This is a genomic window from Streptomyces sp. NPDC001093 (genome assembly GCF_040298985.1).
GTDB lineage: Bacteria > Actinomycetota > Actinomycetes > Streptomycetales > Streptomycetaceae > Streptomyces.
Genome location: NZ_JBEPBF010000076.1, coordinates 1 through 47,394, shown reverse-complemented (window position 1 = coordinate 47,394; position 47,394 = coordinate 1). Strand labels below are relative to the sequence as shown.

At 72.8% G+C, this 47,394-nt stretch carries 43 protein-coding genes; 19 read left to right on the top strand and 24 right to left on the bottom strand.

Annotated elements, in window-relative coordinates:
• Positions 1-134: 134 nt before the first annotated feature.
• The 8 genes from ABT288_RS30770 to ABT288_RS30735 form a co-directional block, all read right to left on the bottom strand.
• Entirely contained in the window at positions 135-1,997 is a 1,863-nt protein-coding gene (locus ABT288_RS30770; RefSeq protein ID WP_351614549.1) for an SWIM zinc finger family protein, read from the bottom strand.
• A gap of 800 nt (positions 1,998-2,797) precedes the next feature.
• A complete protein-coding gene (locus ABT288_RS30765; protein WP_351614546.1) occupies positions 2,798-5,650 on the bottom strand; it encodes an SCO1167/SCO6262 family helicase in 2,853 nt (950 codons plus the stop codon).
• 96 nt (positions 5,651-5,746) lie between these two features.
• Complete coding sequence (locus ABT288_RS30760) at positions 5,747-6,328, bottom strand: sugar kinase (protein WP_351614544.1); 582 nt, start codon at positions 6,326-6,328, stop codon at positions 5,747-5,749.
• Positions 6,325-7,470 carry an ROK family glucokinase gene (locus tag ABT288_RS30755; protein ID WP_351614541.1) on the bottom strand — a complete coding sequence of 382 codons (1,146 nt, stop codon included), beginning with the start codon at positions 7,468-7,470 and terminating at the stop codon, positions 6,325-6,327. The genes ABT288_RS30760 and ABT288_RS30755 overlap by 4 nt, the downstream gene beginning before the upstream one ends.
• A gap of 141 nt (positions 7,471-7,611) precedes the next feature.
• Complete coding sequence (locus tag ABT288_RS30750; RefSeq protein WP_351614539.1) at positions 7,612-8,382, bottom strand: ATP-binding cassette domain-containing protein; 771 nt, start codon at positions 8,380-8,382, stop codon at positions 7,612-7,614.
• Complete coding sequence (locus ABT288_RS30745; RefSeq protein WP_351614537.1) at positions 8,379-9,407, bottom strand: ABC transporter permease; 1,029 nt, start codon at positions 9,405-9,407, stop codon at positions 8,379-8,381. The genes ABT288_RS30750 and ABT288_RS30745 overlap by 4 nt, the downstream gene beginning before the upstream one ends.
• On the bottom strand, positions 9,404-10,408 hold the full coding sequence (locus ABT288_RS30740; protein WP_351614535.1) for a sugar ABC transporter substrate-binding protein: 1,005 nt from the start codon (positions 10,406-10,408) through the stop codon (positions 9,404-9,406). The genes ABT288_RS30745 and ABT288_RS30740 overlap by 4 nt, the downstream gene beginning before the upstream one ends.
• Before the next feature lie 163 nt (positions 10,409-10,571).
• Positions 10,572-11,309: a GntR family transcriptional regulator gene (locus tag ABT288_RS30735; protein WP_351614557.1), complete on the bottom strand. Its 738-nt coding sequence runs from the start codon at positions 11,307-11,309 to the stop codon at positions 10,572-10,574.
• Between the two features lie 130 nt (positions 11,310-11,439).
• Here ABT288_RS30735 and ABT288_RS30730 point away from each other — a divergent pair, with 130 nt between their 5' ends.
• Positions 11,440-12,462 (top strand): Gfo/Idh/MocA family protein, encoded by a 1,023-nt coding sequence (locus ABT288_RS30730; RefSeq protein WP_351614532.1) that lies wholly within the window; start codon positions 11,440-11,442, stop codon positions 12,460-12,462.
• Between the two features lie 256 nt (positions 12,463-12,718).
• Here ABT288_RS30730 and ABT288_RS30725 read toward each other — a convergent pair whose 3' ends face one another.
• The 9 genes from ABT288_RS30725 to allB all read right to left on the bottom strand — a co-directional run bounded on the left by ABT288_RS30725 (position 12,719) and on the right by allB (position 21,975).
• A complete protein-coding gene (locus ABT288_RS30725) occupies positions 12,719-13,903 on the bottom strand; it encodes a cytochrome P450 family protein (protein WP_351614529.1) in 1,185 nt (394 codons plus the stop codon).
• A gap of 71 nt (positions 13,904-13,974) precedes the next feature.
• Positions 13,975-14,646 carry a response regulator transcription factor gene (locus ABT288_RS30720; protein ID WP_351614526.1) on the bottom strand — a complete coding sequence of 224 codons (672 nt, stop codon included), beginning with the start codon at positions 14,644-14,646 and terminating at the stop codon, positions 13,975-13,977.
• 83 nt (positions 14,647-14,729) lie between these two features.
• The gene (locus ABT288_RS30715) at positions 14,730-16,013 is read right to left on the bottom strand and encodes a sensor histidine kinase (protein ID WP_502972862.1); all 1,284 of its coding nucleotides are present in this window, start codon (positions 16,011-16,013) and stop codon (positions 14,730-14,732) included.
• A gap of 222 nt (positions 16,014-16,235) precedes the next feature.
• On the bottom strand, positions 16,236-16,631 hold the full coding sequence (locus ABT288_RS30710) for a ribonuclease domain-containing protein (protein ID WP_351614524.1): 396 nt from the start codon (positions 16,629-16,631) through the stop codon (positions 16,236-16,238).
• An 85-nt stretch (positions 16,632-16,716) separates the two neighbouring features.
• The gene (locus tag ABT288_RS30705; RefSeq protein WP_351614522.1) at positions 16,717-17,628 is read right to left on the bottom strand and encodes a DMT family transporter; all 912 of its coding nucleotides are present in this window, start codon (positions 17,626-17,628) and stop codon (positions 16,717-16,719) included.
• 157 nt (positions 17,629-17,785) lie between these two features.
• Positions 17,786-18,412 (bottom strand): dihydrofolate reductase family protein, encoded by a 627-nt coding sequence (locus tag ABT288_RS30700; protein ID WP_351614520.1) that lies wholly within the window; start codon positions 18,410-18,412, stop codon positions 17,786-17,788.
• A gap of 96 nt (positions 18,413-18,508) precedes the next feature.
• A complete protein-coding gene (locus ABT288_RS30695) occupies positions 18,509-19,327 on the bottom strand; it encodes an AIM24 family protein (RefSeq protein WP_351614517.1) in 819 nt (272 codons plus the stop codon).
• A 124-nt stretch (positions 19,328-19,451) separates the two neighbouring features.
• Positions 19,452-20,591, bottom strand: coding sequence for an allantoicase (gene alc, locus ABT288_RS30690; protein ID WP_450860879.1), 1,140 nt, complete (start codon positions 20,589-20,591; stop codon positions 19,452-19,454).
• 43 nt (positions 20,592-20,634) lie between these two features.
• Positions 20,635-21,975 (bottom strand): allantoinase AllB, encoded by a 1,341-nt coding sequence (gene allB, locus ABT288_RS30685; RefSeq protein WP_351614511.1) that lies wholly within the window; start codon positions 21,973-21,975, stop codon positions 20,635-20,637.
• 274 nt (positions 21,976-22,249) lie between these two features.
• Between allB and ABT288_RS30680 the strand changes: the two genes are divergently transcribed.
• Positions 22,250-23,044, top strand: a complete 795-nt coding sequence (locus ABT288_RS30680; protein WP_351614509.1) for an IclR family transcriptional regulator — start codon at positions 22,250-22,252, stop codon at positions 23,042-23,044.
• Positions 23,045-23,165: 121 nt separating this feature from the next.
• On the opposite strand, the gene ABT288_RS30675 is transcribed toward ABT288_RS30680, so the two are convergent.
• The gene (locus ABT288_RS30675) at positions 23,166-23,483 is read right to left on the bottom strand and encodes a DUF5955 family protein (RefSeq protein ID WP_351614506.1); all 318 of its coding nucleotides are present in this window, start codon (positions 23,481-23,483) and stop codon (positions 23,166-23,168) included.
• Positions 23,484-23,612: 129 nt separating this feature from the next.
• Between ABT288_RS30675 and ABT288_RS30670 the strand changes: the two genes are divergently transcribed.
• Both ABT288_RS30670 and aceB read left to right on the top strand, forming a co-directional pair.
• The gene (locus ABT288_RS30670) at positions 23,613-24,215 is read left to right on the top strand and encodes a nucleotidyltransferase family protein (RefSeq protein ID WP_351614504.1); all 603 of its coding nucleotides are present in this window, start codon (positions 23,613-23,615) and stop codon (positions 24,213-24,215) included.
• Between the two features lie 184 nt (positions 24,216-24,399).
• Positions 24,400-26,025: a malate synthase A gene (aceB, locus tag ABT288_RS30665; protein ID WP_351614501.1), complete on the top strand. Its 1,626-nt coding sequence runs from the start codon at positions 24,400-24,402 to the stop codon at positions 26,023-26,025.
• 3 nt (positions 26,026-26,028) lie between these two features.
• Here the strand turns inward: aceB and ABT288_RS30660 are convergent, their stop codons facing one another.
• Positions 26,029-26,187, bottom strand: coding sequence for an Rdx family protein (locus ABT288_RS30660; protein WP_351614499.1), 159 nt, complete (start codon positions 26,185-26,187; stop codon positions 26,029-26,031).
• 10 nt (positions 26,188-26,197) lie between these two features.
• Entirely contained in the window at positions 26,198-27,112 is a 915-nt protein-coding gene (locus ABT288_RS30655; protein WP_351614496.1) for a HipA family kinase, read from the bottom strand.
• A 222-nt stretch (positions 27,113-27,334) separates the two neighbouring features.
• Between ABT288_RS30655 and ABT288_RS30650 the strand changes: the two genes are divergently transcribed.
• The 3 genes from ABT288_RS30650 (at position 27,335) to ABT288_RS30640 (ending at position 31,944) form a co-directional block, all read left to right on the top strand.
• On the top strand, positions 27,335-29,059 hold the full coding sequence (locus tag ABT288_RS30650; protein WP_351614493.1) for a glycoside hydrolase family 43 protein: 1,725 nt from the start codon (positions 27,335-27,337) through the stop codon (positions 29,057-29,059).
• A 193-nt stretch (positions 29,060-29,252) separates the two neighbouring features.
• Positions 29,253-30,821, top strand: a complete 1,569-nt coding sequence (locus ABT288_RS30645) for a DUF1906 domain-containing protein (protein ID WP_351614491.1) — start codon at positions 29,253-29,255, stop codon at positions 30,819-30,821.
• A 385-nt stretch (positions 30,822-31,206) separates the two neighbouring features.
• Entirely contained in the window at positions 31,207-31,944 is a 738-nt protein-coding gene (locus ABT288_RS30640; protein WP_351614489.1) for a CAP domain-containing protein, read from the top strand.
• 7 nt (positions 31,945-31,951) lie between these two features.
• Here ABT288_RS30640 and ABT288_RS30635 read toward each other — a convergent pair whose 3' ends face one another.
• Complete coding sequence (locus ABT288_RS30635) at positions 31,952-33,466, bottom strand: IucA/IucC family protein (RefSeq protein WP_351614487.1); 1,515 nt, start codon at positions 33,464-33,466, stop codon at positions 31,952-31,954.
• Between the two features lie 85 nt (positions 33,467-33,551).
• Here ABT288_RS30635 and ABT288_RS30630 point away from each other — a divergent pair, with 85 nt between their 5' ends.
• Genes ABT288_RS30630 through ABT288_RS30620 form a run of 3 tightly spaced genes read left to right on the top strand, consistent with a single transcriptional unit; the run spans position 33,552 to position 37,165 of the window.
• The gene (locus tag ABT288_RS30630; RefSeq protein ID WP_351614484.1) at positions 33,552-35,093 is read left to right on the top strand and encodes an IucA/IucC family protein; all 1,542 of its coding nucleotides are present in this window, start codon (positions 33,552-33,554) and stop codon (positions 35,091-35,093) included.
• 9 nt (positions 35,094-35,102) lie between these two features.
• Complete coding sequence (locus tag ABT288_RS30625; protein WP_351614482.1) at positions 35,103-36,365, top strand: VWA domain-containing protein; 1,263 nt, start codon at positions 35,103-35,105, stop codon at positions 36,363-36,365.
• Positions 36,365-37,165, top strand: coding sequence for a hypothetical protein (locus tag ABT288_RS30620; protein WP_351614480.1), 801 nt, complete (start codon positions 36,365-36,367; stop codon positions 37,163-37,165). The genes ABT288_RS30625 and ABT288_RS30620 overlap by 1 nt, the downstream gene beginning before the upstream one ends.
• A gap of 49 nt (positions 37,166-37,214) precedes the next feature.
• Here ABT288_RS30620 and ABT288_RS30615 read toward each other — a convergent pair whose 3' ends face one another.
• A complete protein-coding gene (locus tag ABT288_RS30615; RefSeq protein WP_351614478.1) occupies positions 37,215-37,838 on the bottom strand; it encodes a winged helix-turn-helix transcriptional regulator in 624 nt (207 codons plus the stop codon).
• Between the two features lie 81 nt (positions 37,839-37,919).
• Between ABT288_RS30615 and ABT288_RS30610 the strand changes: the two genes are divergently transcribed.
• From ABT288_RS30610 to ABT288_RS30580, 7 genes are all read left to right on the top strand, one after another.
• Positions 37,920-39,131 carry a pyridoxal phosphate-dependent aminotransferase gene (locus tag ABT288_RS30610; protein WP_351614476.1) on the top strand — a complete coding sequence of 404 codons (1,212 nt, stop codon included), beginning with the start codon at positions 37,920-37,922 and terminating at the stop codon, positions 39,129-39,131.
• A gap of 199 nt (positions 39,132-39,330) precedes the next feature.
• Complete coding sequence (locus ABT288_RS30605) at positions 39,331-41,106, top strand: trypsin-like serine peptidase (RefSeq protein WP_351614474.1); 1,776 nt, start codon at positions 39,331-39,333, stop codon at positions 41,104-41,106.
• A gap of 28 nt (positions 41,107-41,134) precedes the next feature.
• Positions 41,135-41,674, top strand: a complete 540-nt coding sequence (locus ABT288_RS30600; RefSeq protein WP_351614471.1) for a DUF4232 domain-containing protein — start codon at positions 41,135-41,137, stop codon at positions 41,672-41,674.
• Positions 41,675-42,006: 332 nt separating this feature from the next.
• A complete protein-coding gene (locus ABT288_RS30595; protein ID WP_351614468.1) occupies positions 42,007-42,330 on the top strand; it encodes a hypothetical protein in 324 nt (107 codons plus the stop codon).
• Between the two features lie 35 nt (positions 42,331-42,365).
• Positions 42,366-42,965 carry a histidine phosphatase family protein gene (locus ABT288_RS30590; RefSeq protein WP_351614465.1) on the top strand — a complete coding sequence of 200 codons (600 nt, stop codon included), beginning with the start codon at positions 42,366-42,368 and terminating at the stop codon, positions 42,963-42,965.
• Between the two features lie 121 nt (positions 42,966-43,086).
• Positions 43,087-43,710 (top strand): hypothetical protein, encoded by a 624-nt coding sequence (locus tag ABT288_RS30585; protein ID WP_351614462.1) that lies wholly within the window; start codon positions 43,087-43,089, stop codon positions 43,708-43,710.
• Between the two features lie 52 nt (positions 43,711-43,762).
• On the top strand, positions 43,763-44,185 hold the full coding sequence (locus tag ABT288_RS30580; RefSeq protein WP_351614459.1) for an acyl-CoA thioesterase: 423 nt from the start codon (positions 43,763-43,765) through the stop codon (positions 44,183-44,185).
• Positions 44,186-44,259: 74 nt separating this feature from the next.
• On the opposite strand, the gene ABT288_RS30575 is transcribed toward ABT288_RS30580, so the two are convergent.
• Positions 44,260-45,123: an NAD(P)H-binding protein gene (locus ABT288_RS30575; protein WP_351614456.1), complete on the bottom strand. Its 864-nt coding sequence runs from the start codon at positions 45,121-45,123 to the stop codon at positions 44,260-44,262.
• Positions 45,124-45,246: 123 nt separating this feature from the next.
• Here ABT288_RS30575 and ABT288_RS30570 point away from each other — a divergent pair, with 123 nt between their 5' ends.
• Both ABT288_RS30570 and ABT288_RS30565 read left to right on the top strand, forming a co-directional pair.
• Positions 45,247-46,044 carry a helix-turn-helix domain-containing protein gene (locus ABT288_RS30570; protein WP_450860881.1) on the top strand — a complete coding sequence of 266 codons (798 nt, stop codon included), beginning with the start codon at positions 45,247-45,249 and terminating at the stop codon, positions 46,042-46,044.
• 49 nt (positions 46,045-46,093) lie between these two features.
• Positions 46,094-46,708 carry a 3'-5' exonuclease gene (locus ABT288_RS30565; protein WP_351614453.1) on the top strand — a complete coding sequence of 205 codons (615 nt, stop codon included), beginning with the start codon at positions 46,094-46,096 and terminating at the stop codon, positions 46,706-46,708.
• On the opposite strand, the gene ABT288_RS30560 is transcribed toward ABT288_RS30565, so the two are convergent.
• Complete coding sequence (locus tag ABT288_RS30560; RefSeq protein ID WP_351614450.1) at positions 46,662-47,282, bottom strand: TMEM175 family protein; 621 nt, start codon at positions 47,280-47,282, stop codon at positions 46,662-46,664. The two genes, ABT288_RS30565 and ABT288_RS30560, sit on opposite strands and share 47 nt — an antisense overlap.
• Positions 47,283-47,394: the final 112 nt, after the last annotated feature.

Below are 47,394 nucleotides of genomic sequence, written 5' to 3'. Positions count from 1 at the left end.
AACTACGCCGCCCACCGCTACGGCTCCATCGACAACGTCAACTCCGCCTACTGAGCCGACGCACCCCAGCACCGGAAGGCCGGTGCCGGCAGCGACCACCGCTACCGGCACCGGCCTTCCCGCGCTCCGGACGGTCAGGTGTCGTCCGGCGTGCCGAGGCCGGTCAGGGCGCCCACCGGGTCCAGGTCGGGTGTACCGCGGGGCCACCAGTCGTCCTTACCCGGCTCCGACTCGTACGCGTACCACAGGCCGTCGCGACCGAGCCGGAGCTGGACGTGGCCGCGCGGATGAGTGAGGCGGTTGCGCCAGGGGCGGAACGCCGGGAGGTCGGCGGCGAGCAGCAGCGGGCGGGCCCGGTCGAAGCGGCCGGCCGGCGGGTCCCACGGCTCCTCCAGCACGGCCAGCCCGGCGGCCCCGCCCTGGCGCCAGGCCGCGACGGCCCGCGCGAGGTCCCCCGAGGTGCGGCCGACGGCCGTGGCGAGCGTGGCGTACAGGGTGCGGGTGGTGGCCGTGAGGCCGGAGCCGGGGCGGGCGGCGGCCAAGCGCACCGCGTCCTGCCACAGGGTCAGCTCGCCCACCGGGTCGCGTCCGGTGCCGAGCAGCGCGTGGGCGCGGGCGGCGGCGTCGGTCGCGAGCTGGTCCAGCGCGAAGGGGTCCGGGCCACCGGGCGCCGCCGGATAGACCGGGGGCTGCTCGGGATGCGGGGGTACCGGCAACGGCGGAGGCAGCGGCGGGAGTTCACGCGGGACGAGGGCGTCGGCGGCGCGTACGCCCGGCAGGGACTCCGGCTGCCGCTCCTGGGCGGCGCGGGCCGCGCGGGCGGCGCTGCGCCGGGACAGCGCGTCGAGCAGGCTCCGCTCGCCCCGGCCGCGCAGCAGGAGCAGTACGAACGGGTCGGCGTCGAGCAGCCGCGCCGTCTGGTAGCAGAGCGCCGCCGCGTGCTTGCAGGGGTGCCCGGAGTCGGGGCAGCTGCAGCGCGGCACGAGGTCGCCGGGACCGGGCAGCAGGGGCACACCGCAGTCGGCGAGGGACTGGGGCAGTTCCTTGTCGAGCAGCGCGGCGATGTGCCCCGGCCGGTCGGCGGCCGCGTCCAGGAAGCGCGCCCAGTCCGTGTCCTCCAGCGTGCGGACCCGCACCTGCACCCGGTACGGGCGGGGCCGGCTTCCGCGGACGTACGCCAGGACCAGCCCCGGGGTCACGGTGATCGCGTCGACGTGCCCCTGGTCGGCATAACCGCGGCCCCGTGCCACCCTCTTGGGGTCCAGCGCGCCCTGCTCCAGCGCGGCCACCCAGGCGTTGCCCCACCAGGTCCCGGCGAACGGCGCGCCCTCGTCGGTGGCCTCACGGGGCGCGAACTCGGGGAAGGTACGACGCAGTTCGGAGTCGCGGTGGGGGGTGCCCATGGTGGCGGGCACGTGGGGGGACGCGACTGCGGGGGCGGGTCGGCCCGGGACGGTGTCGTCTCGGGTGGCGGGGGTGGTGGAGGTGATGGGAGCGGATGCGGCGGGGAGTGCGCGGGGGTACGCCGACTCGTCCCGCGCCGGTCCCGGACCGGCGGGAGCGGGGGCCGGTTCGGCGGGGTTGGGGTCCGGTTCGGCGGGAGTGGTGACACCGGGGGGTCCGGTGGTGTCGGCGTCGGTACTGTCGCCGCCACCGTTGGTGTCCGTGCTCGGGGTCTCGTCCTCCGGGGTGTCGGACCACACCGGCATCCGGAAGGCGTCGGCCAGGTAGCGCCGCATGTCCTGAGCGGCCTTGATACGGGGGGCCGGGGAGTCCGGCCCGGGGACGGCAGCGGTACGCGATGCCGGGGAGCCGGAGCCACCGGTCGCGCGCGGCCCGCGTCGGGTACGGCCCTCCTGCGACCGCCGGCCACGCGCGGCAGCCTCCTCCGCCTCGGCCTCGGCACGCAGCGCCTCCCGGCGGGCGGACCGGAGTGCCTCACGGGCCACATCGGCGGGACGCCCCGCGGGCCCTTGCGCACCGGCGGCCTCGGACACATCTCGATCCCCCGCACGGGCAACCCCGGACCCGCCTCGGTCACCCGCACCAACCGCCCCGGACGCATCCTTGGCATCTGCACGGGCAGCCCCGGGCACATCCCGGGCATCCACGCCGGCAGCCCTGGGCACGCCCCGGGCATCCGCACCCGCACCCGCACCCGCACCCGCACCCGCAGCACCGAACACGACCCGGGCATCAGCCCCGGCAGCCCCGGAGTCGTCCCGCTCACCCGCACGGCCGGACCGCCCCGTGGCGCCGCGCCCGCCTTCGTCGGCAGAGCGCGCCATGGCGCCGAGCACTCCTCCTTCAGCAGACCGTGCCGGAGCGCCTGTTGTCCTGCCGTCAGCCGGTGCGGCGGAGTCGCTGGTCCCGTCCGCCGTGTCGTCCGTGCCCGACCGGGCGGGCAGAGTCGACCTGGCCGACCGGAGGGCGGCCCGCGCGACGTCCGCGGGCCTCGGCTCCGCGGCGCCGGCCCGGTCGTCCCCGCGCCCGGACACCGCCTGCCGCGGCAGAGTCTCCTCCCGCCCTGCTGCCGCCCTCCCGGACCTGGCCGGCCCGGCGCCTGCCTGTTCGCATCCCATCCGCTCGGCGCCGTTTTGTTCGCACCCGGCTGGTTCGCTCACGGCCTGTTCGCGCCCAGCGCACTCGGCCCCAGCCCACTCGGCCCCAGCCCGCTCAGCTCCCGCAGCTTCGGGTTCGGCCCGTCCGGTCTCCGCCCGCTGCCGGGCCTCCCGTAGGGCTCGGCGGGCGGCGTCGGCGGGGCGCTGCTCACCGCGTTCTCGGCGTTCCCCATCCGTCATGACTGCCGCCGCAGTGAGACGAGGTCGGACAGCTCGCGGTCCGTCAGTTCGGTGAGCGCCGCCTCGCCGGAGCCGAGGATGGCGTCGGCCAGGGCGCGCTTGGCGGTGAGCATCTCGGCGATGCGGTCCTCGACCGTGCCCTCGGTGACCAGGCGGTGGACCTGGACCGGCTGGGTCTGGCCGATGCGGTACGCGCGGTCGGTGGCCTGTTCCTCGACCGCCGGGTTCCACCAGCGGTCGAAGTGGATGACATGGCCCGCGCGGGTGAGGTTCAGGCCGGTGCCGGCGGCCTTCAGGGAGAGCACCAGGACCGGGGTCTCGCCGCTCTGGAAGCGGTCGACCATGCGCTCGCGTTCCGGGACCGGGGTGCCGCCGTGCAGCAGGTCCACCGGGATCGCGCGGGCGGACAGGTGCGCGGCGATGAGGCGGGCCATGCCGACGTACTGGGTGAAGACCAGCGCCGAGCCGTCCTCGGCGAGAAGGGTGTCCAACAGCTCGTCCAGCAGGGCGAGTTTGCCGGAGCGGGCCACGAGCCGGTCGGCGTGCGCCTCCTCCTTCAGGTACAGCGCCGGGTGGTCGCAGATCTGCTTCAGGGCGCCCAGAAGTTTCAGCACCAGGCCCCGGCGGGCGATGCCCTCGGCGGTCTCGATGGCCAGCATCGACTCGCGCACCACCGCCTCGTACAGCGCGGCCTGCTCGCGGGTGAGCGGCACCGGGTGGTCGGTCTCGGTCTTGGGGGGAAGCTCGGGCACGATGCCGGGGTCGGACTTCTTGCGGCGCAGCAGGAACGGCCGGACCAGGCGGGCGAGGCGGTCCGTGGCCTCCTGGTCCTCGCCGTTCTCCACCGCGCGGGCGTGCCGGGCGCGGAAGGACTTCAGGGGGCCGAGGAGTCCGGGAGTGGTCCAGTCGAGCAGGGCCCACAGTTCGGAGAGGTTGTTCTCCACGGGGGTGCCGGTCAGCGCCACGCGCGCGGGGGCCGGGATGGTGCGCAGCGCCTTGGCGGTCGCCGAGTAGGGGTTCTTCACGTGCTGGGCCTCGTCTGCCACGACCATGCCCCAGGGCTGTTCGGCCAGGCGGGGGGCGGTGGAGCGCATGGTGCCGTACGTGGTGAGGACGAACCCGCCGTCGAGGCCGTCCAGGGTGCGGTCCGGGCCGTGGAAGCGGCGGACCGGGACGCCGGGTGCGAAGCGGGTGATCTCGCGCTGCCAGTTGCCGAGCAGGGAGGCCGGGCAGACGACGAGGGTCGGTTCGGTGCGGGCGCGTTTCAGGTGCAGGGCGATGAGCGTGACCGTCTTGCCGAGGCCCATGTCATCGGCGAGGCAGCCGCCGAGGCCGAGGGTGGTCATGAGGTCCAGCCAGGCCAGACCGCGCAGCTGGTAGTCGCGGAGGGTGGCGGCGAGGCCCGCGGGCGGGTCGGCGGGGCGCAGGCCCGCCGTGAGCCGGTCGCGGAGAGCGGCCAGCGTGCCGACCGGCACGGCCTCGACACTCTCGCCGTCGATGTCAGCGGTGCCGGTGAGCGCCACGGACAGCGCGTCGACCGGGTCGAGCAGGCCCAGTTCGCGCTTGCGGGCCTTGCGGACGAGGGCCGGGTCGACCAGCACCCAGCTGTCCCGCAGCCGTACCACCGGGCGGTGGGCCTCGGCCAGAGCGTCCATCTCGGCCTCGCTGAGCGGGTCCCCGCCGAGCGCCAACTGCCAGCGGAACTGGAGCAGTTCCTCGCTCTCGAAGAAGCCGGTGCCGTCGGTCGCCGAGCCGGGCGCCGGGCGGACCACCGCCGCGGCCGTGAGGTCGCGGGCGAGGTCGCGGGGCCAGTGCACGGCGACCCCGGCGGCGGCCAGGCGGGTGGCCGCCACGCCGAGCAGTTCGCCCAGCTCCTCCTCGGACAGGGCCAGCACATCGGGCACGTCCTGTTCGGCGAGCCGGTCCAGGGGCGGCCACACGCGGGCCGCGCGCCGCACGGCGAGGGCGGCGTCCACCCGCGAGCGGGGCCCGAACGCCGTGTCGGCCTCCCCCGCCCACAGAGCCGCCGCGTCGGCCACCAGGGTGGGGTCGGCGAGGCTGTGCACCTGCACGATGGCCGCGCCGGCGTTCCTCGGTCCGGTCGGCTGCGGGGCGCTCGCGCCGGTGTCGAAGACGTCGTACGCGGACAGGTCCAGGCGGAGCGAGATCCGCACGCCCGCGTCCATGCCGGCGGCGACCTCGGCCGCCCATTCGTGGGCCTGGGGCAGCGCCACGGGCTCCCGGGCGGCGAAGGGCCGGCCGGCGGTGTACGGGGCGGCCGGGGTGCGGGGCAGGGTGTCGGCGACCGCGTCCAGGAAGGAGCGGATCAGGGCCTCCGGCTCGGGCAGCCGGAGCGGCCCTGGGTCCGGGAGCGGCACGGCGTGGCCCTCCGGGGGCAGGGCGGCGGCGACCGCGCGCAGGTGGGCGATGTCGGCGGGCTCCAGCGGGCCCGCCCGCCAGGCGTCATGGCCTGCCGGGGTCAGGCCCGGCAGCAGGCGGCCGCGGGCGACCAGTCGCAGCGCGTGCAGCGCGGCGGCGCCCCAGCAGGCCGTGGCCGGATGGGCGGCCGGGTCGCGGCGGGCCCGGACCAGCAGCGGCAGGGCATCGGCGAGCGGCAGGGTCAGCGCGGGCACCTGCCTGCGGCGCACGCCCGCACCGTGGCGTCGTACGACCGTGATCTCGGCGGTGTCGCCCTCGACGGATCCGCCCTCGGGGTCCCAGAAGGCGATGCGGCCCTCGCGTGGGAGGGGCGCCGGAAGGTACACGGACGCGAGGCGCACCGGGACCTGGTCCCCGGCCCGCCCGGAGCCTGCCGTGCGCTCGGCCACCGCGGCCGTGCCTGCGCTCATACGTCCTGCCACCTCCCGCCCATGCGTCGGATCAGATGTCTTCGACTCTACGGGCGGGGTCTGACAATCGGCCCCGGGACCGGCCGGGGCCTGCGGCTACGGGACCGTGCGGGAGACGACGTAGACCACCGGGTTCTTCGGGTCGGTCATGTTCACGACCACGTCCTGGGTCGGCGCCGGGTTCTTCTGCTCGTGGGTCAGTCCCCACCAGGGGCCGGGGCCGGTGAAGCGCCAGCCGCTGACCCTCTGGTCGCGGGCGCCGATGGCGATGTCGCCCTTCTTCAGCTCGTCCGGGCGTGCGCCCATGGTCTGCAGGAAGCTGTCCAGGCCGGCGGGGTTGGTGCGGAACTGCACGTAGAGCCGGCTGGTCCTCCAGTTGTTCGTCTCGTAGGAGGCGATGGAGTCGGCCGGGTGCGGGGCCGTCACCTGGTAGAGGCGGCTCTGCACCTTCGACGGCCCGCCCGGGGTCAGGCCGGTCGCCGAGTACTTCGCCTCCTTGTCCTTGCCGCTGTTGCGGCTCTGGTTCGCGGAGATCACCAGGTAGCCGGCCGGTACGCCGATCAGCAGGCCGATGATGAGCAGGGTGAGCGCGCGGCGCCTGGCCTTGTGCCGGGGGGCCTCGGCGGGGCGGCGCGGCTCGTCCGGCGGGGCGGCCTGGCGGGGCAGGGAGGCGGTCATGCGGTGTCCCGGTCGCGTCGGGCCTGGGTGTACCGCTCGTAGCGCTCGTACCGTTCCACCCGGCGGCGCTTGGCCCGGCGGAACCGGCGGGCGACCAGCCGGGCCAGGTCGGCTGCGCCCACCATGCCGGCCTCGGGGCCGAGCTGGGCGCGGGTGATGCGTGCCTCGGGGCGGTAGCCGCGGCCGGTGAGGTGGCGCTTGAAGGCGTCCCGGGCGGGGCCGATGAGCAGGTCGTCGGCGGCCGAGACCCCTCCGCCGATGACGAAGCAGGACGGGTCGAGGGCGGCGGCGAGGTTGGCGATGCCGACGCCGAGCCACTGGCCGATGTCCTGGAGCAGCTCGACGCACATCGCGTCGCCCTCGCGGGCCAGCTCGGTGATCATCGGGCCGGTGATGTCGGCGATCTGGCCCTTGACGTGCTCGATGATCCCGTACGCCACCGGGGAGTCGGCGGCGGCCAGCTCCTTGGCCTCGCGGACGAGCGCGTTGCCTGAGCTGTACTGCTCCCAGCAGCCGCGGTTGCCGCACGGGCAGCGGTGGCCGCCGGGCACGACCTGCATATGGCCGAACTCGCCGGCGACGCCGTACTTGCCGCGCTTGACCTGGCCGTCCTCCAGGATGGCGCCGCCGATGCCGGTGCCGAGCGTGATCATGACGAGGTGGTCCTCGCCACGCCCCGCTCCGAAGCGCCACTCCGCCCAGGCTGCGGTGTTGGCGTCGTTGTCCACGAGGACCGGCACGGACAGGCGACCGCTCAGGCGGTCGCGCAGCGGTTCGTTGCGCCAGGACAGGTGGGGGGCGAACAGGACGCGGTTGCGGTCGGCGTCGACCCAGCCGGCCGCACCGATGCCGACCGCGTGCACGTCGTGCCGGTCGGACAGGTCCAGGACCAGTTCGACGATGGTGTCCTCGACGACCTTGGGGCTCTTGGACTTGTCCGGGGTCTCGGCGCGGAGCTTCTCCAGGATGTTGCCGTCGGCGTCCACGACGCCCGCCATGACCTTGGTGCCGCCGATGTCGATCCCCACCGTGGGCACGCGGGGTGCTGTCAGGTGGGAGCGGCGTTCCCTGGTGCCGACCGTACGGAGCACGGGGGCCCTGCGGGAGCCGATGGGGGCGGTGAGGTCGCGGTAGGTGCTCATCGTCTGTCGATTCTGCCTCACCACGGGTGTGGGTCGCGTACGGGACGGGAGAGGGGGGTGCGCGAGCGTCGCCGACCGCGGGTACGTCGTGGCTTGTCGCGCCCCGCGGCGGAGCCGCTGATCGATGCGGCCCCGCGCCCCTCAGCCACGCTGCAGTTCATGGCGCAGGGCGTCCAGGTCGGATCCTCCCGCCATCTGCCGGGTCAGCTCGTCCAGCGTGATCTCGTCCCGTGTGTGATTCCCCACCATCGTGCCCCTCCGCAACAGCACGAACCTGTCCCCCACCAGGTATGCGTGGTGCGGGTTGTGGGTGATCAGAACAACGCCCAGGCCCTCGTCGCGTGCCGCGGCCACATATTTCAGGACCACACCGGACTGCTTCACACCCAGTGCCGCCGTCGGCTCGTCCAGGACCAGGACCTTCGCCCCGAAGTGGACGGCGCGGGCGATCGCCACGCACTGGCGTTCGCCGCCGGAGAGGGTGCCGATGGGCTGGTCGACGTCCCGGAGGTCGATGCCCATGCGGAGCAACGCCTCGCGGGTGGTGCGGCGCATGAGGTCGGTGTCCAGGCGCTTGAAGGGGCCCTTGCCCTTGCGGGGCTCGGAGCCGAGGAAGAAGTTGCGCCAGACCGGCATGAGGGGGACCACCGCCAGGTCCTGGTGGACCGTGGCGATGCCGCGGTCCAGGGCCTGCCTCGGGGAGGAGAAAGTCGTCTCCTCGCCCTCGATGCTCAGGGTGCCGCCGTCGTGCCGGTGCAGACCCGCGACGATCTTGATCAGGGTGGACTTGCCGGCTCCGTTGTCACCGAGGACGCAGGTGATCTCGCCGGGGTGGACCTCCAGCGAGACACCTTCGAGGGCGCGGACGGTGCCGTAGTGCTTGCTGACGCCGGTCAGCTCGACGAGAGTCACTTGTTGGCCTCCGCGCGCTTCTTGACCCAGGCGTTGAGCAGGGTCGCGAGGAGCAGCATCGCTCCGAGGAAGAACTTGAACCAGTCGGGGTTCCACTCGGCGAAGACGATGCCCTTGCTCGTCATGCCGAAGAGGAGGGCGCCCACGGCGGAGCCGATCGCACTGCCGTAGCCGCCGGTGATCAGGCAGCCGCCGATCACGGCCGCGATGATGTAGATCAGCTCGTTGCCGACGCCCTCGCCGGACTGGACGGCGTCGAAGGAGAAGAGCAGGTGCTGGCCGGAGATCCAGGCGCCGAACGCCACGCCCATGTAGAGGCCGATCTTGGTCCTGGCGACCGGGACGCCGACCGCGCGGGCCGCGTCCTGGTTGCCGCCGACGGCGAAGATCCAGTTGCCGGCGCGGGTGCGCAGCAGGATCCAGGAGGCGAGGGCGACCAGGCCCAGCCACCACAGGATCGTGACCTTGAAGTCGACGCCGCCGACGGTGAGGGTCGAGGCGAAGAGCGCGTGGGCGGAGCGGAAGCCCTCCATGTCCCCGACGGTCTTCGTCGACACCGTGCCGTCGATCAGCTTGGTGAAGCCCAGGTTCATGCCCGTCAGCATCAGGAAGGTACCCAGCGTGACGATGAAGCTGGGCAGCCTGGTGCGGGTGAGCAGGAAGCCGTTGAAGGCGCCGACGGCGAGGGTGACCAGCAGGGACACGCCGACGCCGACCCAGGTGTTCGCCGTCATCTGGTAGCTGAACATCGAGGACACCAGCGCCGAGGACGTCACCAGGACACCGGCCGACAGATCGAACTCGCCGCCGATCATCAGCAGCGCCACCGGTACGGCCATGATGCCGATGGTCGAGGAGGCGTACAGGACCGTGCTGAGGCTGGAGGCGTTGAGGAAGCCGTCGGCGGCGAAGGCGAAGAAGACGAGGACGGCGAGCGCGCCGACCACCGAGCCCAGTTCCGGCCGGGCGAGCAGTTTCTTCAGCGGCGAGCCCTGCAGAATCCTTTCATCAGCGGCCGCGCTCATCGGGTGCCCCGCTGGGTGTACGCGGCCAGCGCGGAGGCCTGGTCCCTGGTGATGATCTGCGGGCCGGTGAGCACCGGCTTGCCGCCGCCGAGGACGTCGCCGTTGTACTTGTAGGCCCACAGCAGGTCGACCGCCTCGTAGCCCTGGAGATACGGCTGCTGGTCCACGGCGAAGCCGAGGGTGCCGTTCTTCAGCTCGGCGGCGACCTGGGCGTTGAGGTCGAAGGTGTCGATCTCGGCCCTGCTGCCCGCGTCGCTCTTCGCCTTCACGGCGGTGTCGGCGTACGGCGCGCCGAGGGTGACGACGGAGTCGATGGACCTGTCGGCCTGGAGCTTGGCCTCGATGCCGGACTGGACGTCGGGCATGTCGGTGCCGTTGACGTAGAGCTTCTGCAGGATGCCGTGGAAGGTCCTGGCGACGCCGTCGCAGCGCTGTTCGTGCCCGACGTTGCCCTGCTCGTGCAGCACGCACAGGGCCCTCTTCTTCCCGCGCCTGTTCAGCTCGTCTCCGACGGCCTCGCCGGCGATGGTCTCGTCCTGGCCGATGTGGGTGAGGGCGCCGAAGGCCTTGGACTCCTCGGAGCCGGAGTTCACCGTGATGACCGGGATGCCGGCCTTCTCGGCGCGGGCCAGGGCAGCCTTCATGGCGTCGGGCTTGGCGAGGGTGACGATGATGCCGTCGACCTTCTTGTCGACCGCCGCGTCCACGAGCTGCGCCTGCTGCTGCGCCTGGTCATCGTGCGAGTACAGGAAGTTGATGTTGTCCTTGACGGCGGCCTGCCTGGCGCCGCTCTGCACGATGTCCCAGAAGGTGTCGCCGTCTCCCGAGTGGGTGATCATCGCGAAGGTCCAGCGCGGCGTGTTCACCGCCGCTCTCCCCTGGGCCGCGGCGGCCCTGCGGGCATCCTCGGCCCGCTTGCCTCCGGTGCTGCTGCACGCCGCGAGGGACAGCGAAAGTGCCCCTGTCAGCGCAATGACCGCCCAGGTCCTGAACCGTGCCACGAGGCAGTGCCCCTTCTTGCTGTGTTCGTACGTACGGAAGGGGCCGGTGATCAGCTCAGCGGCCCCAAACGCTCCAGTATCGAACACGGGTGACACTCATGACACAGCCGGGGAGCACCGGCCCGGCCGATTGTCCGGACATTGCGACGAACGCGGGTCCCGGTCAGGGCCGGACGAGCAGCTGGAACTCGAAGGAGTAGCGGGTCGGGCGGTAGGTGTGGTCGCCGAACTCGACCGCGCGGCCGGTGTCGTCGAAGGTGGTGCGCTGCATGGTGAGCAACGGCGCGCCCTCGGCCTCGGCGAGCCGCTCGGCCTCGGCCTCCGTGGCACCGCGGGCGCCGATGGACTGACGGGCGCTGTGCAGGGTGATCCCGGCCGAGCGCATCAGCCGGTACAGGCCGGTGGCCTCCAGCTGGCCGGTTTCCAGGTCGAGCAGGCCGGGCGGGAGATGGTTGATCAGGTACGCCATCGGCTCGCCGTGCGCGAGGCGCAGCCGCTCGATGCGGTGCACATCGCTGCCCTCGGGGACGCCGAGCGCGGCGGCGACCTCGGCGGAGGCCGGTACGACGGTGTTGACCAGCACCTTGGTCGCGGGGCGCTGGCCGGCGGCCTCCAGGTCGTCGTACAGACTGCTCAGCTCCAGCGGGCGCTTGACCTGGCTGTGCACCACCTGCGTGCCGACGCCGCGGCGGCGCACGAGGAGCCCCTTGTCGACGAGGGACTGGATGGCCTGGCGGACGGTCGGCCGGGACAGACCGAGCCGCGCGGCCAGCTCGATCTCGTTGCCCAGCAGGCTGCCCGGGGTGAGGCTGCCGTGCTCGATGGCGGCTTCGAGCTGCTGGGAGAGCTGGAAGTACAACGGCACCGGGGAGCTACGGTCCACGTGGAGGTCGAGCGACACGGTGGGGTCCACATCTGGTTTCGGCACGGGCCCGAGCGTAGCCCTGTGGTCGGTTGACGGGAAGTTGTGTAGTCCGATTGTCCGGACATACGCATTGACAGCGTACGGGCTCCGCCCTCACTTTGTTTCCATGCGCATCGGGGTCATCGGTACGGGCCGCATCGGCACCCTTCACGCCAGAACGCTGAGCCGTCACCGCGACGTCGGGTCGCTGATCCTGACGGACACGGATCCGGCCCGGGCACAGGGACTGGCACACCGGCTGGGCGAGACGGCGGCGCCGGGTGTGGACGAGATCTTCAAGTGGGGCGTGGACGCGGTGGTGATCACCACGGCGACGTCGGCGCACGCCGAACTGATCGGTCGGGCAGCCCGCTCGGGCCTGCCGGTCTTCTGCGAGAAGCCGATCGCGCTCGACCTGCCGGGCACGGTGCAGGCGCTCGCCGAGGTGGAGACGGCGGGCACGATCCTGCAGATGGGGTTCCAGCGGCGCTTCGACGCGGGATACGCCGGCGCCCGAGAGGCCGTGCGCTCGGGACGCCTCGGCCGGCTGCACACCGTGCGCGCGATGACCTGCGACCAGTCCCCTCCCCCGGCCGACTGGCTCCCGCTGTCCGGCGGGCTGTTCCGGGACACGCTGATCCACGACTTCGACGTGCTGCGATGGGTGACGGGCCGTGAGGTGGCCGACGTCTACGCCACCGGGTCCGACGCCGGGCCCGCGATGTTCCGCGAGGCCGACGACGTCGGCACGGGCGCGGCGCTGCTCACGCTGGACGACGGCACGCTCGCCACGGCCACGGCGACCCGGCTGAACGGCGCCGGGTACGACGTGCGCATGGAGCTGGCCGGGGAGGCGGACACGGTCGTGGTCGGCCTGGACGACCGTACGCCGCTCGCGTCCACCGAGCCGACCGGGCCGCCGCCCGCGGACAAGCCGTGGCCGGGCTTCCTGGAGCGGTTCGGGCCCGCGTACGAGGCCGAGCTGAACGCCTTCGTGGAGGTGGTGCGCGGCGAGCGCCCCAACCCGTGCGACGGCCACGAGGCCCTGCAGGCCCTGCGGGTGGCCGAGGCCTGCGAGGTCTCCCGCCGCGAGCGACGCCCGGTGTCCCTCACGGAAATCCCGGACCGGGCACAGCTGTCGCGAGGGTGACGCCGGGGCCGCGTACGACCGAGACCCCGGGCCTCGCACGAGCGATACGGCGGGCCACGCACGGGCGTTGCAGCCCACGCCGCGCACGACCGTAGCCGCCGGCTCCGCCTAGGACCGTTACTGCGGGCGCCACGCGCAACCGAAGTCACCCGCGCCGCGCACGACCATTGCCGCCGACTCCGCCAACACCTGCCGCGCCGCGGGCTACGCCTGCGAACGTGGCCGCGGCTCGCGCAGGGCTGGTCTCAGAGGCCGTTCACCAGCGCACCGGAAGGGTGCGCATCCCTCTCATCAGCAGGCCGGGCAGCCACTCGCCCGACGTGCCGTCGAGCGCGAGGCCGGGGGCGCGCTCCAGGAGGGCGCCGATGGCCGTGCGGCCCTCCAGGCGCGCCAGGGGTGCGCCGAGGCAGTAGTGGATGCCGTGGCCGAAGGCGAGGTGGCCGCGGGTGTCGCGGCGGATGTCGAACCGGTGCGGTTCGTCGTAGCGCTCGCCGTCGCGCTGGGCGGCGGTGAGGCTGATCACCACATGGGTGCCCTTCTCGATGGCGGCGCCGGCGATCTCCAGGGGCTCGGCGGCGAACCGGTAGGTGGCGCTCTGCACCGGGCCCTCGTAGCGCAGCATCTCCTCGACGGCGCCGTCCAGGAGGCTCATGTCGGCGCGGAGGGCCGCGAGTTGGCCGGGGTGGGTCAGGAGGGCGTGGACGCCGTTGCCGATGAGGTTGACGGTGGTCTCGTGGCCGGCGACCAGCAGCAGGAAGGCCATGCCGCGCAGTTCCTGCGCGGAGAGCCGGTCGCCGTCCTCTGCGGTGGTGCGGATCAGATCGCTCAGCAGGTCGTCCGTCGGACCCGAGGAGCGCTTGTCCTCGATCAGCTCGGTGAGGTACTGGCCGAGGCGGACGATCGCGTCGTACCCCGTCTGTTCGCTGGTCGGCGCGACCACCTCCGTGGACATCGCGCGGAACTCCTCGCGGTCCATGCCCGGCACGCCGAGGAGTTCGCAGATGACGGTGATCGGCAGCGGGTAGGCGAGGGAGGCGATGAGGTCGGCGCGGCCGGCCGGGAGCATCTCGTCCAGCAGTTCGTCGGTGATCTGCTGGATCCGCGGGCGCAGCTGCTCCACCCGGCGCATCGTGAACGCGCGGGTGACGAGGCCGCGCAGGCGGGTGTGCTGGGGCGGATCGGTGGCCAGCAGATGCTTGCCGATCATCTCCTGGTCCATGACGGTCACGCCGATCTTGGCCGTGTCCTTGGCCAGCCGGTTGTCGGCGAGGGCCGCCCGCGCCTCCTCGTACCCGACGACCAGCCAGGCCTCGTCCTCCCAGCCCGGCAGCCGGACGCGGTGCACGGGGCCCTGCTCGCGCAGCCGGGCGTACACCGGATGCGGATCCGTGCGCAGCGCGTCCCCGAACTCCCCCAGATCAACCACGTCTTGCCTGCCCATCGCTCCCCTTCCGGACTCCCCCGAGGCACACCGGGCATCCCCGGCACCAGGACAACGCGCGGCGCAGGCGCTTAGTGCCCGTCCTCCTCGAGGAGTCCGGCGTCGTACGCCAGCAACGCGATCTGGACCCGGTTGCCGAGGCCGAGCTTGGCGAGGACGCGGGAGACGTGCGTCTTGACGGTGGCCACGCTCATGAACAGCTCGGTGGCGATCGCCGCGTTGGCGAGGCCGCGGCCGACGGCGACGGCGACCTCGCGCTCGCGGTCGTTGAGGACGGCGAGCCGTTCACGCGCGCGTGCCTGGCGCGCGTCGGCGGCGCCGCCGGCCGCGTGCCGCATCAACTGCCGGGTGACGGCGGGCGACAGCACGGGGTCGCCGGCCGCGACCCGGCGCACGGCGTCGACGATCTCGGCGGGCGGGGTGTCCTTCAGCACGAATCCGGCGGCGCCCGCGCGCAGGGCGTGCAGCACCTGCTCGTCGGCGTGGAAGGTGGTGAGCACCACGACCTGCGGGGCGTCGGTCCGCGCGCGCAGCCGCTCGGTCGCGGTGAGCCCGTCCACCGACGGCATCCGGATGTCCATGAGGACGACGTCCGGCCGGGTGCGCGAGACGAGTTCCTCGGCCTGGGCGCCGTCCGCGGCCTCCCCGACGATCTCGATGTCCTCGGCCCCGCCGATCATCAGGGCCAGTCCGGCCCGTACGAGCGGGTCGTCGTCGACGAGGAGGAGTCTGATCGGCGTCATGGGGCTTACGTAATCACGGTTGCGCTGCCCGTGTTGCCCCCCTCGGCCCGCCGGGATCCACGGCCGGCCGGCCCAGGGGGGCCTCAGGCTGTGGGCCCGGTGCGGCCCCAGGGCAGCCAGGCCCGTACCTCGAACCCGCCGTCGGCCGTGCTGCCGTGCTCCAGCCGGCCGCCGGCCAGGGTCGCGCGCTCGGTGAGGCCGATCAGGCCCTGCCCGGAGCCGGGGACGGGCGTGGGCTCGGTGGTGGGCGGCGGGTTGGTGACCGTGACGGTCAGGCCCTCGCCCGGGGTGCCGGTGAGGCTCAGGGTGACCTCGGCGCCGGGGGCGTGTTTGCGGGCGTTGGTCAGGGCCTCCTGGGCGATGCGGTAGGCGGTGCGGCCGACGGAGGCGGGTACGGCGGCCGGGTCGGCGACGTGGTGCTCCAACGTGACCTTCATGCCGGCCTCGCGGCACTCGGCGACGAGGGCGTCCAGCGCGGCCAGCGTCGGCTGGCGCCGTTCCCCGGCCGCGTCGTCGGACTCGCCGGCCCGCAGCACGCCGATGATCTCCCGCAGGTCCTGGAGCGCCTCGTGCGCGCTCTCCCGGATCACTCCGGCGGCCCGGGCGACCTCCTCGCGGGGCGCGTCCGGCCGGAACTCCAGCGCGCCCGCGTGCACGCTGAGCAGGGTGAGCCGGTGGGCGAGGACGTCGTGCATCTCGCGGGCGATGGCCTCGCGGGCGAGCCGCTGCGCCTGCTCGGCGCGCAGCCGCGCCTCGGTCTCCGCGCGCCGGGCCCGCTCGCGCAGGCTGAGCAGCAGCAGCCGCTTGGAGCGCACGAACATGCCCCAGCCGATGACGGAGACGGCGAGCAGCACAACGAACACGACGGAAGCCGCGAAGGGCACATCGGGGTCGGGGCGCAGCCAGTAGTAGACGGGTACGAGGGCGAGGTCGGCGCCGCCGATCCAGGCGACGTAACGGAAGGGCCGGTGCACGGCCAGCGTGAACAGGGCGACCGCGCCGGCCCCGCCCGCCGTGGAGGACACGAAACCGACGACGACCATCGCGACGGCGAGGCCGACCGGCCAGCGGCGGCGCAGCCAGACGGCAACGCAGGACAGGGCGCCCAGCACCACGTCGGCGACGGCCAGGCCACCGGGCACGTCCTCCTGGCGAAGGGTGGCGGCGGACGCCAGGAAGAGGAACACGGCCAGCAGGAAGCAGCAGGTGTCGACGGCCCAGTCCCGTGCGGTGCGCCGGGGCCGCCGGCCTGCCGGGGCGGAGTCCGGGTCGAGCCCGTGCAGCAGGGCGGAGGGCAGCATCCACCGGCGGGGCCACGCTCCGCGCGCCACGGTGTGGTCGAGCTCGTTCTCTGTCACGGTCGACAAATCTATGCAGGGCGCGGGGGTGCCGGCCGCCCGGCAGGGGTTGATCGGCTACCAAAGTCGCGGACTCGTCGACTTTCGGCGGCCCCACCGGGTGAGCCGTGCCGAGCGTCACCGCCTGACCGGACACCGGACGGCAGCGGGCCGCCGGGGCATCCCCGGCGGCCCGCTCGTGCGTGCGTGGGACCTGTGGCGCTGTTCCCTGGAGTCCTGTCGTCGTCCGGCTCAGCAGCCGAAGTCGATCAGGTTGAACGTGGCGTAGTGGTCGGAGGTGTAGTAGTCCTCCTGGGACTGCTCGCCGGTGACGATGCGCCGGGCACCGCGCGTGGGGGAGCCGGGTGTGATCACCGTGTACTCGTGGTAGTAGCCGGAGGACTCGCTGGGCAGGACGCCCTCACGGTTGGTGAAGACGGTGCCGTCCTGCGAGTACGGGTACGGGCCGCCCTGGGCGATCAGGTCCAGGGTGTCGTGGGCCTGCGACGGCAGGGCGCCGTAACAGATGCTGCCGACCGACGAGGCTGCGGCGTCCGCCGTGGTGGCCGAGACGGTGCCGCCCACGAGAAGGGCGGACAGGAGCGCGGCTGCGGCGCCGATGCGAGTGGGGTGTGGGGGGAATCTCATGTCTTCATGATGACGCGCGTAGACGTTGGCATGTCAACGACAAGGTTGAAGATTTTCCCATGAAGTCCGAGGAGTTTTCGGGAAGTTAACCTGCCGCCCTGCGCCCCCACGCGGTCCCCACAAGCACCAGCGCACCGCCCGCGAGAGCGAGCGCGCCGAGCCGTTCCCCACCGAGGGCGATACCCGCCGCGGCGGCCCACAACGGCTCGGTGCCGAGCAGCAGCCCCACCCGGGACGGGGAGGTACGGCGGACCGCCCACATCTGCACGAAGAAGGCGAACACCGTGCACAGCGCGGTCAGGAACAGCAGCCCCGCCCAGTCCCGGGCCCCGAACCCGGCCGCGACCGACCAGGGCGCCGGACCACCCGAGGCGGCCGACAGCAGGGCGAAGACGGCGACGGACGCGCCGAGTTGGACCGTGGTGAGCGGCAGCGCGCCGGCGCCCTGGACGGCCCTGAGCCGGGACATGGCGAGGACGTGCAGGGTGCGGGCGAGCGCGGCGAGCAGCATCAGCAGGTCGCCGGTGCTCGGCCGGGTGAAGCCGCCGCCCTGGGTGAGCAGGACGACGCCGAGCACCGACAGCAGCGCCGCGCCGAGGAAGGCCGGGGTGGGCCGGGTGCGGGTGACGGCGGCCTCGGCGAGCGGGGTGAAGACCATGGTGAGGCTGATGATCAGACCGGCGTTGGTCGCCGAGGTCTGCACCACGCCGTACGTCTCCAGCAGGAAGATCCCGCTGAGGATCAGCCCGAGCAGGGCCGCGCCGCGCCACTGGGCGCCGGTGAGCGCCCGCAGGGCCCGGCGTCCGGAGACGGCCAGTACCGGCACGGCCGGCGCGAACCGCAGCACGAGCACGGCGAGGACCGTGCGGGCGGTGGTGATGTCCTTGGCCGCGAGATAACTGCCGCCCCAGCAGACGGCGACGAGCAGGACGGGCAGGTCGGTGTGCCAGGCACGGCGGGGCGCGACGGTGGCACCCGGTACGGCGATCGACGACATGGGGCGGCTCTCCCGGTCTCCGAAAGGGAGGTGCGGAGACGTCGGCGGCTCGCACGGGCGCGATCACCGTACCGGCGGAGACGATCTTCGGCCAGGGGTTTGTGCGCGCGTCCCGGGCGCCTTCAGCAGCGCCTCGGGCGTCCCTTCTCGCCGCGCCTCACGCGCCTTCCGGGAGTTCGTACGACCCGTACTGCGGGTCGCCCGCCAGGTCGTACGACTGGATGGACACGCCCGCGCCGGTGACGCGGCCGTCGGTGTGGCGGAAGCCGGTGGGGACCGCGCCCTCGGCGAACAGGCGGCGGCCGGCGCCGAGGACCACCGGGAAGGTCAGCAGGTGGAGGGTGTCGAGGAGCCGGAGGTCGATCAGGGAGCGGACCAGGGCGCCGCTGCCGTGGATCTGCAGTTCGCCGTCCGTGCGCTCCTTCAGGGCCTGCGCCTCCTTGGCGAGGTCGCCGCCGAGCACGGTGGTGCCGGACCACTGGGGAGCCTGGAGGGTGGAGGAGACGACGTACTTCGGGAGCCTGTTGAGGCGGGACGCGATCGGGTCGGCAGGGTCGGTCACCTTCGGCCAGTAGGAGGCGAAGATGTCGTAGGTACGGCGGCCGAGCAGGAAGGCGCCGGCGCGGTCGAAGACCTCGGCGATGAACCGGCCGAAGTCGTCGTCGCCGTACGGAAAGCTCCAGCCGCCCTGGGCGAAGCCGCCGCTGGTGTCCTCCTGGGGGCCGCCGGGCGCCTGGTACACGCCGTCGAGGGTGACGAAGACGGTGGAGACGAGCTTGCCCATGGCGGTGCCTTCTTCCGGGTGCGGGGTCTTTCGGTCATCAGGTCAGACCCCGCACGCACCCGCAACTCATCGGCCCCCGTGCGCCACCTCGGTGGCTCAGCCGGCGTGGGTGGAGAACAGTCCGCCGGTCGGGCCCTGCTTGTCGCCGCCCTGGGCCTTCTTCAGGGCGTTGGCGAGGCTCTCGATGGTGAGGGACTGCAGGATCACCCGGCCGTTGCCCTCCAGGGTGGCCAGGGACAGGCCCTCGCCGCCGAACACGGCGTTCATGATCCCCTGGCGGTTGAGGCCGCCGACGCGCTGGACGCCGTACTGGATGCCCTCCTCGAAGGCGACCACACAGCCGGTGTCGACCTCGATGCGGCCGCCGAAGTCCGCCGGGTTGAGGTCGATGAAGTTGCCCGCGCCGGCGATGATCACCGTGCCGTACCCGGTGAACTTCTCCAGGATGAAGCCCTCGCCGCCGCTCATGCCGGTGCGGGCGCCCGCGAAGGCGATGCCGAAGTCGACGGTGGACTCGGCGGCCACGAAGGCGTCCTTCTCGGCGAACCAGGCGCGCGTGCCGTCGAGTTCCAGGGCCCGCATTTCGCCCGGGAGCACGCCCGCGAAGCCGACCGTGCCCTCACCGCCCTGGGAGGTGAAGTACTGGAACGCCAGCGACTCGCCCGCGAGCATGCGCTGGCCGACCTGCATGGCGGTGCCCATGGCCTGGCGCAGCAGGCCGCCCATGCCGCCGCTGCCGCCGCCCTGTCCCTGCTGCCCGCCGTTTCCGGACGGGCTGGACAGCCGCGTCTCCATGGTTACGTTCGTCGTCTTGAACAGGAACTTTCCGGCCTCGCAGTACACGGTCTGGCCGGGCTGCAGGTTGACGACCGCCATCTGCATGGCGTTGCCGACGATCTCTTGCTGAAGGGTCACGCGGGAAGAACGCGGGAGACGGACCCGTAAGTTCCAGGGGGCCGGGAAACGGATCCGTGTGGGTGACGCGCGGGGCGCCCCGGTGCTGTCCGGGCCGGGGCGCCCCCCGCGGGCAGGAGGTGGGTCAGCCGCCCAGTTCCTGGTGCCGGGCGGCGAGGCCGGCCGCGCCCTGCTCGGTCAGGGAGCCGTACAGGCGCAGGCGGGAGATGCCGCCGTCGGGGAAGATGTCGATCCGCGCGTGCGTGCCGACCGCGGGCTTGGGGAGCACGAACCGGTGGTTGGTGTCGGGCTGGAGGCGGGTGCGCGGGAGGATCTCCGTCCAGTCGCCGTGCTCGCCGTCCTTCACGGACACCGACGCCCAGCCGGCGCTGTTGCCCTTCAGATAGGCCGTGTCGATCTCGATCGCGCGGATCTGCGACTGGGCGGCCAGCTGGTAGCGGATCCAGTCGTTGCCCTGGTCGCGGCGGCGGCGGGTCTCCCAGCCGTCGTCCATCTTGCGGGAGCGGCCCGGCTGGATGGTGTTGGTGGCCGGGGAGTAGAAGAGGTTGGAGGCGTCCTCGACCCGGCCGCCGTTCTCCAGGGCGACGACGTCGAAGGTGCCGAGGACGGCCAGCCACTCGGGGTCCGGGACGACCTCGCCGTACACGCGCAGGCGCGCGATGCCGCCGTCGGGGTGCTGGTTGACGCGCAGGTGGGTGAAGCGCTGCTCGACGGAGACGGCGAAACCGTTCGCCGCGTGGCCGCCGACGGCGGTGCGGGGGACGACGGTCGTCCACTTCACGTCCTCGCCCAGCAGCTCCTCCGGGGACGGCGAGCCGGGTACGGACGTGCCCTCGACGGAGACCGCCTGCGGGTAGTTGCCGCGGAAGTGGGCGGTGTCGACGACGATCCCGCGGATCACGCCGGGCGCGCCGAGGCGGACCAGCGCCCAGTCGTGGTCCTCGGCCGTCGGCCAGGGGTGTTCGGCACGGGCGCCGCGCCGGCGGCGGGTCTCCCAGCCGTCCATGACCTTGCCCTTGTGCCCGAAGTGCTCGGGGTCGAACTCGGCCGGCTCGGGCACCAGCAGGTTCTCCCGCTGGGCGAAGAACTCGTCGTTGGCGGCGATGACACCGGCGCCGAGCTGCCGGTCGGCGAGGTTGGCGTACTGGGTGAAGGGGAAGTCGGCGGTGCGGTAGTCCGCGTACGGGTCGCCGCCTCCGTAGGGGTTCGCGTCGCCGGTGAAGCGAGCCAGAGAAGATTGATGCAGCGCCGTCACGGTGATCAGGGGTTCCTTTCGGGAGTCGGCCGGTGCGGATGCGGAGGGTGGCTTACCGGGGGCGGGCGAGCAGCGCGCCCTTCGGCTCGGTGAACTCGCCGTCCGCGACGATGCGTTCGCCGCGCAGCCAGGTGGACTTCACGACGCCGTACAGGGTCTTGCCCGCGTACGCGGTGACCCGGTTGCGGTGCTGGAGGCCGGCCGGGTCGACGGTGAAGGTCTCTTCGGGGGCGAGGACGGCGAAGTCGGCGTCGCGGCCGGGGGCGATGGCGCCCTTGCAGGCGTCGAGGCCGACCAGGGCGGCGGTCTTCGCGGACATCCAGCGCACGACGTCCTCCAGGCCGTGACCACGCGCGCGTGCCTCCGTCCACACGGCGGAGAGGCTGAGCTGGAGGCCGGAGATGCCGCCCCAGGCGGTGGCGAAGTCGTCGGTCTTCAGGTCGGCGGTGGAGGGCGAGTGGTCGGTGACCACGCAGTCGATGGTGCCGTCGGCCAGCGCCTCCCACAGCAGGTCCTGGTTGGCGGCCTCCCGGATGGGCGGGCAGCACTTGAACTCGCTGGCGCCGTCCGGGACTTCCTCGGCGGTCAGGGTGAGGTAGTGCGGGCAGGTCTCCACGGTGATCCGGACACCCTCGGCGCGGGCGGCGCGGATCAGCGGCAGCGCGTCGCTGGAGGACAGGTGCAGCACGTGCACGCGCGCGTGGAGGCGGCGGGCCTGCGCGACGAGGCCCGCGATGGCCGTGTCCTCGGCGTCGCGCGGGCGGGAGGCGAGGAAGTCGGCGTACCTGGGGCCGCCGTGCTGCGGGGCGGCGGCGAGGTGGTGCGGGTCCTCGGCGTGCACGATCAGCAGGCCGTCGAAGCCGGCGATCTCCGCCATGGCCTGTGCGAGCTGGTCCTGGTCGAGATGCGGGAACTCGTCCACACCGGACGGGGACAGGAACGCCTTGAAGCCGAAGACACCGGCGTCGTGCAGCGGGCGCAGGTCCTTGACGTTGCCGGGCAGGGCGCCGCCCCAGAAGCCGACGTCGATGTGCGCCTTGTCCGCGGCCACCGCCTGCTTCACGCGCAGGTGGTCGACGGTCGTGGTCGGCGGGAGGGAGTTGAGCGGCATGTCGACCAGCGTGGTGATGCCGCCGGCCGCCGCCGCGCGGGTGGCGGTCCAGAAGCCCTCCCACTCGGTGCGGCCCGGGTCGTTGACGTGCACGTGGGTGTCGACCAGGCCGGGCAGCAGGACGTGGTCGCCGAAGTCCTCCAGCCGCGCGCCGGCCGGGACCTGGGCGTCGTAGGGCAGGACGGCCGTGATCCTCCCGGCGGACACGGTGACCGTGGCGGCCCGCGTCCCTTCCGGAGTGATGACGCGCGTCGAGCGCAGGACCAGTTCAGCGTCGGACACCCGAACCCCTCTCTGTACCGCCGTTTTACGCCCCCGGAAAGGGGATTTACACGCACGTAACGGAATTCAACGTTCTGTTGAAGGAGTCTTCACTCCCGCCTCCCCGCCGTCAAGGGGCACACTTCCGGGCGACGCCCGACGGGCACCCACTCTGGACGTTTCCACAAAGCGGAATTAGAATTCCAGCAAGCAGAACGTAGCTACGCACAAGCCGGGAGTCAACCGGCTGCCGGGTAGGCTTCTCACCTCTTGCCAGTCCCGAAAGGAACGCGCCGTGCCGACGTCCAGCGCCAGCACCAACGACTCCGCCAAGCCCTCCGCCGCGGGCGGGGTCCAGTCCCTCGAGCGCGCCTTCGACCTCCTCGAGCGGATGGCGGACGCGGGTGGCGAGGTCGGCCTGAGCGAGTTGTCCGCGACCAGCGGGCTGCCGCTGCCGACCATCCACCGGCTGATGCGCACGCTGGTCGCCTGCGGGTACGTCCGTCAGCAGCCCAACCGGCGCTATGCGCTCGGCCCCCGGCTCATCCGGCTCGGCGAGTCCGCGTCCCGGCTGCTCGGCACATGGGCGCGGCCGTATCTCGCGCGGCTGGTCGAGGAGACCGGCGAGACCGCGAACATGGCGCTGCTCGACGGCGACGAGATCGTGTACGTGGCCCAGGTGCCGTCGAAGCACTCGATGCGGATGTTCACCGAAGTGGGCCGACGGGTGCTCCCGCACTCCACCGGCGTGGGCAAGGCGCTGCTGGCCGGCGTGCCGGACGACGAGGTGCGCGCCCTGCTGTCCCGTACGGGGATGCCGGCCGCGACGGAGAAGACGATCACCACACCCGAGGGTTTCCTCGCCGCGCTGGAGGACGTACGGCGGCTGGGGTACGCCGTGGACGACAACGAGCAGGAGATAGGGGTGCGGTGCCTCGCGGTGTCCGTGCCGGAGTCTCCGACGGCGGCGGCGATCTCCATCTCGGGGCCGGCGGGGCGGGTCACCGAAGAGGCCACCGAGAAGATCGTGCCGGTGTTGCAGCAGATCGCCCTCGAGCTGTCTCAGGCTTTGGCGAGTTCGGGCGCCTGAGAGCCCGGGGGGCCTGCGCCGCGGGCGGGTGCGGGTGGGAGTGCGGGTGTGTTGCGGCTTGACGCGCCCACGCGCTGGAGCCGCACAGGACATGCGGCCCCGCGCCTCCAGGCAGGCACAGCTAGCCCCTCTGCGTCGGTTCGCCGAAGAGATCCACCGCCTCCCGGACGCCCCTCAGACCCCTGGCCAGGGCACTCACGGAGCCGATGGCACCGGCGATCAGTAAAAGGGAGTTGCGCAGACGCGGGATCTCCGGTGAACCGCCGGAGGCCATCGCCGCCAGCGTCGCCAGTTCGTCCTCGGCTATGCCCCGGTCGGGGAAGTCGGACGGGAGCGCGGCGAGTTCGCGTCGCAGCCGGGACACCGCGGTCCGCAGTTCCGACACTCTCGGGTCCTCGTCGCTGCCGGTCACTGACCTCTGCCCCAAGCTCCGCAACACAGCCCTCCCCCTCACACTCCGTCGTGCGCGGGCCAGTAAACGCCACGGCGTCCGGGAGCGCCACAGGGCGGACCGAAATTCAGCCCAAGGAAAGCGGCCGCCGCGTCCCCCGTCAGGTATGCAGGACGCATGACCGACAACCATCGCGAGGAGGTCGCCGGGCTGCTGCTCGCCGCAGGCGGGGGCAGACGGCTCGGCGGGCGGCCCAAGGCGTTGCTGGAGCACCGGGGGCGCCCCCTGGTCGAGCACGCGGTCGGGGTGCTGCGCGCGGCCGGATGCGCGCGGGTGCACGTCGTACTGGGCGCGCGCGCCGGGGACGTGCGGGCGCGGGCCGATCTGAGCGGCTGCGTGCTCGTGGACAACCCCGACTGGGCCGAGGGCATGGGCTCCTCGCTGCGCACCGGCCTCGCCTCGCTGGGAGGCACGGGGGTGCGCGCCGCCCTGGTGAGCCTCGTCGACCAGCCGGGCATCGGGCCGGCGGCCGTGGCACGGGTGCTCGGCGCCTACGAGAACGAGAAATCGCTGGTCTCGGCCGCCTACGACGGCACCCGGGGTCATCCGGTGCTGTTCGGCGCGGCCCACTGGCCGGGCATCGCGGAGACCGCGACCGGGGATCGTGGCGCTCGCGCCTATCTGAAGGACCACGCGGCTCAGATCCGGCTCGTGGAGTGCGCGGACGTGGCCGAGCCGTACGACATCGACACCGAGGCCGACCTGCGCCACCTTGAGTGAAGGCGGTGGCACTGAGCGCCACCTTGCCTCGACTCAGAGAATCTCGACATCAACAAACCATTGAAGTTCCACAATGAGGAAACTACTATCCACTGTTCAGAAGCGCCTGACCGCACAGCGGGCGCTGTTCGCCCTATTCGTGCCACTAGGCACCCGGTGCCACCGCTGAAGGAAGTGACAGCTCATGTCCGCACCAGCGCCGTCCCCGCTGGCCATCGTCGACGCCGAGCCCCTGCCCCGGCAGGAAGAGGTCCTCACGGACGCGGCGCTCGCCTTCGTGGCGGAGCTGCACCGGCGGTTCACCCCGCGCCGTGACGAACTCCTCGCCCGCCGGGCCGAGCGCCGCGCCGAGATCGCCCGCACCTCCACGCTCGACTTCCTCCCCGAGACGGCCGCGATCCGCGCGGACGACTCCTGGAAGGTCGCCCCGGCCCCGGCCGCGCTGAACGACCGGCGCGTCGAGATCACCGGCCCCACCGACCGCAAGATGACCATCAACGCGCTCAACTCGGGCGCGAAGGTCTGGCTCGCCGACTTCGAGGACGCCTCCGCGCCCACCTGGGAGAACGTGGTCCTCGGCCAGCTCAACCTGATCGACGCCTACACCCGGAACATCGACTTCACCGACCCGAAGTCCGGCAAGTCGTACGCCCTGCGGCCGGACGAGGAACTGGCGACGGTCGTCATGCGCCCGCGCGGCTGGCACCTGAACGAGCGGCACCTGGCCGACGCCGACGGTACGCCGGTCCCGGGCGCGTTCGTCGACTTCGGCCTGTACTTCTTCCACAACGCGCAGCGGCTGCTGGACCTCGGCAAGGGCCCGTACTTCTACCTGCCGAAGACCGAGTCGCACCTGGAGGCGCGCCTTTGGAACGACGTGTTCGTCTTCGCGCAGGACTACGTCGGCATCCCGCAGGGCACCATCCGCGCCACCGTCCTGATCGAGACGATCACGGCGGCGTACGAGATGGAGGAGATCCTCTACGAACTCCGCGACCACGCCTCGGGGTTGAACGCGGGCCGCTGGGACTACCTGTTCTCCATCGTGAAGAACTTCCGTGACGGCGGCGCCCGGTTCGTCCTGCCGGACCGCAACGCGGTCACAATGACGGCCCCGTTCATGCGGGCGTACACCGAACTCCTCGTCCGCACCTGCCACAAGCGCGGCGCGCACGCGATCGGCGGCATGGCGGCGTTCATCCCGTCCCGCCGGGACGCCGAGGTCAACAAGGTCGCCTTCGAGAAGGTCCGCGCCGACAAGGACCGCGAGGCGAACGACGGTTTCGACGGCTCCTGGGTCGCCCACCCCGACCTCGTCCCGATCGCCATGGAGTCCTTCGACAGGGTCCTCGGCGACAAGCCGAACCAGAAGGACCGGCTGCGCGAGGACGTCCACGTCGAGGCGGCCGACCTGATCGCGATCGACTCGCTGCACGCGAGGCCGACGTACAACGGTCTCGTCAACGCCGTCCAGGTCGGCATCCGGTACATCGAGGCCTGGCTGCGCGGGCTCGGCGCGGTCGCCATCTTCAACCTGATGGAGGACGCGGCCACCGCCGAGATCTCCCGCTCCCAGATCTGGCAGTGGATCAACGCGGGCGTCGAGTTCGAGAACGGCGACAGGGCCACGCCCGAGCTGGCCCGCAAGGTCGCCGCCGAGGAACTGTCTGACATCCGCCAGGAGATCGGCGAGCAGGCCTTCGCCGCCGGCCACTGGCAGGAGGCCCACGACCTGCTGCTGAAGGTCGCCCTGGACGAGAACTACGCCGACTTCCTCACCCTGCCGGCGTACGAGCAGCTCGAGGGCTGACGCCTACGCGGTCCTGTCCGAGTGGCCCAGGGGCTTTCCCGGGGCCACTCGGTCGCGTACGAGGCGCTTGACCAAGGTGGTGCGCGGTTCCCGCGCCGGCCAGGCGGCACGGGGCAGCCGGCGGCACCGTGTGCAGTACTCGATCCGTGCGCGATGGCTCATCGGATGTGCCTCAGCCCAGGTGCACCGACCAGTCCTGTTCCGCCGCCGGCTTGCCGTGCAGGTCGGGCACGCGCCTGAGCCAGTCCGGGCGGCCCGCCTGTGTCCTCCGCGCGCGGGCGGCCTCCTCGGCCGCGAGTTCCTCCCGGCTCGGGAAGTCGCCGGGCAGCCACTCGGGCGAGAGCCGTAGGCGTGCGAGAAGGTAGTCGACGTAGGCGTCCCGGACGTCGTCCGGCGTCGCGAACCCGGCGTCCTCGGCGAGCCAGGCGTCCGGCACCTGCGCGACGATTCCGCGCAGCAGCTCCTCGGTCACCCGGGGAGCCAGTTCCGCGTCGGCGGCGCGGACGTCGGGGCCGTAGTGGCCGAGGGCGTGATGGCGGAAGTCGTACTTCTTGCCCGGTGCCGTGGTGTCCCAGCGGTGGTGGAAGACCAGGGCGGCGCCGTGGTCGATGAGCCACAGGCGGGGCGGAACGGTGCCGAGCGTGGGCCAGACCATGAGGTTGGAGCTGTGCACCGTACGGTCGACGTTGACGGTCAGCGCGTCCAGCCAGACGATCCGGCCCGCCTCCAGCGGCTCCACGAGGAAGCTCCTCGCGATCTCCGGGGTGAAGTCCCGGGCGCCCGGCAGAAAGTCCATGCCGAGGTTCACGCCCGCGCTCGCGCCGTGCAGCTCACGCACCTCCTGGTGCGGCTCGCCGGCGGCGATCGCGGGGTCGAAGTGGACGAGGACCAGCTCGGGGAAGCGCAGGCCGAGCGCGCGGGCGAGCTCGCCGACGATCACCTCGGCGACCAGCGCCTTGTGGCCCTGCGCCGAAGCGGTGAACTTCACGACGTAGGTGCCGTCGTCGTCTGCCTCTACGACCCCGGGGACGGAGCCGCCGGAGCGCAGGGGCGTGACGTAGCGGGTTGCGGTGACCTCTCTGAGCATTTTCCAAGGCCCCCACGGTTGTTCGGCTTACATTCCACGGCCGGCTCGGACGCGGTGCGATCCTCCGGCATGAACCGAGCATAGTGACCAGGCGTGACGGCCGAGGAGTCCTTTCCCGCGCGGGTTCCAGCCCATTGACGACCACTCAACCCGTTCCTACACTGCGGAAATCGATTTCATGGCTGTCGATCGACGGCTTCCTCTCCCCCTACGGAGCCCACCATGGTGGACCTGCTCGGACAGCGGCGGAGGCCGCTTCTGCGCACTCTCGCGGCACTGGTCACCCTCGTCCCCGCGCTCCTGCCGACCGCCGCCCGCGCGGACCGGGCCGACCGGGAGACGACGCGCACGGCGGCAGTCGGTGCCGCGACCTTCACCAACCCGATCCGGCAGCACGTCAGCGACCCGTACGTCATCCGGTACGGCGGTTCCTACTACATGACCAGTACGGACGGCTGCGACGCCCGCTACCTGTGCGTGTGGAAGTCGGCCACCATCACCGGGCTCGCCACGGCCGAGAAGCACGACGTGTTCCACATTCCCGCCGGACAGTCGAACTCGGCCGAGGTGTGGGCGCCTGAAATCCATTACGTGCAGGGCCGTTTCTACATCTACTACACCGCGACCTCGGCGGGCGACGGGTCCGGCCACCGGCTCTTCGTCCTGCAGGCGGCCGGTGGCGACCCGGCAGGCCCGTACACCGAGGCCGACACCGGCTATGCCCACGGACAGCTCCACGAGTCGACCGACCTGTGGGCGATCGATCCGACCGTGTTCGCCGGCAGCGACGGCACGCTGTACATCGCCTGGTCCGGGTGGCCCACCGCCAACGCCCATCAGCAGAACATCTACCTGGCGACGATGAGCGACCCGCTCCACATCAGCGGCAGCCGGGTGCAGATCTCGGCGCCCACCCGGCCGTGGGAGACCGTGGATCTCCCGGACGGCCCCAGCAGCGGCACGGTCGGGTACTTCCCGGTCAACGAGGGACCCGAGGCCTTCCAGCACGCGGGCAGGACCTACCTCACCTTCTCCGCCAGCTTCTGCGGCACCCGCAGTTACGCGGTCGGGCTGCTGACCAACACCGACGGCAATCTGCTCAGCCCCTCGTCCTGGGCCAAGACCGGCCCGATCCTCAAGTACCACGGCAATGTCGCCGGATCCGCCTCGTTCGAGGCCGTCACCTCGCCGGACGGCAACGAGGACTGGTTCCTGGCGCACTCCAACACCCAGGGCTGCGACGCCGGTCGCGAGCTTCGCGCCCAGCGGCTGTACTGGGACGCCCGCGACGGCTCGCCCCTGCCGGGATACCCCGTCGACGACGGAGTGCCGCTCGACGTGCCCTCCGGGGAGCCCGGTTCGGCGCCCTCCGCCGACCCGTACGCCTCGGGCTGGGGCGACGCGTTCGGCGACGCGGCCGAGGGCGACGGCACCAGCGGCCGGAAGGCCGGCACCTGGACCGTCACGGACCCCCGCACCGCGAGCGTGACCTCGCTGGACGGAGTCCGGTGGTCACAGCTCTTCTACGCCTCCAACCCGAACTACGAGAACTACACGGTCTCGGCCGACGCGCGCTGGAGCGCCACCGGCACCACCTCGTCGTACCCCAAGTACGGCATCTACGCCTCGTACGCCGACAAGGACAACCACGTCGAGGTCTTCATCGACCGCACGTACGGGGTGCTCGCCACCCACGCCGTGGTGCAGGGCGTCGAGCAGCCCTGGCAGAACTCGGCCCTGCCGACCGGGTTCGATCCGGCCCAGTACCACACGCTCAAGGTGGTGAAGGCGGGCGCCGGTTACACGTTCTTCCTCGACGGCGCCCAGGCTCAGCAGCGCACCTTCGGCGGCGCGTCCTTCCCGGTACTGCTCAACGGGCAGCCCGGTCTGGTCACCGAGGACACCGCGGCCGACTACCGCGATGTCACGGTCGGCGACACCTTCTGAGCACGCACTCGGCCGCCCGTGCCACATCTCGCGTGTTCCCGCCGCATAGCTCTTGAAATCGATATCACAGACGCTAGGGTGTGGGCCGGTACCGCGAACACGGCCTTCGGGCAAGGCATCTGACACAGACACAGCGCTCACGGACCCGCACGCTCCCTTGTCATGATCACGTAAGCCGAGAGGGGTCATGTACATGACTAGCTCCAGCCGTGCCAGACGCACGGCCCGCACTGCCCTGGCCCTGCTGCTCACCACGGCATCCGCGGCGCTGACCGCGCACAGCGCGCAGGCCGCGACCACTGCCACCCAGGAGGTGGCCTACCACGGCTACCACCTCCGTGTCCCCGCCGACTGGCCGGTCATCGATCTGGCCACCGAGCCGGACACCTGCGTGCGCTTCGACCGGCACGCCGTCTACCTCGGCCACCCCGCAGGTCAGGAGCACTGCCCCACCCACCTCGTGGGACGCACCGAGGCCCTGCTCGTCGAGCCCCTGGACGGCACCGGCACCGCGACGGTCGACCGCGGCACGCTCGTAGCGGCGAAGGGAACCGCGACCTACGCACCCGGGCCTGCCACCGCGGCCGAGACCGGCGAGATCCGGCTGGCCGTGCCCTCCGCCGGGGTCATCGCCACCGCCACGTACGGCACCGGCAGGGCGCCGGCCGAGCGGATCCTGCGCACCGGGCGGCTCGACGGCCAGGCCCGGCCCGGCGCGAGCCGTACCCGGAAGGCGGCCGCCTCCGCCGCCCTGGACGTCGCCGCACAGCCCGGCGCCTACACCGGCAAGGGCTTCGACGCGTGTGCCGCCCCGAGCACCGCCACGATGAACGCCTGGGGTGCGTCGCCCTACCGGGCCGTGGGTGTCTACATCGGCGGCAACAGCCGCGCCTGTGCCCAGCCCGATCTCACCTCGTCCTGGGTGAGCACCGTGACCGGCAACGGCTGGCACCTGATCCCGACGTACGTCGGCTCCCAGGCGCCCTGCACCTCCTTCGGCCACACGGTCTCCACCGATCCGGCCACCGCCCGCAGCCAGGGCACCGCGGAGGCCGACGACGCCGTCTCCCAGGCACAGGCGCTCGGACTCCCGGCCGGCAGCGTCCTCTACGACGACATGGAGGGCTACGACAACACCAACTCCTCCTGCGGCACCGGCGTCCTGAACTACCTCTCCGCCTGGACCGGCGAACTGCACGCGCGCGGCTACCGCTCCGGTGTCTACTCCAGCGCCGGCTCCGGCATGCGTGACCTCGCGGCGCAGTACACCACCGGCGCCTACACCCTCCCGGACCACATCTGGTACGCCTGGTGGAACGGCGTCGCCGACACCGACGCCGGCACGTATGTGCCCGCCGCGGACTGGGCCGACCACCAGCGCATCCACCAGTACTCCGGTGGCTCCGACGAGACCTGGGGCGGTGTCACCGTCGACATCGACGGCGACTACCTCGACGTCGACGGCGGAGGCAGTGCTCCCCCGCCGTCCACCAAGTACTGGGTGGACACCTTCGCCAACCCCCCCGTGTACGCCTCGCCCACCAGCACCACCCGGACCGGCACCCTGAACGCGGGCACCAACTACGTGTACTGCAAGGTGTGGGGCCGTCAGATCGGTGACACCACGACCTACAACCACTGGTGGCTCAAGACCGACCCCGACACCGGACCGGCGGGCCAGTACGTCTCCGCCTACTACCTCACCCGCTGGGGCAACGACGAGGCCAAGGACAACAACGGCACCGTCATCCCCGACTGCTGACCACCGCGCCTCCGGCGGGCCACCGCCCGCCGGAGCAGGCCGGCAGAGTGATATCCATCACAGCAGACTCGGCGACTAGGCGTCCTGCATAGTAGACACGGCTCCGATGACATAGGGGATTTGTCCGGCTTGCCATCGGCATGAACCGCTCCTCGGGCCACGGCACGACGCCCGCTCGGCGCCTTCCCGTATTCGCCGGGCACATCCCTTCGCTGACGGGCCGCCAGGCGTCAGCAAACGTCGCGGCAGCGAATGCGACAGCTCTTCGCTCGGCTGACAAGAGCCCTCCGGGCCTACTAGGCGCGGTAGTGGAAGCCGCCCTTTGCGCTCCTTGTGAAGCCCTCCCGAAAATGAGCGCCCGGCGATCACCGAACGAGGTTGACGAATGGCCAAGCACCGCAAGTCGCAGCAGTACCGGCGCATAGTCGTCGCCGCCGTCGCCATCGGAACCGTGGGCGTGCCGTCCGTCGCGCTGGCCTGTTCCGACTGGCCGTACGGCGGCAAGGACCGGGCCGACGTCGCCGCGACGGGCACACCCCGGCAGCCGGAGCACCACGGTCACCGGCACCAGCACCATCACCACCGCAACGACCACCGCCATGCGAGCACGCCGCAGGCCACCGCGTCCCCCACGCACCGGCCCACCGCACACCCGAGCACCAGCACGAAGGCCGCGGCCCCCACGCCCCGGCCGACCGCCGCTCCCAGCACGGCCACGCCCACGCCCACACCCTCGGCCACCGCGTCCGGTGTCACCGCGCGCGTCGTACAGCTCGTGAACGCCGAGCGCGCCAAGGTGGGTTGCCGTCCCCTGACCGTGAACGCGGAGCTGACCAAGGCGGCGCAGGCGCACAGCGCGGACATGGCGGCCCACCAGAACATGTCGCACACCGGGTCCGACGGGTCGTCCCCGGGCGACCGCATCACGCGGGCCGGCTACAGCTGGAGCGCCTACGGCGAGAACGTCGCCTACGGGTACGCCACCGCGGACCAGGTCATGACGGGCTGGATGAACAGCCCCGGACACCGGGCCAACATCCTCGACTGCTCGTTCCAGGAGATCGGTGTCGGTCTCGCGCAGCCGGGCAGCTACTGGACCCAGGACTTCGGCGCCGCCCGCTGAGGGCGGGTCAGCCGCCCGCCAGGGGGTTCGGCAGCGGCAGGTAGCGGGCGTCCGCGCCGTCGGCGCCGGTCCAGCGCAGCAGCAGGTTGGTCTTGCCGGGCAGCGTGGGCGAGGTGAGCAGGGCGGGGATCTCGGGCAGGTCGTGCCGGGCGAGTTCGCGGCAGGCGGCGGGCCAGGGGTCGAGTCCGGGACGGTGTTCGGCGAGGGCGGCGGCGATCTCGGTGAGGTGGTTGACGACCAGGCAGTACACCAGCCGCTCCCAGCCCGCCGCCCGGGTCACGTCCGGCATCAGCTTGGCGCCCTCGGCGTCCCGGTACAGCACCTGGACGGGCGTGCCGGCCGCGTCCACGGCGACGAGGGTGTTCTGCAGATGGGCCTCCAGGACGACGCCGTGGCCGTCGAACGCCGTCAGGGCGGGCGGCACGACCTGGCGCAGATAGGCCTCCCACCAGGCCTCCGGGTCGGCCGTAGCGGCCAGCGGACTGCCGTCGAAGCCCTCGGCGAGGCCGGCGGCGAGCAGCGGGGTGGCACCCGGCAGCAGGTGGCCGCGCAGGCCGTCGCGGACCAGGACGGCGAGCTCCTCGAAGGCGAAGGCGGCCGTGCGGTAGCCGCGGTCGCTCAGCCAGGCCGCGGGCGGCCCCATCGCCGCGAAGGCGTGCCGGACGGCCGTGTCGGTACGGCGCAGCCTGCGCAGATCGTGGCGCCACAGGCGGCGGATGTCGTTGGTGATGCGGACGTCCAGGCTGAACTTCAGGAACAGGTCGCGCCGGGGCTCGTACACCGTACGGATCGCCGCCGTCGGCCAGGTGTCGAAGGCGGTGGTGCCGAGGCGCAGCAGGCGGCCGTCGGCGAAGGCCTCCGCCAGTTCGCCGCCCACCAGTTCCAGCTGCCAGGGGTGGGCGGGCAGCAGCCGGTAGCCGGGCGGGGCAGCGCCGAGCGCGTCCAGTGCGCGGGTGTCGCCCTCCTCGGCCACCTGGTCCTCGCGGACGCCGAGCAGCACCAGCGGGAAGCGGGCGTGTGCCTCGGGCGCGTACGGCAGCCAGGAGGCGACCGGGCCGCCGCCGCGCGCCTTGGGCGCGGGGTGGTGCGGGTGGCCGCCGATCAGGGACTGCTCGGACCGCAGATACGGGTCCGCGGGCGCTGTCACCCCGGCGCGGGCGGTGAGCAGGGCCGCGACCGCGTCCCGGCTGTCGAGCATCTCGGCGGGCAGGTCGCCGCCGGCCAGCCCGGTGTGCCGGCGCAGCTCCTCGGCGACCAGTTTGACCAGTTCGGAGTGGCCGACGCGGCGCCAGGTCCCGGCCGCGCACACCTCGGGATCGGCGGGGCGCCGGCCGGCCCGCACGCGCAGCAGCCGCCCGCTCGGCAGCCGGTGGACCCGAAGGTCGCCGGGGTGCCCGAGCGGCTCGGCCACCTCGCGCAGCAGGCAGTTCAGCAGGGGCGCGGCCGCGTAGGCGTCGGCGCGGCCGTCGACGGCTCCGGTGGAAGGCGCTCCGGAGGAGGGTGAGGAGTCCACGCGATCCATTCGTTTCGTCCGGGGTGGTCGCGATCAGTATGTCTGTCGTCACCGACAATCGTCCTTCGTGCGCCGTGTACCCGAGGAGCCGACCGTGCACCGTCCCCCCGCCGCCGAAGCCCAGGTCGCCGAGGAGCTGGCCGCCGTCCGGCCCGGGCTGCTGCCCCGGTACGCGGCCGAGCTGCCGGGTGCGCGCGCCGCGGTGCTGACCCGTCTGTGGCGGGCGCTGGCCCATGAGCCGCTGCCGTGGGTCACCGGCCGCCGGCAGGGCGCGCACAGCCTGGCGCTGCGGCTCGCCGACGGCCGGACGCTGTACGGGCCGCACGCGGACCCGTACGCCACGAGCGCGTACGTCACCGGGGTCCGTCTGGACCGGGAGCGCCAGGTGGATCCGGCCGGGCTGATGACCGCGCTCGGGGTGCCGCACGGCGCCGCGTTCGCGGCCGAACTGGCCGACAGCGTGGCCTCGTTGGCGTTGTCGCGGGCCGACGCGGATCACCCGAAGGAGTGGCCGGTGGGGGTCACCCCGGCCGAAGGCGGGGGGCGGGACTGGGAGTGGGAGCAGCGGGTGACCGACGGGCATCCGTACCACCCGGGCTGCCGTTCCCGGCCCGGTTTCTCGGTGGCGGACCAGCTGGCGTACGGCCCGGAGCACCGGCCGGTGGTGGAGCTGGGGACCGTGCCGGTGCCGGCGGACGAATGCCTGGTCACCGGCGAGTGGCCGCGGGAACTCCGGGACGGCGAACGGCTGCTGCTGCCGGTGCACCCGTGGCAGGCGGACCACGTCCTGAAGCGGCCGTACACACCCTGGCGCCCGGCCCACCCGCTGCTCTCCCTGCGCACCCTCGCGCTGCCCGACGGCCCGCATGTGAAGACCGCGCTCAGCGCCCGGCTGACGTCGTCGGTGCGCGACATCTCCCCGTACTCGGTCGCGGCCGCCGCGCCCCTGTCCGCCCTCGGCGAGGAGCTGGCGGCGCGCACCGAGGGCCTGCTGCACGTCACCCGCACGCTGGGCGCGGTCTCGGCCCACTCCCCCGACCTGGCCGCGCTGCTGCGGGAGTCGCCCGAGGGGTACGCCGGTCCGGGCGAGCGGGTCGTCCCCGTGGCCGCGCTCGCCACGACCGGCCTGCCCGGCTCCCCCGCCTGGCTGGCCGCGTTCACCCGGCTGGCGCTGACCGTGGGACTGCGCCTTCTCGACCTCGGCGTGGCCCTGGAGGCGCACGGCCAGAACCTGCTGGTGATCCTGTCGTCCGACGGCACCCCGCTGCGGCTGGTCTACCGCGACCTGGCCGACATCAGGATCAGCCCGGCCCGCCTGACCCGGCACGGCATCGCCCCGCCGCCGCTGACCGGCCGTCTGATCACCGATGACGAAACCGCCCTGCGCCGCAAGCTGTTCGGCTCCCTGGTGGCGGGCGCCCTGGCCGGTACGGCGGGTTCGGGCCCCGCACTGGGAACGGCGCTGGCGTCCGCCGTAGCGGACCTGCCGGACACCCCCGACCTGCGCGCCCTGCGCGAAGGCCCCCTGCCCGCCAAGGCGTTGACCCTGATGCGGCTGTCCCCGCAGGCCCCGGGTGACCGGTGGACGTCGCTGCCGAACCCACTCGTTTTGGAGCACGACCCGTCTGCTCCATAAGATCCGGCGATGATCACAAGACAACGGCTGGCGGCGGGCGTCTGTGCTCTGCTCGCCGCCCTGGCGGCCGGGATCGCGTTCCCCGGCGGGGCCGTCGCCGACGAGACGCAGGCGACCGCCCCGAAGGTCGAACTCGTGCTGGACGTCAGCGGTTCGATGCGGACGCGGGACATCGACGGGGACTCCCGGATGGCAGCGGCGAAGCAGGCGTTCAACGAGGTACTGGACGCGACCCCGCAGGAGGTCCAGCTCGGCATCCGCACGCTGGGCGCCAACTACCGCGGCAACGACCGCAAGGAGGGCTGCAAGGACACCGCGCAGCTCTACCCGGTCGGCCCGCTGAACCGGACCGACGCGAAGACGGCGGTGGCCACGCTGCAGCCGACCGGCTGGACGCCGATCGGGCCCGCGCTGCTGAAGGCGGCGGACGACCTGAGCGGCGGTACCGGTACCCACCGAATCGTGCTGATCAGCGACGGCGAGGACACCTGCCAGCCGCTCGACCCGTGCGAGGTGGCCCGCGAGATAGCGGCCAAGGGCATCGGCCTGACCATCGACACCCTCGGCCTGGTGCCGGACGCCAGGACCCGCGACCAGCTCAGCTGCATCGCGGACGCGACCGGCGGCACCTACACCGACGTACGGCACAGGCAGGAACTGTCCAGCCGTGTCGGGCAGTTGGTGGACCGGGCGGCCGATCCGGTGGTGACGCCGGTGGCCACCCAGGGCGCCGCCCGGTGCGAGGCGGCGCCGACCCTGAAGTCCGGGCTGTACACGGACCGTGAGGAGTTCGGGCAGCAGCGCTGGTACAAGGTCGACGTCGAACCGGGCAAGGAGCTGCGCGCCTCGGTGAGCGTGGCCGACGACCGTGCCGTGAACCCGGACTACGGCGTGCTGCTGCGGGCGGTGACCCTGCACGGACGGGAGATCGTGCGCGGCGAGGCCGCGGGGACCGGCCGTACGGACGTCATCTCGACGGGTCTGCGCTACCCGAAGCCGGAGAGCGACGACGACAACGCGCCCGCGGAGACGGTGTGTCTGCAGGTCACCAGCTCCTTCTCGGCCGCGTCGGGTGTGAAGACCACGCCGGGTCTGCCGCTGGAGCTGACCGTCGACGTCGTGGACGGGCCGTCCGGGCATCACGACGTGGCCTCCTTCGGCCTCGGGCGCGGCTGGTGGCTGCTGGGCGCGCTGGTGCTGACCGGCTTCCTGGGGGGTCTGCTGTGGGGCTGGCTGTCGCGCTGGCGGGTCGCGGTCTGGAGGACGAACTGATGCGGATCACACGTGTACTGGGCGCCGCGCTGCTGGCGCTCGGGATCGCGGCCGGACCGGCCGCGGCCGACTCCTCCCCCTCGCCGAGCGCCTCATCCGACGGCTCGGCGCCCACGCGGGCGGGCACCTCCTTCCGTACGGCGACGGAGATCCGGCAGGGGGAGCAGGCCACCGCGTCCGGCTCCACCGGTGACTACCTGTACTGGTCGTTCCCCGCGGACACCGGGCAGCGGCCCACCGTCAAGGCGACGGTGAAGCTTCCCGCCACGCACGGGGCACAGACCTGGCAGATCGACGTGTACGACGGTCTGCGGCGCCGCCAGGCCTGCCAGTACGGCGCGGCGACCGGCACGGCCGAGCAGGGGGCGTCCTCCCTCGAACTGGCCTGCGTCCTGCGGACGGTGCGCGGCTGGTCGGAGCCCTGGGGCAACGACCCGCTGCCGGGCACGTACTACATCCGGCTGACGGTCGTGGACCTCGGCTCCGCCGACCTGGGCAAGCCGGTCGGCGTCGAGGTCCGCGCCGACGCCGAGGACATCGGCGGCGCGGCGGCGGTGGACGGCTCGCTGGGCAAGCCGCTGGTTCCCGGCATCGCCGTCAAGTCGGAGCGGAGCGGCGGCGGTTCGAAGCCGGCGGTGCTGTCCAGCTTCGGCTCCGACGACGGCTGGTCCTCCGGGTGGTGGACCGACCGGTGGGTGTGGACGGCGATCGGGGGCGTGCTCGCGGCTGTCGCCGGTATCGGCGGCTATGCGCTGACGCGGGGGTCCGGTCGGCCCACGCGGGTGCCGGCCGACGTGTGACCCGACGTGCTCGAAGGCCCGCCTCCGGCGGGCCTTCGCTGTTCCGTTCTCACTCCCGCAGCGCCTTGGCCGGCGGGCCGTCGCCGGTCACCGTCACCCGCCCGTCCCGTACGGCGTCCCTCAGGCCCAGCTCACCCCGGGCTACCGCCTCGCAGGTCGCGGCGTCCATGGTGAGGCGGGCGTCGGGCTCGCCCGGTGCCGGCCCGTCGCCGTACACCGGGCCCCCCTCCGCACCGACCCGCAGATGGAAGTCCCCTTCCTCCAGCCGGACTTCGACCAGGCCCTCCCCTTCCAGAGCCCGCAGCAGCGGCAGGGCGAACCAGTGGGCGCGGACCGCGTCGGTCGGCCGTCGCTCTTTCAGCTCGGCCTCGCCCCACCGCCCGAGCGCCTGGAGCACCGGCAGCAACGCGCGCCCGCGATCGGTGAGTTCGTACACGTAGGCCGCGCCGGGCGGGGGCAGCCTGCGGCGGGTCGTGAGGCCGTCGCGCTCCATGTCCTTCAGCCGGGAGGCGAGTACGTCCGTGCTCACGCCGGGCAGGTCCGCGTGCAGGTCCGTGTAGCGGCGGGGGCCGGCCAGCAGCTCCCTGACGATCAGCAGGGTCCAGCGGTCGCCGACGAGGTCGAGGGCGCGGGCTGCGGAGCAGTACTGGTCGTAGCTTCGGCGAGGTGGCATGCGACGCAGTCTAGACAAGATGTTGGACTTTCCAAGCGTCCACTTGGTAAAACCAAGTAACACCAGTTTCCGGAGGGGCGCATGGAGTTCCGGCAGTCGAACAAGCTCAGCGAGGTCTGTTACGAGATCCGCGGCCCGGTGATCGAGCACGCCAACGCGCTGGAGGAGGCGGGGCACAGCGTGCTGCGCCTGAATACCGGCAACCCCGCGGCCTTCGGCTTCGAGGCGCCGGAGGAGATCCTCCAGGACATGATCCGGATGCTGCCGCAGGCGCACGGCTACACCGACTCCCGGGGCGTCCTCTCCGCCCGCCGCGCGGTCGCCCAGCGCTATCAGACCCTGGGCCTGGAGGTCGGGGTCGACGACGTCTACCTCGGCAACGGCGTCTCGGAGCTGGTCTCCATGGCCGTACAGGCGCTGGTCGAGGACGGTGACGAAATCCTCATCCCCGCACCGGACTTCCCGCTGTGGACGGCCGCGACCACCCTCGCCGGCGGCAAGGCGGTCCACTACCTGTGCGACGAGCAGGCCGACTGGAACCCGGATCTGGCCGACATGGCGTCGAAGATCACGGACCGCACGAAGGCCGTGGTCATCATCAACCCGAACAACCCCACGGGCGCGGTGTATCCCAAGGAGGTCGTCGAGGGCATCCTGGACCTGGCCCGCCGGCACGGCCTGATGGTGTTCGCCGACGAGATCTACGACCAGATCCTGTACGACGACGCCGTCCACCACTCGGCCGCAGCACTCGCCCCCGACCTCGTCGTCCTCACCTTCTGCGGCCTGTCGAAGACCTACCGGGTGGCGGGCTTCCGCTCCGGCTGGCTGGTGGTGACGGGCCCCCGGCAGCACGCCAAGGACTATCTGGAGGGCCTGACCATGCTGGCCTCCATGCGCCTGTGCGCCAACGCGCCCGCCCAGTACGCCATCCAGGCCGCGCTCGGCGGCCGCCAGTCCATCCGCGAACTGACGCTGCCCGGCGGCCGGTTGTACGAGCAGCGCAACGTGGCCTGGGAGCGGCTCAACGAGATCCCCGGGGTGTCCTGCGTGAAGCCCAAGGGCGCGCTGTACGCGTTCCCGCGCATCGACCCGAAGGTGCACCGGATCCACGACGACGAGAAGTTCGTGCTGGACCTCCTCCTCCGCGAGAAGATCCAGGTCGTCCAGGGCACCGGCTTCAACTGGCCCTCCCCCGACCACTTCCGCATCCTCACCCTGCCGCACGCGGAGGACCTGGAGGCGGCGATCGGCCGCATCGGCCGGTTCCTCGGCGGGTACCGGCAGCATTAGCCCGTCCGGTGGCCTCTGTGCGAAGATCGCCCCGCATGATCAGGGGGGACCGGCACGGGGGGACGGGCACACCGGCCGTCGGTGCGCCCACGACCGGCGTCGCGCCGCTGTTTCTCCCTGGTCGGTTCCAAGTGACCAGACCTGATGAGGATGACCAGGGGGAACTGCGTTGTCGAGGTACCGAATACGTTGGACGGCCGTGGCCGTGGCCATGATGTGCGGGGCGGCGGCCGGGCTCGCGACGCCCGCCGCGCAGGCGGCGTCGCCCTCGCCGCCGGGCCCGGCCGCCGGGCAGGATGCCCGGCAGGCCGCGCGGTTCTGGACCGCGCAACGCATGGCGGACGCCCGCCCGCTGGACGCGGCACGGGTGGCGCCGAGCGGGCCGGGGCAGTCGGTCGCGGCGGCCGGCCGGCCCCAGGCCACGATGTTCGGCGGGAACCCGCTGATCGGAACCTTCTTCGGGTCCGACGGGCCGGGCGGTACCACCTGGCACTGCACCGGCAGTGTGATCGACACCCCGGCGCGGAACATCGTCCTCACCGCGGCCCACTGCGCCCTGAGCATGAAGGGCGACTATGTCTTCGTCCCGAAGTTCGTGCAGGGCGCCGGACCCGACCAGCAGCCGTACGGCATCTTCCCCGTCCAGCGGACCTTCATCGACCACCGGTACATGCCCGACAAGGGGTCGTCGACCACGAAGACGCCCGCGTCCGACCTGGACACCGCGTTCGCCACGGTCTCGGCCAACCAGCGCGGCCAGAGCCTCCAGGACGCGGTCGGCGGCGGACTGACCTTCACCCGCGCGAACGGCTACACGCACAAGAACGTGACCGTCGTCGGCTACCCCGCCTACGGGCACAACAGCGCCGGGCGCGCCATCCAGTGCACCGTGCCGACCGGTCAGCTCCCCGGCTACCGGCAGATGTCGATGACCTGCGGCGGCTACTACGGCGGCGTGTCCGGCAGCCCGTGGATCACCGACTACCAGGACGACGCACACACCGGGCACGTCATAGGCAACCTCGGCGGGTACAACGGCGGCGGCAACGACGCGAACGTCGACTACATCAGCTACGCCCCGGCGTTCGGCGACGACGCCGCGAACCTCCTCGCCGACGCGGTGGCGAACCAGGACCCGCCCGCCGGCCTGCCGCCCTACACGGGGCTGCAGCTGCCCGGTGGTGCGGCCCGCTGGCAGAAGGCCACGCTGATGGCCTCGGCCGACTACACCGGCGACCATCTCGGCGACCTGCTCGTCGTCTGGTCCGACGGCGGGGTCACGCTGTACCCCGGGGACGGACAGGGCGGGTTCGGGCCCGAGAAGCGGCTGCTGACGGCCAACTCCACCTGGACGCACGCCCGGAGCATCGCCGGCGGGACCTTCGGCGGCACCCGGCCCGGCCTGCTGGTGCGCTGGTCCGACGGCGAGGTCAGCCTGTACCCGGACCTCGACGCCTCGGGAGTGGGCCGGGAGGTGCAGATGGCGAAGCCAGAGTCGGACTGGAAGAACGCCGTACAGCTCACCGCCGGGCAGTTCCACGGCGCGAAGGGCGCGACCGATCTTCTGGTGCGCCGGTCCGACGGCAGCCTGGTCCTGTACTCCGGGATCCGCACCGGCTCCTTCGGCACCGGCAGGCGGATCCTCGCGGCGAACGGCACCTGGACCAAGGCCACGCTGCTGAGCGGCGGTGCCCTCAGCGGGACGGCGGGCGCGGACCTCCTCGTGCGCTGGTCCGACGGCTCGCTCGACAGCTACTCCGGTGTCTCGGCCGCCGGGCCCGGCACCCGCTCACGGCTGCTCGGCCCGAACGGCACCTGGCAGCATGCCCAGGTCATGGCCTCGGGCGACCTCACCGCCGACCACACCGGCAACGACCTCGTCGTGCGCTGGTCCGACGGCGAGACCTCGCTGTACGCCGACACCGGCGCCAATGCCCTCGGCACCGAGAACACGCTGGTTCCGCCGGGCACCTGACCGGCGCGACGACACCTCAGGGGGATCGATGCCCGCGACGACCCGGCTGACCACCGGCCTCGCCGTCCTCGCCACCGGCCTGGCCCTGGCGGCCTGCGGCACGACGACCACGACCACCGCCGAGGGCACGGCCGCGCCGCCGTGCCGTACCGCCTCGCTGGCCTGGACGCTGGCGAAGCTCGGCACGGAGCGGGGCACCGGCCGGGCCCAGGCACGGCTGACCGCCGTCAACAAGGGCCCGGGAACCTGTGTGTTCGACGGCTACCCGGGGCTGGAGATCCACAACGGCAAGGCGGAGAGCATCGAGGGCAGCGGGCACGGGCACCCGGCCGCCGTCGCCCTGCCCGCGAAGGCGGCGGTCACCGTGGACCTCCGGTACACGCCCGGCGGCACGAACGGCGCCGGCGACTGGTGCGTGCGGCAGCGCGAGGCGGTGGTCCGGGCACCGCACGACTCCCGCGCGGCCGTCGTACCGGTCACGGACGCGCACCGGAAGGCCACCGCGATCGACGCCTGCGGGGACACCGTGTCGCTGGCGCCCCTGCGGCGCACGCCGCAGGGGCACTGACCCGCCAAGGGGGCCGCGCACCTCGTCGTCGCCCTGCTGGTGCAGGACGGGGTGCTCGACCTGGACCGTGAAGTCGGCGACCGGACTCGTGGGTGACGCGGAAGAGGGCTTCACCGTCGAGGAGTTGGCCCTGGGCCTGCCGGCGGAGGCGGAGTCGCGCTGGGTGGACGTGCAGCCGCTGGTGCCGACCCCGGAGGAGGCCGCCCTGCTGAAGGAGCGGGCGGCGGCCCCGGACAGCGTGCGGGCCATCGCCTTCAACGCGCACACGCCGGAGCCGACCGACATCGTGGTCTTCGGCAACCACCCCCGGGTCAGGGCGCTCGGTCAGCACCGTGGACGGCAGGCCGCCGCTGTTCACGCCCGCGACGGCGGCCCTGTTCGGCGAACTGCGCACCCCGGGCGGGCCGGACCTGGTCACCGGCAGCGCGGACCACTTCGCGCGCGGCTTCGAGCACACTCCCGCGCTCTACCCGTTCCTCGACGCCGGCACCTTCGGGCACAGCGGCGCGGCCGGCTCGCTGGGCTTCGCCGACCCGGCGAACGGCATCGCGTACGGCTACACCCGGCGCCGCTTCGGATTCCCCTCCGGAGTGGGCGCCGCCCCGGAGAACGGCCGTCTGGCCGAGTCCGTCCTGCGGGCTGCCGCCTCCCTGTGACACGGTGCTGACAGGCGAGCGGGAAGGGCGCTGACGTGGGTGACCTCTTTCTCGTCCGGCACGGTGAGACCGAGTGGTCGCGGTCCGGACGGCACACCGGCTGGACCGACCTGCCCCTCACCGAGCACGGGCGGGAGGAGGCGCGCCGGCTGGTGCCGCTGATCCGCTCGCACCGGATCGGGGCCGCGTTCGTCAGCCCCCTGCAGCGGGCCCGGGAGACCGCCGAACTCATCGGGATCCCGGACGCCCGGGTCGACGCCGACCTGCGCGAGTGGGACTACGGCGGGTACGAGGGCGTGACCACCGTCGAGATCCAGCGGAGCCGGCCGGGCTGGTTCCTGTTCACGGACGGGGTCGCGCCGGGGCCGCCGGAGCATCCGGGCGAGAGCCCGGAGCAGGTCGGCGAGCGCGCCGACCGGATGCTGGGCAAGGTCGACGCCGCCCTCGCCGACACCGAGGGCGTGGTCGTCCTGATCGCCCACGGCCACTTCCTCCGCGTCCTCACCGCCCGTCGCCTCGGCCTCCCGCCGCAGCACGGGGCGCTGTTCCAGCTGGCGACGGGAACCCTGTGCCGGCTGGGCACGGAGCACGAGCGGCCGGTGGTCGCGGGGTGGAACATCCGGCCGCGGGAGTAAGCCCCGGGCACGGAGCTGGGTGCGGGCGGCCGGGCGGGTTGTCGGACCCGGGTCGTACTCTGCGAAACGGGCCGTGTGACGGGCGGCCCGGGACAGGGGACGGCACCGGAAGGAGCGCGCTGTGAGCCGAGCGCCGACCGCCGCGCAGCGGCGGGTGATCGAGGCCGCCGATCCGGTCACCGGACGGCTGCGCGGCACGGAGGCGCAACTGGCGGCACTGGTGCAGCGGGGACTCGCCTTCCGGCACCCGCGGCCGCCGCACGAGCACTTCCTGACCCCGGCCGGACATCGCATACGGGAGGCGGTGCCCGCGGCGGAACCGGCCCGGCCCGCGGCGGACGCGGGGGTGTTCGCGGCACGGGCCGGGGATGAGCAGGAGCCGCCCGCGGACGGTCCGGCGCGGCTGCGTGAGGTGCACGGCGCTTGGCAGGGGCTGCTGGAGCTGCGCCGGATGACCAACCCCGACGGCGCGGTGGACCGGCCGTGCGGCTGGGAGCGCGCGCATCTGGTGCGGGCGGCGGCGCTGGCCCTGGAGGCGGCCGGGCACCGTCCGGCGAGCGGGAGCGCGGACGGTTACCGAGTGCGGGCGACCCCGCAGCCGGAGGCGGTCGCCGTGTACGCGCCGGACGCGGAGAGCCTGGCGGCCTGCGCGGCCACGCTGGAGCGCGCGGGCTGGCAGGCCGGCGAGTACACCGAGCCGCGCACGAGGGCGCGCTATCTGCTGGCATCGCCGCGCCGGGTGTGAGCGGCGTGCCAGGATCGATCGACCGGATATCCGCATGCGAGAGGGGCAAGCAGTGGCCGAACCGTTTTCCGTCCGTGTGACCGTCCGCGGCTACGAGACCGACACCCAGGGACACCTGAACCAGTCCGTGTACCTCAACTACGCGGAGCACGCCCGCTGGTCGCTGCTCCAGGCGGCCGGCATCAGCCAGGCCCGGCTGGTGGGCCGGGGCGTGGGCCCGGTGGCGCTGGAGACGACGATCCGCTTCCTGCACGAGCTGCTCGCCGGCGACGAGGTCGATGTGACCTGTGAGTTCGAGTGGGGCGGCGGCAAGACCTTCCGGATCGTGCAGGAGATACGCAAGACCGACGGCACCCTGGCGGCCGGAGTCAGCGGGGTGGGCGGCCTGCTGGATCTGAAGGAGCGCAAGCTGGTCGCCGACCCGCGCGAGGTGTTCAAGGAGCTGACGACGGACCTGGCCCTGTTCGGCCTGTAGGCCCAGCCTCTGCAGGGTGCGGGTGACCGTCCGGCGGCTGATGCCCTCGATGCAGCGCTCCGGTTCCGGGCGGATCAGCCCGCGCCGAAAGCCTCCTTGTGGTCCTCGGCCCACTCCCGGAAGGTCCGGGCCGGCCGGCCCAGCACCTCCGGCACGTCCTCGGTGACCACCGCGTTGCCGCCGTCACGGACGAACGCGATGCCGGTCAGGACGCCGTCCGCCCGGACCCCGTCGAAGCCCCAGACGGTGCGGAGGAAGTCGCGGGTCCGGTCCGGCGACAGGTTCCGGACCGGGACCGGGCGGCCCAGGATCCCGGCGAGCACGGCGGCCTGGCCGGGTACGGTGACGGCCTCGGGCCCGGTCAGCGTGTACGTCCGCCCCCCGTGCCCGGGCCCGACCAGCGCCGCGACCGCGACCGCGGCCACATCACGCGGATCGACGACGCCCGACGCCCCGTCGCCGGTCATGTTGGGCACCGGCTCTCCCGCCCGGAGCGGCTCCGCCCAACTCAGCGTGTTGGAGGCGAACGACGACGGCCGCAGCACCGTCCACTCGGCGCCACTGTCGCGCACGGCACGCTCGCCGTCCAGGTGCCAGACCCCGGAGGGGCCGACCGCGGCATCGCCGGTGCCGATGGCGGAGAGCTTCACCAGCCGTCGTACGCCCGCCGCTCCGGCCGCCGCGACCAGCGCCGCGTCCTGGCCCTCGTCGGGGCCGGGCGGACGGAGCAGGAAGGCGGCCGTCACACCCGCCAGCGCGGCCTCCAGGGACGCCGGCTCGCGGAAGTCCCCGCGCACCACCTCCACCCCGGCGGGCACCCGTGCCTTCGCCGGGTCGCGAGTGAGGGCGCGCACCTTCTCACCGCGCGCGGCCAGCTGTCGTACGACGTCACGTCCGATGGTGCCCGTGGCACCCGTCACCAGAATCATGAGGTCCACCGTGGACCGGCCGGCGCGCTCGGCTCTTGGAAATTCCGGCACGGACGGCCCGCCCGGACGGCGGCGCCGGGCGCTTACGGTGGAGAGGTGCCGAACACAGCCGCCGCACCCGAGACCACCGCCGTGCCGCACACCACCGCCTGGCAGGTCCACAGCACGCCCGGGGTTCTGCGCCCGTGGCTCGCCGGGGTGCGGACCGTGTCCTTCGCCGAGCCGCCCGAGGAGGCGTTCGTCCATCTGCCCGACGCGGTGACCAAGGTGGTGCTGCGGATGACGGCGGACGGGCGGCGGGACGTCCTCGCGGTCGGGCCGCGGGTGCGGGCGACGTACCACGAGGGGAAATCGCACCTCTCGTGTGTGGAGCTGCGCCTCGCACCCGGTACGGCCCGGCCCCTGCTGGGAGTTCCGGCCGCCGGGCTGGTCGGCCGGGTCGCGTCGCTGGACGAGCTGCCGGGCGGGGCGGCGCACCGGCTCGCGCGCGAGTTGCGCCGGCTGGATCCTGGGGAGGCGCTGCCCCGGCTCGCCGAGGTGCTGCCCGGGCTGCTGTCCGACGCCGCGGATCCGGCCCGCACGGCGCTGCTGCGGGCGGGCGTGGCGGCGTTGTCGGTACGGCTGGACAGGGCGCCCGCGCAGGTCCGGGAGGTGGCCCGGGAACTGGCCGTCAGCGAGCGTCAGTTGCGGAACCTGTTCGCCGAGGGCGTCGGGGTCTCCCCCAAGCACTACGCCCGCATCGACCGGGTCCGCACGGTCGTCACCCGGGCCGGAAGCGCCCGCTGGTCCGAACTCGCCGCGGCCACCGGCTACTTCGACCAGTCGCACATGACGTCCGACTTCCGCGCTCTGATGGGCGTCCCGCCCAGGTCGTACCTCACCGGCCGGCTGCCCGCGGTCACGCCCTGCCAGGCGGGCCCCCGCGCCTGAACGGAATTCGGATGCGCGGCACCGCATGTCGCTGCCATGCTGCGGACCCATGCCCGCACGACGCGTCAGGCCCAGCCGCTGCATCTCCGTCGACATCGAGGCCGACGGGCCGATCCCGGGGCCGTACTCCATGCTGAGCATCGGCGCGGCCGTGGCCGGCACGCAGGACGCCGACGGCTTCACCCCGGCGGACCCGGAGGAGCAGACCTTCTACCGCGAACTGCGGCCGATCTCCGAGAAGTTCGTCCCCGAGGCGCTGGTGGTCAGCGGCCTGGACCGGCAGCGGCTCGCGGTGGAGGGCGCCGAACCGGCCGTCGCGCTGGCAGAGTTCGGCGCCTGGGTGCGGGAGGTGAGCGCGGGCGCGCAGCCGGTGATGTGCGGATATCCGGCGTCGTACGACTGGACGTTCCTGTACTGGTATCTGATCAGGTTCACCGGAGAGAGTCCCTTCGGGCACTCCGGCTGCCTGGACATGAAGACGCTGTACGCCACCAAGGCCGGGCTGCCGCTGCGGGCGGTGGCCAAGGGCACGATGCCCCGGCACCTCCTCTCCCGGCGCCGGCACACGCACCACGCTCTGGACGACGCCATCGAGCAGGCGGAGCTGCTGGCGAACCTCATGGCGTGGCCCGGTCCCGGCGGAGCGGCACCGGTACCTGGTTGAAGCCGTAGTAGAGGGCGAGCAGGCCGTGCGCGGCCAGGGTGAGCGGGGCCGAGACGAAGGCCAGGCCCACCGTGACCGGATAGCCGAGGGAACCCAGGGCGAAGCGGGCCCGGGTCGCCCGGGCCGCCGCGGTGTCCACGCGCGCGTCGAAGAGGTGGCCGGTGCGGGTGAGGTGCCACCACAGGGCCTGGAAGGTGAGGGCCATGGCGACCATGACCAGGCTGTAGACCGCGGCCGCCACGTGCGAGGCGGCGCCCTCGCGCAGGTACTCGGCGAGCATGGCGGTCGGCCAGGGCACGGCGGCCACGACCATCAGCACCAGCAGGTTCAGGAACATCAGCGGCCGGTCGACGCGGGCGACATAGCTGAACAGCTGGTGATGGTTGACCCACATGATGCCGATGACCAGGAAGCTGACCACATAGGCGGCGTACGACGGCCACTGCGCGCCGATCGCGTGCCACAGGCCGCCGTGGTCACCCGTCCTCGGCACCTTGATGTCCAGGACGAGCAGGGTGATGGCGATGGCGAACACCCCGTCGCTGAAGGCCTCGACACGGCCGGACTCGTTCATGGCCCAAGACTGCCGTACGCGCCCGCGCGGGGGCCCGCGGGGGGCCGGCCCCCCCCCGGGGGTGAGGCGGGGGTGAGTGGGGGGGGGGGGGGTTGGGGCCCCCCCCCCACCG

Coding starts and splice junctions, on each gene's coding strand:
- ABT288_RS30765 (WP_351614546.1), bottom strand. CDS start 5,650: ATGAGCGCAGGCACGGCCGCGGTGGCCGAGCGCACGGCAGGCTCCGGG.
- ABT288_RS30760 (WP_351614544.1), bottom strand. CDS start 6,328: ATGACCGCCTCCCTGCCCCGCCAGGCCGCCCCGCCGGACGAGCCGCGC.
- ABT288_RS30755 (WP_351614541.1), bottom strand. CDS start 7,470: ATGAGCACCTACCGCGACCTCACCGCCCCCATCGGCTCCCGCAGGGCC.
- ABT288_RS30745 (WP_351614537.1), bottom strand. CDS start 9,407: ATGAGCGCGGCCGCTGATGAAAGGATTCTGCAGGGCTCGCCGCTGAAG.
- ABT288_RS30730 (WP_351614532.1), top strand. CDS start 11,440: ATGCGCATCGGGGTCATCGGTACGGGCCGCATCGGCACCCTTCACGCC.
- ABT288_RS30725 (WP_351614529.1), bottom strand. CDS start 13,903: ATGGGCAGGCAAGACGTGGTTGATCTGGGGGAGTTCGGGGACGCGCTG.
- ABT288_RS30720 (WP_351614526.1), bottom strand. CDS start 14,646: ATGACGCCGATCAGACTCCTCCTCGTCGACGACGACCCGCTCGTACGG.
- ABT288_RS30710 (WP_351614524.1), bottom strand. CDS start 16,631: ATGAGATTCCCCCCACACCCCACTCGCATCGGCGCCGCAGCCGCGCTC.
- ABT288_RS30705 (WP_351614522.1), bottom strand. CDS start 17,628: ATGTCGTCGATCGCCGTACCGGGTGCCACCGTCGCGCCCCGCCGTGCC.
- ABT288_RS30700 (WP_351614520.1), bottom strand. CDS start 18,412: ATGGGCAAGCTCGTCTCCACCGTCTTCGTCACCCTCGACGGCGTGTAC.
- ABT288_RS30670 (WP_351614504.1), top strand. CDS start 23,613: ATGACCGACAACCATCGCGAGGAGGTCGCCGGGCTGCTGCTCGCCGCA.
- aceB (WP_351614501.1), top strand. CDS start 24,400: ATGTCCGCACCAGCGCCGTCCCCGCTGGCCATCGTCGACGCCGAGCCC.
- ABT288_RS30660 (WP_351614499.1), bottom strand. CDS start 26,187: ATGAGCCATCGCGCACGGATCGAGTACTGCACACGGTGCCGCCGGCTG.
- ABT288_RS30655 (WP_351614496.1), bottom strand. CDS start 27,112: ATGCTCAGAGAGGTCACCGCAACCCGCTACGTCACGCCCCTGCGCTCC.
- ABT288_RS30650 (WP_351614493.1), top strand. CDS start 27,335: ATGGTGGACCTGCTCGGACAGCGGCGGAGGCCGCTTCTGCGCACTCTC.
- ABT288_RS30645 (WP_351614491.1), top strand. CDS start 29,253: ATGACTAGCTCCAGCCGTGCCAGACGCACGGCCCGCACTGCCCTGGCC.
- ABT288_RS30640 (WP_351614489.1), top strand. CDS start 31,207: ATGGCCAAGCACCGCAAGTCGCAGCAGTACCGGCGCATAGTCGTCGCC.
- ABT288_RS30635 (WP_351614487.1), bottom strand. CDS start 33,466: ATGGATCGCGTGGACTCCTCACCCTCCTCCGGAGCGCCTTCCACCGGA.
- ABT288_RS30625 (WP_351614482.1), top strand. CDS start 35,103: ATGATCACAAGACAACGGCTGGCGGCGGGCGTCTGTGCTCTGCTCGCC.
- ABT288_RS30620 (WP_351614480.1), top strand. CDS start 36,365: ATGCGGATCACACGTGTACTGGGCGCCGCGCTGCTGGCGCTCGGGATC.
- ABT288_RS30615 (WP_351614478.1), bottom strand. CDS start 37,838: ATGCCACCTCGCCGAAGCTACGACCAGTACTGCTCCGCAGCCCGCGCC.
- ABT288_RS30610 (WP_351614476.1), top strand. CDS start 37,920: ATGGAGTTCCGGCAGTCGAACAAGCTCAGCGAGGTCTGTTACGAGATC.
- ABT288_RS30600 (WP_351614471.1), top strand. CDS start 41,135: ATGCCCGCGACGACCCGGCTGACCACCGGCCTCGCCGTCCTCGCCACC.
- ABT288_RS30565 (WP_351614453.1), top strand. CDS start 46,094: ATGCCCGCACGACGCGTCAGGCCCAGCCGCTGCATCTCCGTCGACATC.
- ABT288_RS30560 (WP_351614450.1), bottom strand. CDS start 47,282: ATGAACGAGTCCGGCCGTGTCGAGGCCTTCAGCGACGGGGTGTTCGCC.